This is a genomic window from Oerskovia sp. USHLN155, from assembly GCF_037145535.1.
Taxonomy (GTDB): Bacteria; Actinomycetota; Actinomycetes; order Actinomycetales; family Cellulomonadaceae; genus Oerskovia; species Oerskovia rustica.
In genome coordinates this window covers 168,691-225,355 of sequence record NZ_JBBCXG010000009.1, presented here as the reverse complement: position 1 = coordinate 225,355, position 56,665 = coordinate 168,691, and the positions used below count along the sequence as shown (strand labels likewise).

Sequence of the window (56,665 nt, the reverse complement as noted above, 5' to 3'; positions counted from 1 at the left end):
GAGCGTCCGTGCGCCGGCGGCCAGCTTGTTCGCGCCGGTCGAGGCGTCGGCCGCCCCCGGTGCGAGCCTGGCCGCTCCGGCGTTGAGCTCGTCGGCCCCGGCCGCGAGCTGGGCGGCACCGTCGAGCGCGGTCACGCTGCCGTCCGCGAGCTGGGTCGCCCCGCTGGAGGCCTGCGTCGCGCCCGTCGAGAGCTTCTTGGCCCCGTCTTCGAGGTCCTTCGAGCCGTCGGCGAGCTTGCCCGCGCCCTCCTCGGCGCGTTCGGCACCGTCGGCGAGCTCGGCCGCGCCCGCTTCGAGGCGGGTGGCTCCGTCGTCGAGGCGCGTGGCGCCGTCGGCGACCTTGCCGTTGAAGACGAGGAGGTAGGCGACGAGCGCGACGACGGCGAGCGCCAGCACGACAAGGGCGCCGATGGTCAGGGCTGAGTGCGCGCGCGAAGGGCGCGGGAAGGCGTGGTTCGTCATGTGCGAGGGTCCTCTCGTGGCCGGCGTCGTTGCCGGTCTGACCCCGGGGTGCCCATCACCTTGGTGCAACTCCGAGTATCAGATAAATCACCGTCGACGCTAGCAACGGCCGCGAGGGGGAGGAAAGCAAGTATCTGATACTTCGAAAATCACAAGTTGGTAAAGGCCCGCCGCGGCGGTCGCGACGGGCCTTCTCGCAGTGGCACCAGCAGTGCCGGCAGCGCCTCGGAGCAGGCAGCGCCCCCGCTCTCAGATCTCCAGGTTCGCGAACAGGACGCTCGCGAGCGCGAGCCCCACGACGAGATTGAAGACCGCGGCCGACCCGAACACCACGACCGGCTTCCACCCGGCCTCCCGGACCGCCGTCACGTTGAACTCCAGCCCGATCGACACGAACGCGACGATGAAGAACACCGTGCTCAGAGACTTGAGGATCGCGATGTCGGGCGCGGCCGCGTCCGCCCCGACGGAGCTCACGTAGATCGTCGCCACGACCGAGGCGAGCAGGAACCCGAGCACGAACTTCGGGAACCGTGTCCACAGCTCGCTCCACCGGGGAGCAGCGGCCCCCGCGACCCGGTCGACCCGGAACGCGAACCACGCCGTGAGGGCGATCGCGACGACCCCGATCAGGGCGTTCTGGGTGGTCTTGACGATCGCGGCGACCTGCAGCGCCTCGTCCCCGGCCAGCGCCCCCGCGGCCGTCACGGCAGCCGTGGTGTCGATGTTCCCGCCGATCCACGCCCCGGCGACGGCGGGCGACAGACCCAGCGCCTCGGCCAGCGCGGGCAGGACGAAGATCGACGGCAGGGCGAAGAGGATGACGAGGCTGGCCGCGTACGCGAGCTGCTCCTTCTTCGCCTGGACCGCGCCCGCAGCGCTGATCGCGGCGCTGACCCCGCAGATCGACACCGCGCTCGCGAGCAGAGCCCGGAGCCTGTCGTCGATGCCGAGCCGCCCGCCGAGCCACCACGTGAACCCGAAGACGAGCGTGATGAGCAGGACGGCCTGCGCGATGGCGGGCCCGGCGGCCGAGACGACGAGCGACAGGTTCACCGTGGCACCGAGCAGCACGAGCCCGGTCTTGATGAAGAACTCGGTGCGGAAGGCCGCCGCCAGCCGGGACCGCAGGCCGGTCACCGACAGCACGGCGTTGCCGAGGAGTCCGAGCGCGATCGCGTACACCGGGTACTCCACGGACTTCGCGACGCTGCCGAGCGGCGTGTCGGCCAGCCACTCCGGGACGCTCTGCTCGAGGAAGCGGGCCGACCAGGCGAGGCCCAGGAGGACGACGAAGCCCGCCACCAGGTAGAGGGCGCCCGGTGAGCGCCCGTCCTGGACGACCGAGTCCTCGAGGGTCGCGCGGGGCGCCTCACCTGCGGGCGCCTCGGGGGAGCGAGTGTCGCCGACGGACGCCTCGGGGCGGACGGCGGTGCCCGCGTCAGGGGTCGTGCCGCTCATCAGGGCACCAGCCCTTCGGGGATCAGGCCCAGCAGGCCGACGGCGACGACCGCGAGGCCGACGACGGTCGCCAGCCAGTCCTCGGAGACGTGGACGCGTCGGACGGCGTCGACGGTCACGGGCCGGGTGGCGGTGGCCACGGTGGGCTCGCCGGGATCGACGGGCGGCGTGGCGGTCGGGGAGTCCTCCGCCCTGGTGGGTGGGACGGGGTTCTCGCGTGCAGGCATGGCAGGTCCTCCGGGTTTCCGGCGTCGGGGTGGGTGCGGCGAGGGCGACGGCCGGCGCAGGGCAGCGCGGCGCCGTCGCCCTACGGACACACCTGCGACGTGCGGACGTTCTGCATGGCCGACAGGGTGGCGGTGGCCGTCGACCGGGGCAAGGGGGTGTCCACGCTCCGGGAGGACGTGACGCCGTGTTACACGGTCGGGCGCGCGTCGCCCGGGGCGAGGGCCTCCTCGAAGGCGCGGAGCAGCCGCTCGCCGAACAGCACGAAGCGCACGTCCACCACACCCCGGTCGCCGTCCACGCCCCACGCGCGGACCGCAGCCACCGCGACCCGCGCGACCTCGTCCCCGTCCCAGCCGTAGACCCCCGCACTCACCGCGGGGAACGCGACCGACGCCGCGCCGAGGTCCGCGGCGACGTCGAGCGAGCGCGTGAAGCACGAGGCGAGCAGCGCGGGGTCGGTCTGGCCGCGGTGCCGGTCCGGTCCGACCGTGTGGACGACCCACCGCGCCGGCAGGTCGAAGCCCGGCGTCGCGACGGCCTCGCCGACCGCCAGCCCGTCCGGCAGCGTCGTCCGTCGTAGCTCGCGGCACGCGTCGAGCAGCCGGGGCCCGGCCGCGGCGTGGATCGCGCCGTCCACGCCACCACCCCCGAGCAGCGACGAGTTCGCGGCGTTGACGATCGCGTCGGCGTCGACGGTCGTGAGGTCTCCGAGCTCCGCGGTCAGGTGCATCCGTCCATCCTCGCGCGAGGCGAGCCTCGTCGCCGAGCGTGACGTTCGGGCCGGCTACCGGCTCCTGGGACGACCCGAACGTCACGTTCGACGCGTGCGGGCGTGCCGCGACACGCAGAAGGCGGCCCGACGACGTCACGCGCGTGACGCCGTCGGGCCGCCTTCTCGAGGTGAGCCGGTCAGGTCACCAGACCTTGTCGCCCCGGATGACCACGTCCGAACCGCCGTCGACGAAGACGACCTGTCCGCACATGTGGCTGTTCTCCGGGGAGACGAGGAAACGCAGGAGGTTCGCGGGAACCTCGGGACCCATGATCCCGCCGAGCGGCATGGGGACGTGGGACTCGACGGCCTTGGTCGACTCCTCGGTGGCGAGCATCTCGGCCGTCATGCCGGTCTGGACGATGCCCGGTCCGATCGCGTTGAGAGGGATCCCGGCCCCGGCCCAGTCGGCGCTCGGCGCGACGCGGCGCAGCCAGTGCGCGACCGCAGCCTTGCTGCTGCCGTAGACGATGTCGCCCGTCCCGGCTGCGGCGAGCTCGGCCGCGCGTGCCAGTGCGGCGGCCTCGTCACCCGCGAGCGTGAGGTCGACGAGCTGGTCGTCGACCGGCAGGAGGCTCGCCATGGAGCACGTCACGGCCGCGCGCGGGGCGTCGGACCCGGCCAGGAGCGGGCGCAGGCCCTCGAGCGTCGCGAGGGCGCCGAAGTAGTTGACCGCGAGCGTCGCCGGGCTGCCGTTCGACAGGCCCGCGTTGGCGACGACAGCGTCGATCGTGCCGCCGCTGAGCGCGGTGACCTGCTCGACGAGCCCGGTGCGACCCGCAGCGGTGGTGAGGTCGACCGTGACGTCGGCGTCGCGCAGGTCGACGCCGATGACGCGCTGGCCGTCGGCCTCCAGCAACCCCTTGAGGGCCTTGCCGATGCCCGAGGCGGTTCCGGTGACGACGACGGTGCGCATGATGCCCTCCAGAGCAGCAGGTGCGGCCAGCTCTTCCTGGCCGTCCCCCTCAGGCTAGGCCGCAGAACCGTGGAAAACGGGCGTCCGGGACCTCCGACGCGGTGATCGTGACGAAGGTCCCGCGCTCGGCCCTGTTCGGTCCACCTGCCGGGCGAGCGCCTACCAGCCGCCCGGCGCGAGCACCTTCCGGATGCGCTTCTCGCTCACGGGCCCGTCGGTCCCGAGCTGCTGCGCGAACAGCGAGACCCGGAACTCCTCGATGAGCCAGCGTGCCTCGTCGAGCTCGGCGAGGCGGGCAGCGTCGGCGGGGCCGGCGGCGTAGGAGGCGCGTGCCTTGGCGTACGCCTCCTCGACGTCGTGCACGCGCCACGCGAGCTCGGCGTCGCGGTGCGGGTTGGTCGCGGCCTTCTCGATCCGGTACGACGCCGCCCGCAGGTAGCGGGTCAGGTGCGGCAGGCGGTGGGCCGGGGTGCGGGACACGAAGCCCACGCCCACGAGTTCCGCGACCTGGTCACGGACGTCCTGGAGCGTGTTGAGCAGGGCGAGGCTGTTGGCCGAGCGGATCTCGCCGTCCAGGTTCCGTGCGGCCGTGAGCGCGGCGACGACGTGCCCGACGATCTGGTGCACCTCGTTCTCGAGGTGCCGCTTCACGAGGTCCCGCGCGGCGACGTACGCATCAGCACTACGGATCTGTACGGCATCCGGCAGCGGTCCGTACTGCGAGGTCTTGGCACCGGACGTGAGTGCGACGACGGCCGCGAGCTGGAGGTCGGCGACGAGCGCCTCGGTGTTCCGGTACGGGCTCGCGGCCATCGTCAGGGACTGCGTCCCGGACCAGCGGCTCGTGACCCGCGCGCTCTGCAGGGCCGTCTCGCCGAGCAGCAGCCGCCGGACGCCGCGCGCGTGCTCGCGGTCCTGCGTCGAGCGGTCGGCGAGCACCCGGAGCGCGACCGACGGCTTGCCCTTCGCATCGACCTCCTCGACGAGCGCGGGGTACCCGCGCACCACCATGCCGGCCCCGGCGGGCGTCGACACGACCTCGGGCAGCACCCCGTCGGAGAGCCCCGTGGGCCACGTGGTGAGCCCGGTCGCCTCGGCGACGACCACCGACGGCGCGCCGCCGTCGGGCGGACCAGATGCACCAGCACCCCCTGAGCCCCCACCAGGTCGCCCTGCGGAAGGTGCGCCGGACGCGGTCGCGGGGAGGGGGGCTGCGGCGCCGGAGGGCGTGGCGGGGCTGGCGGGAGCGTCGCGAGGAACGAGCGACGCGGATGGTAGCCCTCGAGCCGCCGCCCCCCTCCCCGCGGCCTCCGCCCCAGCCGCCTCGCGCAACGCCGCTCCGACCGCCCCCTTGACCGCGGCCCGCACCGCCGCCTGCGCCTGGGGCGCGAGGCGCCGTTGGAGCGAGACGAGGTCCTTGGACTCGTCGAGCACGACCTCGCCGCCGCGGCGTTCCTCGATGACGCGGAACGTCATGCGCAGGTGGGCGGGGAGGCGTTCGGTGCGGGCGTCGTCCCAGGCGTCGTCGGGGATGAGCACGTCGCGCAGGGCGCGGACGGCACGGGTGAAGGCGACGTGGAAGGGCTCGGCCATGTCGCCCGCGCGGGTGACGTCCTCCCAGGCGGGCGTGTTCTCGCGGAGCCAGGCGACGACGTCGCGCGCGACGTCGGGGGCCGGGACGAGCTGGACGCGCACGGGCTTGGGCAGCGAGCGGATGGTCGCGGTCGCGAGCTCGTCGAGGAGGCCGGGGACCATCCAGTCGAAGCCGTCGGGGACGACACGGTTCAGCACGCTGATGGGGATGTGTACGGTCACGCCATCGGCGTCTGTACCTGGCTGGAACTGGTAGGTCAGGGGGAGCGTGAGGTCGCCCTGGACCCAGGTCTCGGGGAACAGCGAGGTGTCGACGGACTCGGCGTCTGGCACGAGCTGTTCGAGCGTGAACGTGAGCAGGTCGGGGTTGCGGCGCCTGGCGGACTTCCACCAGGTGTCGAAGTGGCGGGCCGAGACGACGTCGTCGGGGATGCGCTCGTCGTAGAAGGCGAAGAGGACGTCGTCGTCGACCACGAGGCCGCGCTGGCGCGAGCGGGCCTCGAGCTCCTCGGCCTCCTCGAGCAGCCGGCGGTTCTCGTGGAAGAACTGGTGGTGCGTGGTCCACTCGCCCTGGACGAGGGCGTGGCGGATGAACATCTCGCGCGCGGCCTCGGGATCGACCTTGCCGTAGAGCACGGTGCGGTCGGCCACGATGGGCACGCCGTAGAGCAGGACCTTCTCCTTGGCCTGCGCGGCGCCCTGCTTGGTGGACCAGTGCGGCTCGGAGTAGGTGCGCTTGACCAGGTGCGTCGCGAGCTCCTCTGCCCACTCGGGCTGGATCTTCGCGACGTCACGGCCCCACAGGCGGCTGGTCTCGACGAGCTCGCCCGCCATGACCCACACGGGGGGCTTCTTCGACAGGGGAGAGCCGGGGAAGATCGCGAAGCGCGCGCCGCGCGCCCCGAGGTACTCGTTGCGGGCCTGCTTCTTGGCCCGCTTCATGGCGAGCTCCTTCTGCGGGCCGCGCAGGTGCGCGACGGACGACGCCTTGACCTCGGTCGCCTCCTGCATGCCGATCTGCGAGAGCAGCCCGGCGAGCAGCGACTGGTGGATGGTGTCGTCGTCCCAGGTGAGACGGCGCTCGACGGGCTGGTCGGTCGCCTCGGCGATCGTGGTGCCCGACGGCGTCGCGACCTTCGCGCTCGCGTCGCCCCGGGTGCGGGGCGTGTAGGACATGTCGATGCCGAGGGGCTTGCTCATCTCGCGGAGCTGCGCGACGACGTCCTGCCACTCGCGCACGCGCAGGAAGTTGATGTACTCGGCCTTGCACAGGCGCCGGAACGCCGACGACGACAGCTCGTGCTGCTGCTCGCGCACGTACTCCCACAGGTTGAGGTACGTGAGGAAGTCGGAGCGGGGGTCGGCGAAGCGGGCGTGGAGCTGGTCGGCCTGGGCGCGGTACTCGGCGGGGCGCTCGCGCGGGTCCTGGATGGACATGACGGCCGCGATGATCGCGACCTCGCGCGCGACGCCGCGGCGCGATCCCTCCCAGATCATGCGGGCCAGGCGCGGGTCCATGGGGAGCTGGGCGAGGACGCGGCCGATCTCGGTGAGGCGCGTGACGGCGCGGCCGGGCTGGGCGTCGCGGTCGGCGGGCTCCGCCACGGTCTCGAGCGCGCCGAGCTCGGTCAGGAGCTGCACGCCGTCGCGGATCGAGCGCGTGTCCGGGGGCTCGACGAACGGGAAGCGCGCGACGTCGTCGGGCGAGGAGACCACGCCCACCGAGATCATCTGCAGCAGGACCGACGCGAGCGACGTGCGCAGGATCTCCGGCTCGGTGAACTCGGGGCGCGACGCGAAGTCCTCCTCGGAGTACAGGCGGATCGCGATGCCGTCCGCGACTCGTCCCGAGCGCCCCGAGCGCTGGTTGGCGCTGGCCTGCGCGATGGGCTCGATCGGCAGGCGCTGCACCTTGGTCGCCTTGGAGTAGCGCGAGATGCGGGCCGTGCCGGGGTCGACGACGTAGTGGATGCCCGGGACGGTCAGCGACGTCTCGGCGACGTTGGTCGCGAGCACGACGCGGCGCGAGGAGTGCGCCTGGAACACGCGGTGCTGCTCTGCCGAGGACAGGCGTGCGTAGAGCGGCAGGATCTCGACGAAGTCGGGGCGCTTGGGGTCGCGCGTGCGCTCGCCCAGACGGGACTCGAGAGCGTCGGCCGTGTCGTGGATCTCGCGCTCGCCCGACAGGAACACCAGGACGTCGCCGGGGCCCTCGGCCATGAGCTCCTCGACGGCGTCGACGATGCCCGTGACGAGGTCCTTCTCCTGCGCGCCCTTCGTGGGGGCGCGCTTGGCCTTGCCCGACTCCGGGTCGACATCGGGCGACAGCGGTCGGTACCGGATCTCCACGGGGAACGTGCGACCCGTGACCTCGATGACGGGAGCCGTCTCGGGAACGTGGGCGTCGCCGTCGGGCCCCTCGTCCGTCAGCTCGGCCGCGGCCAGCTCGTCCGCGGTGAGCGGCGGGAGCGGGCCGCCCGGCGCGAAGTGCCGCGCGAACCGCTGCGAGTCGATCGTCGCCGACGTGATGATGACCTTGAGGTCGGGGCGCTGCGGCAGGAGCCGCGTGAGGTACCCGAGCAGGAAGTCGATGTTGAGCGAGCGCTCGTGCGCCTCGTCGATGATGAGCGTGTCGTACGCGAGGAGCTGCGGGTCGCGCTGGATCTGCGCGAGCAGGATCCCGTCGGTCATGACCTTGACGAGGGTCTGGTCGCTCGACTGGTCGGTGAACCGGACCTGGTAGCCGACGATCTCGCCGAGCGGCGTGCCGATCTCCTCGGCGATCCTCTCCGCGACCGTGCGCGCCGCGATGCGTCGCGGCTGCGTGTGCCCGATCTGGCCCTTCCGGCCTCGGCCGAGCTCGAGCGCGATCTTGGGGAGCTGCGTCGTCTTGCCCGAGCCCGTCTCGCCCGCGACGATCACGACCTGGTTCTCCGCGATGGCCTGCGCGATGTCCTCGCGCCGCGCCGAGACGGGCAGCTGCTCGGGATACGTGATGGGCGGCACGACGACCTGCGCGCGCCGCTCGGCGGCCCGCGCGAGCTGGGCGGGGCTCACCTGCTGGCGGCGTGCGCCGCGCTGGCTGCGCTTCGATCCGTCACGTTCGCTGCCCGACGGCGGACGCTCGCCCCGGGCGTTCTTGTCGCCCTCGGAGGCCCTCCCGCCGCGCGGCCGGTCGGGGTTCTTGTGGGGAGCGGAGCCCTTGCTGCCGGCGGACTCGTCGGGCTGCTCGGAGGCGAGACTCTGCTCGCTGGCCTGGGGCTTCGCCCGGCCGCGACCCCCGCGCCGACGACGCTGGCCCGTGCCCTCGCGCTGCTGCCCACCGGTCTCCGGACCGGACGCGCCGGCGCCGGTGCTCGCAGGGCCGTCCGGGGTCCTGACCGGAGTCCTGTCCAGGGGACTGTCCAGGTCGGGCCGGGCGGGGCCGTGCGGTTCGGTGCTCACGACCAACCATTCTCGCAAGTAGTCGCAACTTCAATTGCCTCGTGGACGTCGCGGGCCCGCCCGCGGTGAGCGGACGCCACACCCGGGCCTTGCGGCCGCCTCGCCCCGGGCGCACCCTGAGGACATGGCCACGTCCTGGGTCGAACGCTGGCGGCTGGATCTCGATCAGCTGCGGTGGTTCCCCGCGGCCCAGGAGATCCGGGCCGTGCGGCGCGAGGACCCGCACGACGTCGTGCTGCGCTCGACGTCGGCTCGTCTCCTCTGGGAGCCGTGGCGACTGCTGCCCGTGTACGCGGTCCCCGCGGCGGACGTGCGGGTGCCCCTCGTCGAGGGCGAGCATCGCGACGGGCAGGTGCGGCACGGCCTGATCCCGCACCCGCTGCACTTCGAACGGCACACCTGCCCGGGGACCGAGATGTGGTTCGAGGGCACGGAAGGTGCGAAGGACGGCGCGACCGCCCCGTTCTTCCGTCCCGACGACGAGGACCTCGCAGGCTATCTCGTCGTCGACTTCCAGGCGTTCGACTGGTTCGCCGAGGACCAGCGCCTGGCCGCTCACCCGCGCGACCCCTTCAAGCGGGTCGACGTCGTGCCCAGCGCGCGCCACGTCGTCGTCTCCCTGGGCGGCGTGGTGCTCGCCGACAGCGACCGGGCCATGGCGCTCACCGAGACCTACCTGCCGCTGCGCTGGTACGTCCCCCGCGAGGACGTGCGGTGGGAGGCCCTGACGCCGAGCCCGACGACGAGCGACTGCGCCTACAAGGGTCACGCCCGCTACTGGTCGCTCGCGTCGGGCGACCCCGACGGCGCCGACATCGGCTGGAGCTACGAGGACCCGCTGTCGGACGGCGAGAGGGTGCGCGGGTACGTCGCGTTCTGGTGCGAGCGGACCGACCTCACGCTCGACGGCGCCCGGATGCCCCGCCCCGAGAGCCTGTTCTTCCCCCGCGGACGCCGCTGACCGGACCCGCCCGACGGGTCCTCTGCCCGGGCCTCAGCCCACCCGGACGCTCAGGACGAGCTGCTCGCCGACGTCGAGCCGGACGTCCGAGAGCGTCACGCCGGGCGGCAGCGAGGACGCGAGGTCGATGCGCTTGCCGTCGACCTCCTCGAGCTTTCCGCGAACGGCCAGCAGGAGGGCGGCGACGACCGGGTTGCGGCTCGACGCCCCCACGTCGCTCAGCGTGAGGACCATGGCCTGGTCGATCGACGCGGTCGCCGTGATCTGGGCGCTCGCGGACAGGAAGCCCTTGCGGATCTTCGCCGAGGCCACGATCGACGCGGCGCGCGGGCCACGCGACGTGAGGTCCACGTCGAGCGACGTGAGCGTGAAGCCCTGGTCGGCGAGGGCCTTGGTCGCGAGCTCGCGGACCGTGCTGACGAGGGCTTCGCGGCTCGCCGCGGCGCGCAGGTGACCGCTCACGGGGTGCTCGGTGCTCTGGCCGGACTCCTCGATCGAGAGCGACCCGTCCGCCCCCTCGACCCAGGTGAAGCGCAGGTCCCGGATCTCGGCATCGAGGTCGACGGCGACACCGGCGAGCGTGACCGGGTGGCCCTGGGCGCGGATCGTCCGGGCGACGGCCCGCTCGCGCGCGGTCACGTGCTCGACGTTCTCGGCCGGGTCGGGGGCGTCGGCGGCACCCATGGCGCGGACGACGAGCCCGGTCACGTCGACGTCGAGGCTCTGGACGTCGGGGCTGCCCTGGACGGTCGCGGCGTCGATGCGGACACGGTCCAGGCCCGTGGCATGGTCGCCCAGGTTCTTGGTCATGACCTCGCGGAGCCGGTCGGCGAGAGCGGGGCCGGTGTCCGGGCGGGGGGCGCGGCCGAAGGGGAGGACGTCGTGGGCTGGGCTCAGGTCGTCGGGCATGCGCCGAGCCTATGACGAGCGGGCCGCCGGCGGACGACGGGGCGCCCGGAGCCCAGGCTCCTTATTTTCGTCGGTACCGCAGCCCAGGCGGCCCGACGACGATGGAGCCATGATCACCTTCGCCCACGCGACGAAGCGCTACGGCCCCACGACGGCGCTCGACGACCTCACCGTCACGGTCCGGCCGGGCCGCGTCACGGGCCTCCTCGGCCCGAACGGCGCGGGCAAGTCGACGGCCCTCCGCCTGGCCCTGGGCCTCGACCGCGCGACTGCCGGGGACGTCACCGTCCACGGCATCCCCTACCGCGCCCTGCGGCACCCTCTGCGCACCGTCGGCGCGCACGTCGACGCCCGGGCCTTCCATCCAGGCCGCTCGGCCCGGGCCCACCTGACGGCCCTGGCTCGCTACAACCGGATCCCGGCACGCAGGGTCGACGATGTCCTCGGCCTCGTCGGGCTGAGCGACGTCGCGGGCAAGCGCGCGGGCGGTTTCTCTCTCGGCATGGCCCAGCGGCTCGGCCTCGCGGGTGCGCTGCTGGGCGACCCGGAGGTCGTGCTGCTCGACGAACCCGTCAACGGCCTCGACACGGACGGCGTCCTGTGGCTGCGCGGCCTCCTCCGGGACCTCGCCGACCAGGGCCGCACCGTGCTGCTGTCGAGCCACCTCTTGTCCGAGCTGGAGGTCACGGCCGACCACGTCGTCGTCCTCGGCCGCGGTCGTCTCCTGGCGGACCTCCCGATCGCCGACCTCGTGGGACGGGACGCCCCCGTCGTCGTCCGGACCCCGGACGACCCGGCGCCTCTCGCGGACGCGCTCGTGGAGCTCGGTCACCACCCGCAGGTCGACGGGCACGGACTGACCGTGGACGGCGTCGACGTCACGCTGGTCGGCGACCTCGCCCACGCGCTCGGTCTACGCGTTCACCACCTCGCCCCCGCCCCCGTCACGCTCGAGGCCCGCTACCTGGACCTCGTCGCCGACGACGTCCAGTACCGTGCCCGTCCCGAGGAGCGCATCGCATGATGGCCGCAGTCCGTGCCGAGTGGGGCCGCACGTGGTCCGTGCGTGCCCCGTGGGTCACCCTGGCCGCCGTCCTGGTCACCGTGCCGCTCATGGCGACCGTCCTCGCGAACGACGTCGTCCACGCGGTCTCCACCGGTGAGCTCCCGCCTGGCACCTCGACCGCTCCTGCCGTGGCCCTCGGGCCCGCCGTCCAGCTCGGTCTCGTCGTCCTCGCCGCCCTGGCCATGCACCCCGTGACAACCGAGTACGCCACCGGCACCGCCCGCCTCACGTTCCAGGCCGAGCCACGCCGCTGGCTGGTCCTCGCCGCCAAGACGACGGTCGTCACGGTGACCGCCCTGCTCGCAGGCGTGGCCACGGGCACGGCTGCCACCTTCGCCGTGCGCGCCTTCCTGGGCGTGCACGCCGCCCCGGCCCCGGACGGCGCCCTGGCCGAAGCCCTCCGAGCCGGCCTGCGGACCGGCGTCGTCCTCGCGCTCGCTGCCATCCTCACGGCGGGGATCGCGGCGGTCGTCCGGCACGCGGTCGGTACGCTGGCCCTGGCCGCCGCGCTGCTCGCGGGTGCGCTCCTCCTGCCCGACCCGGTCTCACGGTGGACCCCCGCCGGGGCCGTCGCGTCGTTCGTCGAGGGAGGGGGCGCGCCCTGGGCCCTGGTCGCGTGGGCGGTCGTGGGGTTCGCCGCCGCCGCGGGGGTGCTCGAACGCCGCGACGCCTGACGGAAGGATCCCCATGCCCTCGCCCCTCGCGCTGCTCGCCACGGCGGTGCTCGCACTGACCGTCGCGGGCGCCGTCGCGGCGGTACGCCGCTACCGTTCGCTGGCCCGCGAGCTGCACGCCCGCGCCGTCGCGGACGCGGCGGCCGTCGAGAGGGCACGCCTCGCGGAGGACCTGCACGACGCCCTCGGTCACCGGCTCGCCCGCCTCGCGCTGCGCGCCTCGGCGCTCGCGGTGACGGGCGTCCCGGACGCGGCGGACCTGCGGCGGGAGGCCGACGACGCGGTGCAGGACCTTCACCGCGTCGTCGACGTGCTGCGCGACGACACCCTGGAGCCCGTCGAGGACCTGGTCCGTGCGGCGCGCGACGCGGGTCTCGACGTCACTCTCACCGGCTCCGAGGGTGACGGCCTGGGCGCACCGCTCCTGCGGACCGTCGTGCGAGAGGGCCTCACCAACGCTGTCCGCCACGCTCCCGCCGAGCCGGTCCAGATCGACATCTCCCCCCGCGGCGTCACGGTCCTCAACCGTCTCGCAGCCGCCGGTTCGCGGCCGGACGACGGCCGGGAGCCGTTCGGGCTGGACTCTCTCGAGCGACGCGTGCGTGCTGCGGGCGGGACGTTCTCCCACGGTGAGCGCGACGGATCGTTCGTGCTCGTGGCGAGCCTCCCGGCCCGTCCCCTCGTGCCCGACGGTCACGGCCCGCTGCCGCCCTCGGTGCTGCGCGTGTTTGCGCGGCAGGCTCTGCTGCCCGCAGCGGTGGTGGTGGCGGGCCTCGCGCTCGTGTACTCGTGGGCGGCGCACGACGCCGTCCTCGAGGAGGACGTGTTCGCCGGGATCGTCGTCGGCCAGGAGCGCGCCGCCGTCCAGGCCGAGCTGCCCGAGCGCGAGGCACCGCTGCGCCCGGTCCGTGCTCCTGTCGCGGAACCTGGGTGGGACTGCGCGATCTACACGGACGGCAACTTCCCGCTCGCCATGGCCACCCTCCAGGTCTGTTTCGACGGCGACGAGGTGGTCCGCACCGTCGACCTGCGGGAGCGCTCGTGGCTCTGAGGGGGATCTCGGTCGTGCTGGCCGACGACGACCCGATCGTGCGGGCGAGCGTCAACACCGTGCTGGCGGCCGACGGGCGGTTCGACGTCGTCGCGCAGGCGGCCGACGGTCAGGGCGCCGCAGCGGCGGCACGTCGGCACCGGCCGGACGTCGCCCTCCTCGACATCCGCATGGCAGCCCGTGAGGACGGCCTCGACGCCGCCGAGGCCCTGCGGGCCCAGCTGCCGAACACTGCCGTCGTGCTGCTGACCACGTTCGGCGAGGACGCGTACATCGACCGGGCGCTGCGCATCGGCGTCGCCGGGTTCCTGCTGAAGTCGGGCGACCCTGCGACGTTGACCGACGGGCTGGCCGCCGCGGCGGCCGGGGGAGCGTGCCTCTCACCGATCGTCGCGGCGCGGCTCATCCGTCATCTCGCGGGCGGTCTCGGTGCGCGACCTGTCGACCGTCCTGCCGTCCTCGACAGCCTCACGCCCCGCGAGCGGGACGTGCTCGTCGCGATCGCTCGCGGGCTGTCCAACGCGGAGGTGGCCGCCACGCTGCACCTCACCGAGGGCACGGTCAAGGGCTACGTCAGCGCCCTGTTCGACCGGCTGGGTGTGCGCAACCGGGTCGAGGCGGCGGTCCTGGCGCACACCGCGGGGCTCACGCCCCGGGGCTAGCTGTCCTGGCCTGTCAGGTTGTCGACGTGGCGAGGGACCTCCGCGAACGCCCGCACCGGGAACGTCCCGAACCCCTCGACCTTGGGCGGCACGGCCGTGAACCGCGCACCGCGCGGCGGCACGTCGCCCAGGTTCGTCAGGTGCTCGACGACGTGGATCCCCGCCGCGAGGAGCAGCGAGTGGGCTGGGCGCGCCCCGCCGGACGACTCGGGGTCGGTGTCGTCGATGTTCAACGAGTCGATCCCGACGAGCGTCACGCCGGCGTCGACGAGGTGCTGCGCACCGGCCTCCGTGAGGAACGGCGCGGGCTCGCCGTAGGCCGGGGTGCCGAAGTGCCGGTCCCACCCGGTCTGGAGCAGGACCGCGCTCCCGGCGAGATCGCGGTCGAGGAAGACCTCGGCGCCGATCCCGCGAGCACCGCCCCGCGACGTGTCGACGACCTCGCTCAGCCGGAACAGCTCGGCGGGCAGCCCGACGAGGGTCTCGAGCTCGAGACCGGACAGGTCGGTCCCGTGGTCGTAGCGGTGGAAGGGGCTGTCGAGGTAGGTCCCGGTGTTGCCGATCATCGTCAGCACGTCCATCGCGAACTGCGTGCCGGGCGCGTAGTTCGCGACGGAGTCGGCGCGCGTCAGGAAAGGGGTGATGGTCGGCGCGGGCAGGCCCGGGTAGGTCACGAGCCCCTCGCGCACGGTGTGGCTCAGGTCGACGAGCCGCGTCGCGCGGGGAGAACGGGCACCCGGGCCGTCACCCTCGGCGTCCGCACCGTCACCCTCGCCCGCCCCACGGCTCCCCACGTGCGGTTCCTCGACGATCGTCAGCCCCGTGATCTCGACCGACCCGACCAGCGCGAGGCCCAGGTGTCGGACGAGGAGGCGAGCGACGTCGTCGGGCCCGAGATCACCCGACGGGACGTCGAGGCGGAACCCTTCCGCGCGAAGGCTGCCGCCGTTGGCGAAGGTCACGTGGGCGTCGAAGTGTGCGCGCTGCTCGGTCATCACCGGAGTGTCGCACCGCGGGCGGGCCCCCGGGAAGGGTCAGGACGCGGCGCGGCTCGTCTCGCCCCGGAGGTGGTCGATCGTGTTCTGCACGTCGCGCAGCGTGGAGCCGACGTCGGCTCCCTGGGCCACGGTCTTGTCGGCGACGTAGCGGAGCTGGGCCGAGGCGGCGTCGAGCGCGACCTGCGCGTCGGTGAGGGCGATGACCGCACGGCCGTCGCCGAACTGGTCGGTGGCCGCCTGGGCGAGCGCGGCGTTGGCCTCGTCGGTCGCGGCCTGGGCGTTCCCGACGGCGTCCTCGACCTCGCTGCGCAGGCCGGCGGGGAGGGTGGAGAGCTGGGTCGCCGCCTTCTCGAGGTCCTCGCCGATCGAGTCGACCTGACACTGGGTGTCCTCGAGGAACTGGGTGACCTCGGCGGCCGATGCGGTCGCGCTCAGCGGCAGCATCATCGCAAGGGCGAGGAAGCTGGCGGCGGCGAGCCGGGCGGCTGGTCCTGATGTCTTCGGCGACGTCATGTCGAGAAGTCTGCACGGCGAACCTGGGAAAAGACAGGGAGGACATGGACAGTTGGTGGAGATTTCGCCCACAGTCGCGGGGGGAGCCACGCGCGGCCGCCTCGGCCACGACGGCCCGGTCGCGCGGGTAGCGTTGCCGTCGTGCCCCACCCCGTAGCCCCCGCCCCCGAGGCGACCCGATGATCCGCCGCGCCCTGGCGCGCGCCTACTGGGCCGTGAGCAGGTGGACGTTGCGCACCGAGCAGCCCCCGACCGACCGGCCCGGCATCCTCATCGGCGCCCCGCACACGTCCAACTGGGACTTCGTGCTCATGCTCGCGATCTCGACGAGCGTGGGCGTGAGGGTCCGCTGGCTCGGCAAGCACACCCTGTTCAAGGGCGTGATGGGGCCGTTCGCGCGGGCGCTCGGCGGGATCCCCGTGGACCGGACGGACCCGAGCCGCGTCGTCGACGACATCGTGGCGCGGGTCCGCAGGGGTGAGGTGTTCTCGCTCGTCATCACGCCCGAGGGCACGCGCAGCAAGGGCGAGTACTGGAAGTCGGGCTTCTACCGGATCGCGCGCGAGACGGGCATGCCCGTGACGCTCGGCTACGTGGACCGCACGACCATGACCGCGGGCCTCGGCCCCACGCTCGAGCTCACGGGTGACGTGCGCGCCGACATGGACCTGGTGCGCGCGTTCTACGCGGACAAGGCCGGGTTCGACCCGTCGCGTCGCACCGAGCCGCGTCTGCGCGAGGAGGACCGGCCGGCGCCGGACGGAGCCACCGGAGAGGCTGCTCCGACCGTCTGAGGGACGACGGAGCCGCCGCCGCGTGGCGACCCTGCGGGGAGTGCTGTCCTGATACCGGCCGTGCGCCCTCAGCCCGCAGCCGGGTCCGTCGGCGCGTAGACCCGCAGGCCGCCGGGCACCATGGTGAGCGTCGCGTCGGTGACCCGGTCGCCGTCCAGCTCGAGCGTCTCGCCGTCGTGCGCGAGGATCACCGGGTCGTGCGGGGCGCCGTCGCCGAACCGGAGCGACAGGTCGGGCGTGGTCCAGGCGTCGAGCGCGAGGTGGCGTTCGAGTCGCCGGACCCGTCCGGCGAGCGAGGACGCGGCACCGCCCGCGACCGTCTCGAGGAACAGGCGCGCCCGGCTGTAGCGCTGCTCGGCGCGCCCCGTGCGGACGTCGAGCACGCCGTCGTCGAGCCGGATGCGCTCGACGGGCGCGAGGTTCTGCGGGACGTACTTGTTGACCCCCGCGAAGAACGACCAGTAGCTCCCGACGACCCCGTCGACCGACACCCGCAGCGGGGTCGCGGAACGCAGCACGCGCGACGTCGCCCAGACCGTCGCGGGCCACTTCCCGAGGCGCTTCTCGGCGCGTTCGCGCTGCGACACGAGCTCGGGGTAGATGCCGAGCGAGAACGTGTTGAGGACCGTCATCGGGTCCTGCCCGTCGACGCGGAGCTCGGCCACGTCGACGCTCACCCCCGACCCGGCCTGGACGGCGCGGACCGTCGCGGTCATCGACGTGAGGTCGGCGGCCTTGGCGAAGTGGTTGAGCGTGCCGCCGGGGAGGACGACGAGCGGGAGGTCGTGCTCGCGCGCTGCGGCGGCAGCGGTCGCGACGGTCCCGTCGCCGCCGCTGATCCCGAGCGCTCGGGCGGGGCGGGCCCCGCTGCCGCCGTCGTACCCGCCGCCGCGCGCCGCACGGTCGTAGATCTCGCGCAGGTCGTCGCCCTCGGCGAGCACGTGCACCCGGGCCTTCGGGAGGTCGCGGCGCAGGACCTCGAGCGGGTCCTCCTTGAGGATCCGCCCGGACCCGGCGGCCGTGTTGACGACGACGAACAGGCCCTCGCCGTCGGGGAGCGCGGGCACGTCCGTGGGAGGTCCGGCGGGCACGTCCGGCTCCGGGCCCGGTGGGGAGGGCACGAGCCACCGGCCGAGCACCGCGAGCCCGACCCCGAGCGCCGCGCCCCCGACGACGTCCGAGAACCAGTGCGCGCCCACGTGCAGCCGCGAGTACATGACGGCCCCCGCGACCGGAGCGACGACCAGCCCGGCGGCGGGCCACTCCAGGGCCACGCCCGCGGCGAACGCCCCCGCGGTGGCCGAGTGGCCCGACGGGAACGACGGCGTCGTCGGGTAGCGGCGCAGGCGCCGCACGAGGGGCAGCGGGTCGGCAGAGGGGCGGTCGCCGCCGAACAGTCCCTTGCCGAGCAGGTTCGCGGTCGCGCTCGCGGCGGCGACGCTCACGAGCCCCCGTACCGCGGCGCGGCGCCCGCGCGCGCCGGTCGTGGCCAGCCCTGCGCCGAGCCCCATCCACAGGACGCTGTGGTTCGCGGCGGTCGTCAGACGCACGAGGGCTGCGTCGGCCCGGGGCCCGAGCTGTCGCCGGTACGTCCGGTCGTTCATGCGGCGGTCGAGGCGGGCGACGGCCGGGAACGCCTCGTGGGGCTTGACGAGGCCCGTGAAGCGCGGCTTCCGTCGCGGGGTCTGAGGTGGCGGGACGGGAGCGGACGACATCCAGCCACGGTAGGACGGTCGCGCCCCGCCCGCCCACCCACACCTCGCCGAGGGCGCCCGCGCACCCGGGGGGAGCGGCGCCGTCGGGCCTCCTCGCGCGGCCCGGCACCCTCGTTCTGACACAACTCCGATAAGTTCTCCCTATGGGCACCACCCCCGACCCGATCCGGGTCTTCCTGCTCGACGACCACGAGGTCGTCCGCCGCGGCGTCGCCGCCCTCCTCGAGGCCGAGGACGACATCACGGTCGTCGGCGAGGCCGGCACCGCCGCTTCAGCGCTGACGCGCATCCGCGCCGTCCGGCCGGACGTGGCCGTGCTCGACGTGCGCCTGCCCGACGGCTCGGGCGTCGAGGTCTGCCGCGACGTGCGCTCCGAGATGCCGGAGATCGGCTGCCTCATGCTCACGTCCTTCGCGGACGACGAGGCGCTGTTCCAGGCGGTCCTCGCGGGCGCCTCGGGCTACGTCCTCAAGCAGATCCACGGCTCGGACCTCGTGGGTGCCGTGCGGACCATCGCGGGCGGCGGCTCGCTGCTCGACCCGGTCAGCACCGCGCGCATCCTCGACCGGCTGCGCACGCCGCAGGCCCAGGAGGTCGACCGCCTCGAAGGGCTGTCGCCGCAGGAGCGTCAGATCGTCGACCTCATCGGCGAGGGCATGACGAACCGGCAGATCGGCGAGCGCCTCTTCCTCGCGGAGAAGACCGTCAAGAACTACGTGTCGCACATCCTCGCGACGCTCGGGCTGCAGCGTCGCACGCAGGTCGCGGTCCTCGCGACCGAGCTGCGCACGGAGGACCGCCCGCGCGGCTGAGCGGTGTGCCGCGGCGGTCCTGTCCGGACCGTGGACACCGGCTACCTCGTGGGAGACCCCGTCGACCACCTCAACCACGACGGGCTCACCACGGTGGAGCAGGACGCCTGCTATCCACTACCTCGGGCTGGTGCGATCGAGTTCCGCAGCCGGGCGGTGCTCCTGGCTGACCGTCAGGCGTTCGGGATCCGCCACACGAGCGCGGTACCGCGCCCAGCGGGCACTGCGTCGTCAGCGTCGGCGAGTGCGTCGTCGGCAGATGGGTCGTCGCCCGTGCCGGATGCCTTCGCGGTCTCGCGAGCCGCGACCTCCGCCGGACCCACCGCGAGCGTCCCGTGCAGCGCCTCGGCGCGCGTCGCGAGGTTGTGCAGGCCGCCACGGTGGTCGCCTGCGTCGACGCCCGCGCAGCCGATCCCGTCGTCGACCACGGACAGCGTGATGGCGTCGTCGGTCACGCGCAGCCGCACGTCGACGCGCGACGCGCGCGCGTGGCGGGCCACGTTGGTCAGGGCCTCTCCGACGACGACCACGAGCTGGTCCGCGACCTCGGCGGGCACGAGCGAGGAGTCGTCGCTCTCGATGATGATCGAGGGCGAGAACCCGAGCGCGGACGTCACGGCGCCGGCCGCCGCGGTCAGCCGCTCCTGGAGGCTCGCCTCGGGGGGAGTGGTGGCCTGGAGCGCGAAGATCGTCGAGCGGATCTCGCGGATCGTGTCGTCGAGGTCGTTGACGGCCTCCTCGACGCGCGAGCGCACGAGCTCGTTCTCGATGTGCTTGGTCGTGCTCATGAGGGTCATCGCGGACGCGAAGATGCGCTGGATGACGACGTCGTGCAGGTCGCGCGCGATGCGCTCGCGGTCCTCGAGCACCGCGACCCGTCGTCCGTCCTCGTAGAGGCGGGCGTTGTCGACGGCCACTCCTGCGGCGGCGGCCAGGGCCCGGACCGCGGCCTCGTCGTCGCGCGTGAAGGGCGAGCCGTCGCGCTTGTCGGTCAGGTACAGGTTGCCGTAGACGGAGTCGCGGACCTGGATGGGGACCCCGAGGAAGGTGTGCATGGGCGGGTGCCCGGCGGGGTAGCCGGACGCGGCCGGGTAGCCCTCGATCTTGTCGACGCGCAGCGGGTGCGGGTTGCGGATGACCTCGCCCAGCAGGCCGTGCCCGTGGGGCCAGTGGTCGATCGCCTCGACCTCGGAGTCCTTCATGCCGACCGGCACGAACCGGCCGAGCCGGTCCCCGTCGCGCACGCCGAGCGCCCCGTACCTGGCTCCCGTGAGGTCCATCGCGGCCTCGACGATGCGGCGCAGCACGGTGTCGAGGTCGAGGTTGCTCGTGATGGCGACGACGGCGTCGAGCACGCGGTGCGCGACGGCAGAAGGAAGGGACTCGGTCACCCACGTGAGTCTGTCAGACGTTCGGACCGGAACCGGCCTCGGCAGGACCGGGACGTCGCTCTCTCGTGCGTGGTAGGTCTTCAGGTACTCCACGACTACCCCCTCGATCTCCGTGAGCTCCGGGTGTGTCCCCGGCCGGTCGGCGGGTGGCCGACCGGCCGGGGAAAGAGCGACGGCCCTCCGGGAGGTGACCGGGAGGGCCGTCGGGCGGGGCAGGGTCTCGCGTTCCCTGGTGTTCCCCGCGTCTTCCTGGGTGTATCGCCGTGGCGAGCGGATCGCGTCGCCGAACCGGGATCAGACCAACCAGGAGTTCTTGCGGACGAGCGGCAGGCTCTTCCACTGTCGGCCGAGGCCGAGGGTGTCACCGGCGCCGATCATGGCCAGCGAGATGATCGCGAGGGCCTCGACGACGTGGCTGTCGATGATCGGGTTGGTGGTCAGGGGCAGCGAGGCCAGGTACATGAAGCCGAGGAGGACGGTCCCGGCGGTCGCCGCGACCCGCATCCCGATCCCGAGCACCAGGGCGAGCCCGATGCCGAGGAGGCCTGCCATGAAGAGCCAGTCGGCCCAGGCGGCACCGGCCATCCCGTTGAAGAGACCGGCGAACGGTCCCTGGACGCCGCCGAGGAAGCCGGCCGTGGGGCTGCCTCCGTTGATCCAGGCACGCTCCGAGGGGGTCGAGAACCCGAGCCCGAAGGTCTTGTCGAGGAAGGCCCACACGAAGTAGAAGCCCATGACGATCCGGAAGATCCCCAGGACGATCTGCGTCGGGAGGGTTCCGCGGACCGCGAGGCTCGCGGTCGTCGTGGCCCCCGAGACCTCGTGAGGGACGGCACGTACTGCTCGGGCCGAGCGGGCCGAGCCGGCCGGACGTTCGATCGTTGCACTCATGTCGTCTGTCTTCCTCTCCAGGACCGGATCCCCATCCGGTGCGTTGACTCCATTCCACCGGAGCGGGAGGGCTCGGACCTGGGGCGAAGGTCGAGGAACGCGGGGGACCTAGGTCCTCCCGTGCCGGGACCAGCGGTGCGTCAGTCGAACGCGGGATACCCGCCCGACGGCGTGGGTCCCCACTCGCGCTCGGCCCACGCGACGGCGTCGGACAGGACGGTCGCGATGCTCGGGGTGACGTCGCGCAGGTGCTCGGCACCCCAGCGCCAGCGGGACGTCATGAGCTGCCGGTACGACGGCGACCTCCCCTCGGGTCCGACGCGCGGGCGGTCCGCGACCGCTCCGTCGAGGAGCCAGCCCGTCATGGCGAGGATCCAGCCGGCGCACGCGAGCAGGACGTCGCGGGTCCAGGCGGGCTCGACGACGGCGTCGGGCCGGTGCCTGCGCAGGCCCGTGGTGAACGCGGCGAGGAGGCCGTCGGTCAGGCCGGTCGGCGGGTCGAACACGCACCAGCACGTCGAGAACGGCATGAGCGTGTACGCGGCGTCGAGCGCGGGGTGGTGGACGTTCGTGTCCTCCAGGTCGAGGAACACCCACCCGGCCGGTGTGCGGACGGCGTTGTCGGGGCACGTGTCGCCGGGCGAGACGACGGCGGGGCTCCCCGCCGCGCGCAGGCTCGCGACAGCCTCGAGGTCGTCGTGCACGAACGCGAGCATCGCGTCGAGCGGTTCTCGCGCCAGACCCGTGGGGGTGGGCAGGGCGTCGACGAGCCGGCGCACCCCGGCACGGGCGTCCGCGTCGAGGTCCCACCCCTTGACGACGCCGCGCGCCGCGAGCTCGGCCGAGAACCGTTCGACGTGCCGCCCGGACGCACCCGCGAGCTCGCCGAGCGCGGTCGCCCAGTCGTGCGCGCCCTGCCAGGCGGCGTCGCGGTCGCCGCCGAGCAGGAGGTCGGCGAGCGTGGGGCCGTCGCCGACGTCGCTCATGACGATCAGGCGGTGCGCCTCGTCGACGGCCAGCAGGACGGGGGTGTGGTCGAGGGTCAGGAGCCCCGCGACCTCGTGCTCGAACGGGAGGCCGTGCACGCCCGGGCCGTCCAGGAAGCGCTTGACCACGACCGTGCTGCCCGGTACGTGCGCCGCGGCACGGGTCGTGTCGAGGCGGTCGTCCGTGAGCCCGGCGACGACGCGGGCACGGACGACCAGCGACCGCGTCGACCCGCCGAGGGGCTCGGGCTCGGCGAGCGCCGCGCCGAGGGCGATGCCGGCGAGCGCGAGGGTCTCGTCGAGGTCGGGTACGAGGGCTCGCGTGGTCTGCGCGGGCGGCGATGCAGGCGCAGGCGTCGGGGCGGCGGAAGGCATGCCTCAGTCTGCCCGCCGGGCGCCGCGCCGGTCCACGGTTCGAGCGGGGCGAGGTCGTCAGGGCCGCGCGGCTCGTCGCGTGACGAGCACGGACGTCCCTGCCGCGACGAAGAGCAGGGCCACCCACACCGTGGCCAGGGAGTCGGAGCCGGTGGTCGCGAGGTCGGACGCACGTGCGCCCGTGCTCGTCCCGCCGTCACCGGGTGCCGGCGACGCGGCGACGGTGACCTGTGCACTGGCCGTGTCGTCGCCGGGGTCGTCGTCGGGGGTGCTGGCGGAGACGGTCGCGACGAGGGGGAGCGTGGTGCCAGGCGGGGTCGCCGCGTCGACACGGAGCGAGACGGGGACGAGGAGCTGGTCACCGGGGGCGACGGTCCCTGCCTCGCACGTGATGACCGTGCCCGACGCCGGGCACGCGGCAGCGAGCTCGATCACGGCCGTTCCCGGGGTGCCCGTCCCGCCGGCGTTGAGGAACGTCGTGCCGGGGGGTGCGTGGGTCACGACGGTGACGCCTGTCATCGGTGCGTCGCCGGTGTTGGTCACGGCGATGACGGGATCGAGCCGGGCTCCCGCGACGACGGTGGCCGGCGCCTCGAGGGAGACCGCGAGGTTGCCGCGGGCGGGACCGACGACAGGGAGCGAGGTCGCGGTCGCGGAGTTGTCGGACGGGTCGGGGTCGTGGGCCGAGGTCCCGACCGAGGCGGTGTTCGTGATCGCCGTCCCGGCCAGGGCAGGGTCCTCGACGCGCAGGACGACCGCCCCGGTCCAGGCCTGGTCGGTGGTGAGCGTCCCCAGGGTGCACGTGGTCCGGGCGGTGTCGGCGGTGCACTCGTCGGGACCGGAGACGTAGCTCGTCCCCGGGGGCAGCGCGTCGGTGACCTCGACGTCGGTCGCGTCGCCCGGCCCGGTGTTGGTCACCGTCAGGGGCCAGGTCGTCTCGCCACCGACCTGCGGGGGCGCTGTCGGTGCCGTCTTGGCGATCTGCACGTCCGCGACATCCGCGGCGTCCGTGGTGGGACCGGCGAAGGCGCTCGCGGAGTTGTTGTCGTGGTCCGGGTCCCGCTGAGGGCTGTAGGCGGTCGCGTCGTTGGTGAGGGCCGTGCCCACGGGGGTGTCGGGCAGGACCTGGGTCCATGCCCGGACGGTGATGGAGTCGCCCGAGGCCAGAGCGCCGAGGGAGCACTGTCCCCAGGACGTGCACGTCACGCCGTCCACGCGGTCGAGCGTGAGGTGAGGACCGGGGTACTCGTAGAGAGTGACGGCGTCAGCAGCGTCGGGGCCGACGTTGGACACGGTGACGTCCCACGCGATCAGGTCGCCCGCGACGATCGGGGCCGTGCCGACGAGCGACTTCGTGACGGAGACGTCGGTGGTCCGGGGTGGGAACGGGGTCACGCCGGCCAGGCTCACGACGGTCGAGTCGTGGGTGTACGCCTTGGGTCCGTCCGGCCCGGTGGCGGAGAAGTGAACCCAGGTGCGCGCGCTCGTCCTGGGGGTCGAGGCGTTGTCGGTGTACTTGTAGCTGAGGGTGCAGGTCCCGCTCACGGGGATCGGGGAGGCGCACGTGCCGAGGTCGAGCGTGAAGTCGGGGCCCTCGCCGCCGGTGTCGAGCGCGGACAGGGGGACCCTCGCGAGGTTGGTGAACGTCACGGTCTGCGGTGCACCGGTCGTGCCAGGAACGGCGACGAAGCCCAGGGAGCCCGGCTCCCAGGACAGCGCGTGGACGACAGCCTGGTAGGAGACGGGCTGGTCCGTCGTCGCGGGTCCTGCCGCCCCTGTCGCGTTCCACGTGCGCCCGCCGGAGACGGAGCTGGACGGGCTGAGGATCGTGCTCGGGTCGAACGTCACCGTGATGACGCACTCCTGGCCGGCGGCCAGGGTGACGGTGCCGTCGACCGACAGACCTGGGCAGGCATCACCGCTGACCTCACCCCACGGCTCGTCGGGCCCGGGCGTGTACCACCCGTCCGTCGAGAGCGTGGTGTCCTGCACCGCGGTCAGGCTGTAGGACAGCGTGACGTCCGGGTCGCCGAACCGCAGGTCCTGCCCGAAGTCCAGCGTCGTCTCGGACACCGTCACGTAGTCGTTGAACTCGGCCGCGGAGGCCGGGGGTGCGAGCGCCACGGCCCCGCCGAGGCTCAGCAGGACGACCAGGCCCGCCGCAGCCGGTCTGCGCGTCGGACGGGTGCTCATCCTGCCCCCCGGGATCGTCTCTGCGTCGATGGAGAAGCTTCAACCATGGTGGCACCCGGTCACCCGGCGCGCTCTCCGGGTGCTCGAGGTCGTCCCGACGAACCCGCCCGGTGGCGCAGAGAGCTGGTCGTCCCTGCGCCGCTGGCGGCCGTCAGGACGTCGCGCCCTCGACGTCCTGCGAGAACTTCTCGACCTCGCCGCGGAGGTCGTCGAGCGAGCTGCTCACGGCCTCGTCGGCCGACTTCACGGCCTCGGACGCCGACTGGAGCTGCGCCGACGCCTCGTCGAGCCGCGCCCGGGCGTCCGCGACGCGCTGCTCGGCCTGCGCCTTGGTCTCCTCGGTCGCGGTGGCCGCCTCGTCGAGGGCGGTCTGGAGGTCCTCCGACGCGGTCTTGGCTGCGGTCACGGCCTCCTCGACCTGGGCTCGCTGGTCCGCGGGCAGCGAGCCGAGCGAGTCGACGAGCGACTGGACGTCGCCGCCGATGGCCTCGGCCTGTGCCTTGGCGTCGTCGAGGAGCTGGTCGAGCTGGTCGCTCGAGATGGAGATCTCGGGGATCGTGATGCTGCCGTCCTCGCCGCACGCGCCGAGCACGGACGTGGACAGGACGAGCGCGAGACCGACGGCGGCGCTCCGGCGGGTGCGTCGGGCGCGTGCGGTGTGCTGCGTTGCGTGGGTGTCCATCTCTCCATTGTGCAGACCTCTGATGAGAAGTCACCCATGAAGTTCCCAGACAACGGGTGGCGCGCACGCCCAAACTCCCTCAGGCTGGAGTCTGGTCGTGTTCGCCGATACCCTCGCACGGTCGAACGTCGCAGAACGGACATGGGAGTCTCGTGGTGACCTTGCCGACGCACCGGGTGCGTTCCAGCGGCCCAGGGGGCCGGCATGGCGCGTCTCGCGCCGAGCCCGCCGCCAGCGGTATGCCCGCTGCCGACGCCGCCCCCGTCGCGCTCGACGAGGCGATCGAGCCCGTCCGTCCCCCGACCGGGCCGGGTCATCACGTCGACGCCCGTCACGTGCGGCGCCCGGCGCGGGCGGTCCCCATGATCCTCTCGTCGACGCTGGTCCTCGGGTCGGTCATGACGGTCGGCTTCGTCGGGTCCTCGATCACGCACCGCGAGTCGTGGTCGGTGCAGTACGCGGCGGAGGAGCCCGTGGCCGGTGCTGCGTTCGGCGTGCAGCCACCGGCCTACGAGCCGCCCAGCGAGGACGTCCAGCTCGACCGCGTGGTCAAGATGCTCGACCGGTCGGACGAGGTGATCGGCGCCGACGCCGCGGTCTCGGAGACCGTGCTGCAGGCGCGCTCTGAGCTCGGCATGCTGCTCGCGACCTATCAGGCCCAGCAGGCTGCGGCCGGTGGAGGCCCGCGGGGCTCGGTCGACGCCCCCGGGCCCGTCGCGCCCGGCGCGCTGCCCGGCGAGGGTCTCGCGACGCCACCCGCGGCCCCGGACCCCCTGACCCCGACGACGCCGGACGCCCCAGCCGCTCCGGGCGCCCCAGGAGTCGTCGACGGGCAGGCGCCGACCGCGCCACCGGCGACCGGTACGCCATCGACCGTCGTGCCGGTGGGCCCCGGGGTCGCGGCCGCCGCCAACCCGGTGGTCCCGCCGCCGACGACCCCCGACGACGGGCCCGGGGCCGCGGACGCCCAGGCGACCGATCTCGACCCGGGCACCGCCACGGACGGGACGGCGACCGCAGGCGCTCCGACGGCTCCTGCGGCTCCTGCGGGTGGTGCGGGGGACGGGTTCGACCCCGAGACGGGTCTTCCGTCGGACCCGGCCCCCGACCCCACCGACGACGAGGCTCCCTCGCACGAGGGTCTGGTGACGATCGACGACGTCGTCGCCGCCGCGACCCGGCTCGCCGAGCTCATGGGGCCCGCGTACGCGCTCGCGGCGGTCGGCGTCGTCCCGGCGGACGGGGCGGTCCCCATCGGCGACACCCTGGCCGACCAGCTCGCCGCCGCCGTCGCGAAGTACGCCGACAGCACGTCCCAGTACGCCAACGGACAGCTTCCGGACTCGGTGCTGTGCCCGCTCGCGTTCGCGCCCGGCCAGAGCCTGCGCTGCGACGCCGCAGAGCAGCTCGAGGCGCTCGCGGCCGAGTACCAGAAGGCGTTCGGCAAGCCGCTGCGCATCACCGACTCCTACCGCAGCTACGACGACCAGGTCGCGGTCAAGGCGGCCAAGCCGTTCCTCGCCGCTGTCCCCGGCACCTCCCAGCACGGGTGGGGTCTCGCGATCGACGTCGGCTCCCCGGTCTCGACCGGGAAGAGCGCCGAGTACCTGTGGATGCGCCTGCACGCACCGGACTACGGCTGGGACAACCCCACGTGGGCGCGCCCCGACGGGCGCAAGCCCGAGCCGTGGCACTTCGAGTTCTACGCGGCCGGGGCCATGCCGGACCGGTACACACCAGGAGCCGAGGGGACGCCGACGGCACCTCCCTCGCCGACGGCCCCGACCTCGCCGACCTCGCCCCCGGCGCCCGCGCCGTCACCGACGACCCCCGTGCCGACGCCGACCCCGACGACTCCGGCCCCGACGGACCCGCCGACGACGCCCACCCCGACCCCGACCACGCCGGAACCGACCCCGACCCCGACCCCCACGACCCCGACCCCGACCCCGACGACGCCGGAACCGACCCCGACCCCCACGACGCCGGAACCGACCCCGACGGACCCGCCGACGACCCCGGTCCCGTCACCGACCACGCCGTCGCCGACCGAGTCCGTCGCGCCGTCGTCCGCGCCGTCAACCGCGCCGTCGACCTCGCCGACGAACATCCCGGCGCCGACCGCGACGTCCTAGACCAGTGACCGCCCCGACCGTCGACCGTCCCGACGTGCGCGACCACGCGTTCCTCCGGGTGTGCGTCGACCTCGCTCGGGGCGCGCTCGACGCGGGCGACGAGCCGTTCGGCTCCGTGCTCGTCGACGTCGAGGGGACGATCCTGCGGTCGGACCGCAACCGGGTCCGCGGCGGCGACGCGACCCAGCACCCCGAGCTCGCCCTCGCGCGCTGGGCTGCCGAGCACCTCGACGCCGAGCAGCGTCGGACGAGCACGGTCTACACCTCGGGAGAGCACTGCCCGATGTGCAGCGCGGCTCATGCGTGGGTCGGGCTGGGACGGATCGTGTACGCCGCGAGCGGTGCGCAGCTCGCCGGGTGGCGTGAGCGGTGGGGAATACCCCCCGGGCCAGTCGCGCCGTTGCCGATCCACGTCGTCGCACCGGGGATCCCGGTGTCCGGTCCGGACCCCGAGCTCGTCGACGAGGTCAGGGCGCTCCACGCGCGCCTTCTGGGTGTGGCCGACCGGTAGACCGGCGAGCAGGACCGTGGCGTCCGGGTAATCGGCTCGCGGCCCGCCCGCGCGACGCCGTAGGGTGGCACTCATGTGGATCTGAGCCTGCTCGCGAGACCCCCTTCCTCTCGCGCCCCGACGTCGCCCCGCGACACGACCTTCCCGTCGTGCCTCGGCTGCGCTCGACGTCGGCAGGCAGCCTCCGTGCCGCCGCGGCGCCCTCTTCGTCAGGTGATTCCATGCCCCAGCCTTCCTCCGCTCTTCTCACTGCCGTCGACCTCACCAGGTCCTACGGCGACCGCACCGTCCTCGCCGGGGTGAGCCTCGCCGTCGACCCGGGTCACCGGACCGGCCTGGTGGGCGAGAACGGCGTCGGCAAGTCGACGCTCCTGCGCCTGCTCGCGGGGGTCGAGGACCCCGACTCGGGGACGGTCACTCGGCCGCCGGACCTCGGCTACCTGCACCAGGAGCTCCCGTACGGCCCGACGACGTCGGTCGGCGAGGTCGTCGAGGACGCCCTCGCGGGGGTCCGGGAGATCGAGCGCGAGCTCGAGTCGGCGGCAGCGGCGCTCGCCGAGCTGTCCGACGCCGGGGTGTCAGAACGAGCGAGCGGTATGGGCAACGCTCGTTCTGACAGCTCCGGTGCGGACGTCGACGCCCTCACCGCGGCCTACGACCTGGCGCTCGCGCGCGCCGAGCAGTCGGACGTGTGGGGGGCCGACGCCCGTGCGTCCCGCGCCCTCGCGGGCCTGGGCCTCGACGTGATCCACCGCGACCGCCTGGTCTCGCGGCTCTCGGGCGGGCAGCGCACGCGGCTGGGCCTCGCGGCTCTCCTCATCCGCCAGCCGGGCGCGCTCCTGCTCGATGAGCCGACCAACCACCTGGACGACGAGGCCGCCGAGTTCCTCGCCTCGGCCCTGCGCGCCCTGCCCGGGGCCGTGCTGCTCGCGAGCCACGACCGCGTGTTCCTCGACGAGGTCTGCACCGAGATCCTCGATCTCGACCCGTCGCAGGAGGCCAGCTCTGCGGGTCGCACGGGCGGCACCCTGTACGCGGGCAGCTACCGCGACTACCTGCGGGCCAAGCGTGTCGAGCGGGCCCGCTGGGAGCAGCAGTTCGCGGCCGAGCAGGACGAGCTCAAGGCGCTGCGCCGGTCGGTCGCGACGACGGCCCGCAACGTCTCGCACAACCGTGAGCGCGGCAACCAGTCGAAGCTGCTCTACGACGCCAAGGGCGAGCGCGTGCAGTCTCAGGTCTCTCGGCGCGTGCGCAACGCGCAGCAGCGCCTCGACACGCTCCAGGCGGAGCAGGTGCGCAGGCCGCCCGAGCCCTTGCGGTTCGCGCCGCCGCACCTCGTGCGTGAGCGTGCGACGAGCTCGTCCCCGGGACGCTCGGGCGGGCGGCGTGGCCCCCGGGGTGCGTCGGACGGGACCGACGGCCTGGCGCTGTGGGCGCGTGACGTCGTCGTGCAGGGAGGGGCGACCGAGCCCGACCCCGCAGCCCCCGGGCGCCCCCGCCTCGACCTGCGGGCGTCCGGGGTGCCGTCGATCGACCTCGCTCCGGGCGCCAAGCTGCTCGTGACCGGGGCCAACGGGTCCGGGAAGTCGACGCTGCTGCACGTGCTCGCGGGCGACCTGCAGCCGTCGTCGGGCACGGTGGGGCGCGCGCGAGGCGTCGACGTCGCCCTGCTGGAGCAGGACGTCCGCCTGCACGACGACGCGCGCACCCCGCGCGATCTGCTCGCCCTCGTCACGGGGCAGGACCCCGCGGACCGCCCGCACGTCGACGCGCACGGGCTCGTGGCGCCCCGCGACCTGGACAGGCCCCTGGGCATGCTGAGCGTCGGCCAGCGGCGGCGGGTCGTCCTCGCGATGCTCGTGACGCAGGCCCCCGACGTGCTGCTGCTCGACGAACCGACCAACCACGTGTCCCTCACGCTCGCGGAGGAGCTCATGGCCGCGGTCGAGACGTGGCCCGGCGCCGTGGTCGTCGCCTCGCACGACCGGTGGCTGCGGCGGACCTGGAAGGGCGACGTGGTGCACCTCGGCTGAGGCGACGAGGGGTTGTCGGCGAAGCCGTCGGCGCCCCTCAGAGGGGCACGGTGAGCTGCGCGCGGATCTCCCGCACGACCTCCTTCTGGACCTCGACGGGCGGTGCCCCGTCGGGATACAGGCCCAGCAGCGTCGCGAGCCGGAGCTGCGCCTCCTGGAGGTCGGCCAGCCGGCGGCTCTCGGCCCGCCCGCCCGCGCGGCGGGCCGCCTTGCGCGCCGCGCGGCGTCCGTGGACGGACCGCAGGGCCTCCCTCTCGCCGGGGGGCACGACGTCGTCGGGCTGGTCGGCGAGCGCCGCCTCGAACCAGCGGTGGTCGATGTGCCGCGCGTACCGGAACACGAGCACGAACGCGAGGATCAGGACGACGTACTTGAGGACGACCGACGCGAACGCGCCCGCCTCCGACGCCGGGAAGAAGATCTCGGGGGCGTTCCACGCGAAGTGCAGCACCCAGGCGAGCGCGTAGGTCGCGACCGCCACGGCGACGCGCCGCACCGTGGAGACGTGGAACGCCACGAGGGCGTAGGCGATGCCGAAGCCCGCGATCGCGGTGAACATCGCGTGCCCGCCCAGGCCCACGAGCACGCGGCTCAGGCCGACCTGGAGAGCGCCCACGGCGTCGGCGTTCGGGTCCATGATGGCGCCCTGCACGATGTAGCTGACGTTCTCGCTGACCTCGAAGCCCAGGCCGACCATCGCCCCGTAGACCAGGCCGTTGAGGGGGCGGGTCACGTGTGCGCGGCCCGCGTACAGGACCAGGACCACGCCGAGGAGCTTGATGAGCTCCTCGTCGGTCGGCCCGACGACGGCAGCGGCCCAGGAGGCGAGGCCCACCCCCTCGAACACGGTGATGAGGTGGTCGTTCGCGACCACGACGAGCGTCGGCGCGACGACGAAGCCCCACGCGTAGGCCGCGACGAGCATGCCGCCCGGCTCGTCCTCGAACAGGTCGAGCCGCCGGATGATCGCCGTGAGGAGCAGCGTGACGACGGCCGCGAGCAGGATCCCGATCCCCAGACCCTCGGGGGTGAGGAACACGTCCTGGCGGGCGACCCGCAGCATCCCGAAGCCGGCGACGACCAGGCACACCCAGTACAGCCAGGTCGCCCACTGGTAGTGGGGGAAGAGGCCGCGGCGCCGCCGCCCGGGTGAGCTCGTGGGGAGGACCACGGGGACGTTGCGCAGGCTCTGCTCGGTCATGAGATCGTCACCGCCTCCACCAGGTCGGCCACGGCCCCGGCCTGTGCCTGGAGGTCCGACGCCGTCCCGTACGCGAGGATCGACACCCCGCCCTGGGCGTGCTGCGTCGTGACCTTGACCGAGAGCGAGGCGGCCTCGGGGCCGCCCGACCGGAAGACGCCCGAGACCTCGGCGGGGTCGCCCTCGGACACGATCTGCGCGTCGTACAGGGTCGTGCCCGTCGCCAGCTCGGCGAGCCGGGCCCGCCGCGTGAAGAACACGTTCGGACTCTCGACGCCCGAGACGACCTCGATCTGGACCTCGACGCCCCGGCGGTCGACCGTGAGGCTGCCGCCCTCGAACGTCGACTCGCTCGCGTCCCCGGACGCGCTGATGTCGGCCGTGGTGGACCATCCCGCAGGGAACCGGACCGTCGCGGTCGAGGCGCCGTCGGACACCGTGACGACCCTCCCCGCGGGGATCTCGGTCTCGGTGGGCGGGGTGCCTTCGTCGACCGCCGTCGGGACGAGCCACAGGGCGACCATCGCGAGCAGCACGACGGCCGTCGCGACGGACCCCACGCGGTCCATGCCGAAGCGCCCGCGGCGTTCGGGCCGCAGCAACGGGGGAGGTTCGGGGCGCATCGCTCTCCTTCGGCTCGTCCGGGTCGGACGTCACTCGATGCAAGCATCGGGACGTCAGGTCCGCGACCGGGACGACCGCGGACGCCGCGGGGAGGTGACGTGGACGACACGTGCTGATCCGCCCTTCGCATGGTGAGTGTGGGCGGCGATGCCTAGGGTCGAGACATGAGCGAAGAGCGGGCACGCGCCGCACTGGAAGCGTCCGGGATCGACTTCACGATCACCCGTCACGGCCCGGTGAGCTCCCTCGAGGAGGCGGCGGCGGCGCGGGGGATCGACCCGGCGAACATCGTCAAGACGCTCGTGGTGCGCCGCGGTGACGACGACTACCTGTTCGTCCTCGTCCCGGGCGACCGGACCATCTCGTGGCCCAAGCTGCGGACCCTCCTGGGCGTCTCGCGCCTGTCCATGCCGGACAAGGAGGTCGCCCGCGAGGTCACGGGGTACGAGCGAGGGACGATCACCCCGTTCGGCGCGACGACGGCCTGGCCCGTCGTCGCCGACTCCCGTGTCGTCGACCGTGACGGGACGTCCCCGCTCGTGTCGATCGGCGGGGGTGCTTTCGGCGTCGCGGCGAGCGTCGACGGCGCGAGCCTCGCGACGGCGTTGGGCGCGCAGGTCGCGGACGTGACCGAGCCGGTCTAACCTCTCAGAGTTTGACCTTCACGGATCCCGACCGCGGGAACACCGTTCATTGCCCGATCGTTGACCAGGAGGACGGTCCGCGAGGCCACCCTCACCGACTGACGGAGCACGAGAAGAGCATGACCATCCCCAGTACGTACGACTCAGGCATCAGCTACGAGGCGACCCCCGAGGGATCGCTCATCTCCCTGTGGGGAGAGATCGACGCAGCGCTGAGGGACCGCGCGAGCGACGCCATGGCGCAGGTGCTCACGCACCCAGGACCGGTGACGATCGACGTCGGACGCGTGACGTTCATCGACTCGTCGGGCATCGCCTTCATCCTCCAGGTCTACATGCTGGGCTCCGAGGACGGGCGTCCCGTGGTCCTGCAGGACCCGACGACCTCGCTCGAGGACCTGCTCGACATGATCGGCATGGGCGGGACCATCCCCGTCGTGCGGACCGCGACCGCAGGGTCGTAGTCCGCGGGGCCCGTTCGGCCTGCACGGGGTGACGACGAGGTCATCCCTGAGGCTTCGGGCTGTGGCGCAGGGCTGTGGGTGGCGCCCGCTACCGTTCGGGTCATGCGCATCCTGCACACCTCGGACTGGCACCTCGGTCGCACGCTGCACGGCGTCGACCTGCTGGACCACCAGGCTGCGTACCTCGACCATCTCGTGGAGGTCGTCCGCTCGGAGGGGGTCGGAGCCGTCCTCGTCGCGGGCGACGTGTACGACCGTGCCATCCCGCCCGTGGACGCCGTGAACCTCCTCTCGGACACGGTCGCACGGCTCGCCGAGCACGCGGACGTCGTGCTCACGCCGGGCAACCACGACTCGGCGATCCGGCTGGGTTTCGGGGCGTCGCTCATGCGTGCGGGCGTCCACTTCCGGACGCGTGTGCCCGACGTCGGCACGCCCGTCGTCCTGGACCCCGCCGCGCGCGGTGGCTCGGGCGGGCGCGTCGCGGTGTACGCGATGCCCTACCTCGACCCGGACGCCGTGCGGTGGGAGCTCGCGGACGGGTGCTGTGCTGCCGTCGACGACGGCGAGGCCCCTGAGGCGAACCAGGTTCCGACACGTGAGAAGGGACCGTTGCCGCGCTCGCACGAGGCCGTGACCGCGGCGGCCGTGCGACGGGTCAGGGCGGACATCGCGCGCCGCCGCGAGGGTGGCGGTGACCGGTTGCGGAACGTGGTCGTGGCGCACGCGTTCGTCGTCGGCGGGCAGGCCTCGGAGTCCGAGCGGGACATCCGGGTGGGCGGCGTGGACTCGGTGCCCGCCGGGGTGTTCGGAGGAGCGGGCGTGGACTACGTGGCCCTGGGCCACCTGCACGGCCCGCAGACCGTCACGGTGCCCGGTGTTTCACGTGAAACCACAGGTCAGGATCGCGACGCGGCCACGACGGCCCGCTACTCGGGGTCGCCCCTCGCGTACTCGTTCTCGGAGATGCACCAGAAGAAGTCGACCGTCCTGCTGGACCTCGACGCGACCGGAGACGCCCGGACGGAGCTGCTCCCGGCGCCGGTCCCGCGACGCCTCGCCGAGGTCACCGGGACGCTCGACGACCTCCTCGGGGCGTCCGGTGAGCCGCACACCGACGACTGGCTCCGCGTGTTCGTCACCGACCCGGCCCGGCCCACCGAGATGTACGCGCGCGTCCGCGCACGGTTCCCGCACGCGCTCCAGGTCCAGCACCGCCCACCGGTGACGGCCGAGCGCACGGTGATCTCCGTCGTCGGGCAGGGGCGTGACCCGCTCGAGGTGACCCACGAGTTCGTCCAGCACGTCACGGGGACGGGCCCCGACGAGGCCGAGGGAGCCGCGCTGCGTACCGCGCTCGAACGCGCCCTCGCGAGCGAGCGGAGCGCCTGATGCACCTGCACACCCTGACCCTCCAGGCGATCGGGCCGTTCGCCGGGCGCCACGTGATCGACTTCGGCGAGCTCGCGACCTCGGGCATCTTCCTGCTCGAAGGCCCCACGGGGGCCGGGAAGTCGACCATCATCGACGCCGTCGTCTTCGCGCTGTACGGCAAGGTCGCGTCCGAGGCCGCGAGCGAGGACCGGCTCCGCTCGGCGTACGCCGCCCCCGACGTCGAGTCGTTCGTGGACCTCGTCTTCGAGACGGGTTCCGGGGTCTACCGCGTGCGACGGACCCCCGAGTTCCAGCGCGCCAAGAAGCGCGGCACCGGGACCACGACCCAGCAGGCCGGAGTGAAGCTCTGGCGGCTCGCGGGCGCGGACCAGGCCGTCGCGGCGCCGGGGGCCGACGCCGACGACGTGCCCGGCGAGCTGCTCTCGACGCGGCTCGACGAGGCCGGGCTGGAGATCCAGCGGGCCGTCGGGCTCGACCGCCGACAGTTCGTCCAGACCATCGTCCTGCCGCAGGGGGAGTTCGCGAACTTCCTCCGGGCGGACCCCGAGCACCGTCGCAGCCTGCTCCAGAAGGTCTTCGGGACCGAGATCTACGACCGCGTGCAGACCGAGCTCGCGGCACTGAACCGCGAGGCGCAGGGCGCGGTGTCCGTCGCCAAGGGAGCCGCGACCGGAGCCGTCGAGAACTTCGTCGGTGCCGCCGGGCTCACGAGCGACGCGGCGGCGACCCTGCGCGAGGCCGCGCGCGACGACGTCCGGCTCGCGGGGCCGCTCGACACGGCCGACGAGCCCACGGGCAAGACCGGCGTCGACGGCGGCGGGGATGGGGACGGCGACAGCGACGGGGCCGGCGGGGTCGGTGACGACGCCGCCCAGGTCGCGGCTGTTGCCGCCCAGCCGTCGGTCCGGACCCTCGTCCACCGTCACGTCACGGCCATGCAGCGGACGGCCGACGAGCTCGGCGCACGGGAGGTCTCGGCCAACAGCGCGCTCGTCGCGGCCCGTGACGCCTTCGAGGCGGCGCGCACGCTCAGCGCAGCAGTCGTGCGCCGCGACGCCCTGCTCGCCGAGCAGGCGGCGCTCGACGCCGCCGCGGACCAGGTGGCCACCGACCGGGAGGTCCTCGCCGCCGCGCAGCGGGCCGCCGTCGTGGAGCCCGTGCTCGCGGGCGCCCGCCGCGCCGCCACGGAGCACGCCGCCGCGCACGAGCGGCTCCTGCTCGCCCGCACGGGGGTGCCGGAGTCGCTGGCCTCGGCCGACGTCACGGCCCTCGACGTCCTGCGGTCGAGCCTCGCCGCTGCGAGCGCGCGCCTCGCCCGGCTCCTGCCCGTCGGGGAGTCGTTGCCGATCCGGGAGCGCGACCTCGTCGACGGCCGCAAGGAGGTCGAGCGCGACCGCGAGGAACGCGCACGCGTCGTCGCGGACCTCGCGGCTCGTCCCGCCGACCGTGCCGTGCGGGAGTCGCGCCGCGACGAGCTCGCCGACGTCGCCGGACGGCTCGGCGAACGGCAGGAGAAGGTGCTCGCGGCCGAGTCCGTGCTGCGTGCGGCCCGTCAGGCAATCGAGACCGGCACGGCTCTCGACACCGCCCGGGCTGGTCAGGAGCGGGCGGTCGCCGACGCCCGCACCGCGTCCGACGCCGAGCACGCGCTACGCACGGCCTGGCTGGGCGGGATCGCGGGTGAGCTCGCGGCGGGCCTGGAGCCCGGGGACGCGTGCCCCGTGTGCGGCGCGCACGAGCACCCCGCGCCCGCCCGGACGAGCGACGAACACGTGGGCCGGGACGACGTCGAGACTGCGGAAGCCGCGCGCCGGGCCGCGGAGGAGGTCGTCGCGGCGGCGTCCGCCGAGGTCGCGACCCTCGCCGAACGCCTCGACGGGTTCCTGCGGGCGGCGGGAGGTGTCGAGGTCGACCAGGCGCAGGTGGCGCTCGCCGCGGCCAAGGAGCTCGTGTCGGCATCCTCCGCAGCCGCCACCGAACGGGCCGCGGCGTCCGCGGCTCTCTCGGCCTTCGACGCCGAGACCGGCGACCTGACCACCCTGGCCTCGACCCTCGCCGAGCGGGTCGCGGGCGAGAGCGCGCGCCTCGACGCCCTCGCCGCGGGGATCGAGCAGGACCGCCGGGACATCGTCGCCGAGCTCGACGCGACCGGACCGCTCCTCGCCGACGCCGACCTTCCGGACCCCTGGGCCGACGAGGGCGCGCCCGCCAACCCCGTCGCGGTGCTCGCGGCAGCGCTGCGGGACCGCGACCTCGCCGTGAGCACCCTGCTCGACGCCGAGGCTGCCGTCGCCCGCGCGTCGGCCGCGCTCGAGGCTCGGGCTGCCGAGGTCGCGGCAGTCGTCGCCGAGGCCGGGTTCGAGGACGAGCACGAGGCGGTCGACGCGCTCCTGGCGACGGAGAGCCGCGAGGCGCTCGAACGCAGGCTCCGCACGATCGACGCGAACACCGAGCGCATCCGGCGGGGTCTCGCCGAGGAGGCGATCGTCTCCCTGCCCGCGGACGTGGACGTCGACCTCGACGGGGCGCGCGACGCCGTCGGGCAGGCAGAGGCTGCCGAGAGGATGGCCGCCCTCCAGGCGAACGGCGCGTCCCGGCGGGCGACCGCGGCGGCCACCGCCGCGACGGAGATCGAGTCGACCGTGGCCGCCTGGGGCCGCGCCCGCGAGGACGCCGCACCTGTCGCCCGCATGGCCGCGCTCGCCGCGGGGTCCGGCAGCGACAACGCCAAGGCACTGTCCCTCGCGACGTTCGTGCTGGTCAGGCGCTTCGAGGACGTCGTCGCGGCAGCCAACGAACGCCTCCGCGAGATGTCGGACGGCCGCTACGAGCTCGAACGGTCCGACGAGAAGGAGGACGTCCGCACGCGCCGGACCGGCCTCGCGATGAAGGTCCTCGACCACCGCACCGAGCAGGCGCGCGACCCCCGCACGCTCTCGGGCGGCGAGACCTTCTACGTGTCGCTGTGCCTCGCGCTCGGCATGGCCGACGTCGTGAGCGCCGAGGCGGGAGGCGTCGACCTCGGGACGCTGTTCGTCGACGAGGGCTTCGGGACGCTCGATCCCGAGACGCTCGAAGCGGTGCTCGGTGAGCTCGGCAAGCTCCGCGCGGGGGGCCGAGTCGTCGGCGTCGTGTCCCACGTCGACGCGCTCAAGCAGTCCATCGCGGAACGCGTCGAGGTGCGGCGGCTCGCGAACGGGTCGAGCACGCTCACGGTGCGGGCGTAGCGCCGGCCTCCGGGGTGGCCTCGGGTTCGGCGCAGGGCGTCAGCGGGAGAGGTCTCGCGCCCGCAGCAGCACCGCGTCGAGCATCTCGGGCGTCAGCCGGCCCGTGAACGTGTTCTGCTGGCTGACGTGGAAGCAGCCCAACAAGGTCAGGTTGCGCCCGTCGGGGTGCGCGACCCGTACCTCGGCCCCGTGACCGAACACCGGTCGAGGCCGCGGCACCGCCCACCCCTGGTCGGCCAGCGTCGCGAGCAGCGCCTGCCAGCCGAACGCCCCGAGCACCACCGCGACCCGTGGGCCGACGAGCTCGAGCTCGCGCCCCAGGTACGGCGCGCACGTGCGACGCTCGGTCGGGGTCGGCTTGTTCGCGGGCGGGGCGCAGCGCACGGGAGCCGTGACGCGGATACCGGTCAGCTCGAGCCCGTCGTCCGCGCTCACCGACGTCGGCTGGTTCGCGAACCCCGTGCGGAACATCGACGCGAACAGGAAGTCGCCCGACCGGTCGCCCGTGAACATGCGTCCCGTGCGGTTCGCGCCGTGCGCGGCGGGCGCCAGCCCGACCACGAGGACCGCGGCCCGCTCGTCGCCGAACCCCGGCACGGGCCGCGCCCAGTAGGTCTCGTCGCGGAACGAGGCGCGCTTCTCCGCCGCGACCCGTTCGCGCCAGGTGACCAGGCGCGGGCAGGCCCGGCACCCGACGAGCACCTCGTCGAGCGCCGCGACGCTCCCGGCGGAACGGACCTGGAGGGGGTACGTGACGTCGTCGGGCCCGACGACGGCGCCCACCTCGCGCGGCACGTCGCGTCCCGAGGGGCTCACCGGCAGGACCGGGCTGCTGTCACGCCTGCGGGACGAGCTGCTGCAACGCCCAGGTGTTGCCGTCGGGGTCCGCGAAGTACGTGAACCGGCCCCATGGCAGGTCCTCGACGGGAGGGGCGTCGACGCCGTGGTCGAGGAGGTGCTGACGGGCCACGTCGGCGTCGGGCACGACGATCTGCAGGCCGCGCTGCGCGCCCGACGGCATGTCGGTCATGTTGACGTCGAGCACGATCGAGCAGGCGGAACCCGGAGGGGTGAGCTGCACGAACCGCAGGTCGTCGTTGACGGGGATGTCGTGGTCGGCGTTGAACCCGACCTGGTCGACGTAGAACGCCTTGGCCCGGTCGATGTCCGACACGGGCACGGGGATGAGCTCGAGCTTCCAGTCCATGGTCGTCGCTCCTGCTGATCGGCTGGTGACCTGCGCGGCCCGCCGGGGGGCGGGCACGTCTCCACCGTACGAAGAGAAGCGGCCACCCGCTGACCGGGACTCCCCGCAGCCCCGCGGCGGGTGCGGTGGGCTCAGGCGTGGCGGCCGCGGCGGGGCTCAGGCGCGGCGGGTCACCGGGGCCACGGGGGCCGCCGCCTCGGCCGCCTCGACCACTGCCTCCGCCGCAGCGACGACCCCGAGCTCGGAGGCGTCGGAGACCAGCACCGGCTCGTCGGCCGTGTCGGTCGCGGCCGGTGCGCCCGTTGCGGCGCCGTCGGCCGTCCCGTCGACAGGAGCCGCACGCAGCGACCGTGTGAGGCTCAGCAGCAGCAGTCCCGCGACCGAGATGACGCCGAACATCACTGCGGCCATGGTGATCGTGACGTCGCCGCCGATGAGGCCCGTCAGGGGCGCGATGCCCGCCCCGACGCCGAACTGCATCGCCCCGAGCAGGGCAGCGGCGCTGCCCGCGCGGTGCGCGTTGCGCTCGAGGGCGACCGCGGGGACCGACGGCATGACGAACCCGGCCGTGCCGAGCGTCAGGACGATGAGAGCGACGATGACGGGCAGGCCTGCGCCGCTCAGGGTCGCGGCGAACAGCGCGGCCGACAGCAGGATCCCGACCGGCACGATCACGCGCAGGATCTGCTCGGGCGTCACGCGCCCGACGAGCGCGCCGTTGACCTGGCTGCCGATCGTCACCGACACCGCGCCCGCGCCGAAGATGATCGCGTACTGCTGGGCGCTCAGGCCGAACTGCTCCTGGAAGACGAACGTCGACGCCGAGATGTAGGTGAACATCGCGGCCATGTAGAAGCCGCCGAGCAGCGCGAGGCCGAAGAACGACCAGTCGCGCACGAGCGACCCGTATGAGCGCAGCGCCGCGACGGTCCCTCCCGTCCGTCGCCTCGCGGGGGGCAGCGACTCCTTGAGCCGCAGCGCGGCGAGCACGAGCAGCAGCACGCCGAAGACGGCGAGGGCCACGAACATCAGGCGCCACGAGCCCATGCGCAGGAACTGGGCGCCGATCGTCGGGGCGAGGATCGGCGCGACGCCCACGACCAGCATGAGGCGCGCGATGACCTTGCCGACCAGGAAGCCCTCGAAGTTGTCGCGCACGATCGCCATCGACAGGACCATGCCTGCCGCGGCCGTGAGGCCTTGGACGAACCGCAGCACGGTCAGCATCTCGATCGACTGGACGAACACGATCCCGACCGAGGCCAGCACGTAGATCGAGAGCGCGGACAGCAGCGGGAGGCGCCGACCGATCGCGTCGGAGAGCGAGCCGATGAGGAGCTGGCCCAGCGCCAGGCCTGCGAGGGTCGCGGTGAGCGTGAGCTGGATGCGGGACTCGGTCGTGCCGAGGTCCGTGACGATCTGCGGGAAGGCCGAGAGGTACAGGTCGATCGTGAGCGGGCCGATCGCCGTGAGCGCCGACAGCAGCAGCACGAAGCCGACGGTGATCCGGGTGGCGCGTGTGGGCGCGGACGCCGAAGACGCTGACGGGGCTGCCGGGCGGGAGACTGCGTCAGAGGTGGACGACGCTGGTGGTGGGGTGGCCATGACTGCGCCAACCCCGACCACCAGGTCGTTGTTCCCGGACGGCGTACGGCATCCGAGGGGTGAGACGGGTCAGGCCTGCGCGCGCGTCGCGCCACGCGACCCACTGCTTCACGAGGGACAGGTCGTAGTCGGGTCCGCTGACCCCGACGGTGAGGAGCGTCGCGCCGAGGCCCACGAGCTCCTCGCCCACCTCGGCGGGCGGGCGGTTGACCGCGACCGACCGCTCGACGAGCGAGGCCGTGTCCCGACCGACGGCGGCGCCGTGCTCGTCGAGGATCGCGCTCTTGCGGGCGAGCGTCGCGGCGTCGCCGAACGAGTGCCAGGCCGTCGCGTGCTCGGCGACGATGCGCAGCGTCTTCCGCTCACCGCCGCCGCCGACGAGGATCGGGATCTCGCGCGTGGGCGCCGGGTTGGACGCGGCCCAGCGGGACTTGATGCGGGGGAGCGCGTCCGCGAGGTCGGCGATGCGCGAGCCCGCGGTGCCGAACTCGTAGCCGAACTGGTCGTAGTCCTTCTCGAACCAGCCGGCGCCGATCCCGAGGATCAGGCGGCCGCCCGAGATGTGGTCGACCGTCCGGGCCATGTCGGCGAGCAGCTCGGGGTTGCGGTAGCTGTTGCACGTGACGAGCGCCCCGATCTCGACGCGGCTCGTCTGCTCGGCCCACGCGCCGAGCATGGTCCAGCACTCGAAGTGCTTGCCGTCGGGGTCGCCCGTGAGCGGGAAGAAGTGGTCCCAGTTGAAGATCACGTCGACCCCGGCGTCCTCGGCGCGGGCGACCGCGTCACGGATCTGGGGGTAGTCGGCATGCTGGGGCTGGAGCTGGACACCGATGCGTACGGGACGAGTCATGGGGATCACCCTAGACAGACGGCGTGCCGCGGTGGCGAGGCCTTTCCCGAGGACGCACCCAAGTCCGCAGGTCACAGATGTGCAACGGCCAGGCGATGTCCAGATTCGGCACCTACTGTGGGCGGATGAAGCGATGGTGGTGGGTGGTCGGCGGGCTCGTCGTCCTGGTGCTCGTGCTCGTGGTGGTGGACCGTGTCACGGTGCGCATCGCCGAGGCGACCGCGGTGCGGTCCATGGAGCAGGGGGACGTCGAGCTGATCGACGCGAACCTCGACATCCTGGGCTTCCCGTTCCTGACCCAGGTCGCGGGTGGCGAGCTGGACCATGTCACGGGGTCCGCCGCGACGGCGACGTTCGGCGGGTACACCGTGACCGACCTGCATCTCGACGCCCACGGCGTCTCCACGAGCGACCCCTACGTCGTGCGGTCGGGGACCGCGACGGGGTTCCTCGCGCCGTCGTCGCTCGACGCGGTCGTGAGCAAGGCGGCCGGCGACCAGGTCACGTTCAGCACCGAAGGGGACCTGCTCGTCGCGAGCATGGACGTCCTGGGGGTGCCGCTGTCCGCGAGGCTCACGCCGCGCGTCGACGGCAACACGATCGCGGTCGACGTCTCCGCGCTCACCCTCGGCCCTGCGACCATCACGATCTCGGACCTCCCGGCCCCGATCGCGAGGCTCGTGACGAACCTGACGGTCCCGCTCGACCTCCCGCCCGGCGTGAGCCTCACCTCGGTCGGGGTGAGCGACGGGGCGATCCGGGTCGAGCTGTCCGGGAAGGACGTCGCGCTCGCGGACCTCGCGGTGTCGTGAGCCGCGCGTGAGAGACCGGGTGGGGTGAGAGACATGGCGGGTGCCGGGTCGTCCGACGCGGCGACGGTCGTCGCGACCCGCCTCGCCGCGCACCACCTGCGGGGCGCCGGTCTCGCGAGCGTGCGCGACGTCGTCGGGCACCTGGGGGCCGTCCAGTCGCAAGAGTTCCACCCGTCCCTGTGGGGGATCGCGCAGCGCACCGAGGGGACGCCGTCCGCCGCGTCGGTCCGCGACGACTTCTCCGCGGGAGCGTTCCTGCGGACGCACGTGCTGCGCCCCACGTGGCACCACGTCCTGCCCGACGACGCCCGCTGGCTCCTGCGCCTCACCGCGCCTCGGGTGCATCGCCTCAACCGGCCGTACTACCCGGACCTGGGTGGTCCGGCGCAGGACGCGGCCGCGACCGACCTGCTCGCCGAGGCTGTCGCGGGAGGAGACCATCGCACGCGCGCCGAGCTCGCGGCGCTGCTCGCGGACCGTGGCCTGCCGTCGAGCGGGCTCGCGTTCACGTACATCGTGATGCGCGCCGAGCTCGACGGGGTCCTCGTCAGCGGCGTACTTCGCGGTAGGCAGCAGACGTACGCGGCGTTCGACGAGCGCGTGCCGGCCGGGTTCGGGCCCCTCGGCGCGACGTACGACGACGACGCCGCGCTCGTCGAACTGCTGCGGCGCTACCTCCGTGGCCGAGCGCTCGCGTCGGTCAAGGACTTCGCGGGCTGGTCGGGTCTCACGCTCACGCGGACGCGCGAGGGGCTGGCGCTGCTCGGCGCGGACGTCGAGCAGGTCGCGGGTGCGGGCGATACCGAGGGCCTGTCGTTCTGGCGGCTCGTCGACGGCCCGCCGCCCGCCGCGCAGGGCGCCACCGAGCGCGTTGTACAGGTGGACCTGCTTCAGGGGTACGACGAGTACTTCGTGTCGTACAAGGACAGCCGTGACCTGGCCCGCGACCCGCTCTCGCCCGAGGCGCCCGCCGTGCTCCCGCTGCGGCTTCCCGGCAAGGAGGTGCCGCCGTTCCTGCACGTGATCGCCGTGGACGGCCGCGTCGTTGGGCGGTGGCGGCACGCCCTGACCGCGAAGACCCTGCGCCTCGACACGCAGCTCTTCCGGCCGCTGACCCGGGGCGAGCAGCGGGGCTTCGAGGCCCAGGCGGAACGGCTCGCGGCCCACTGGGGCGTGGCGTACGAGGCGTCCTGACGCGGTGCCGGACCCGGTGCCGGACCCGAGGTGGGTCAGGCAGCTCGACCGAGCCACCCGACCCACCCGACCCACCCCACCCACCTCGGGTGCGACCCCTACGCGTACGCGCCCGCCTGGAGGCCGAACAGCTCCGCGTACAGGTCGCCGCGCGCCATGAGGGCCGCGTGGTCGCCGTGCTCCCGGACCTTCCCGGCGTCGAGCACCACGATCTGGTCCGCGTCCCGCACGGTCGAGAACCGGTGCGAGACGAAGCACGTGATGGCACCCCCGGACCGCCCGGCCTCGTCGGCCGTCGCGACGAACCGCTCGAACAGGGCGTGCTCGGCCGCGGCGTCGAGCGCCGCGGCGGGCTCGTCGAGGACGAGCAGCAGCGGCTCGCGGCGCAGGAGCGTGCGCCCGAGCCCGAGCGTCTGCCACTGGCCGCCCGACAGCCCGACGCCGTTCCCGTACCCGTGCCCCAGGAGCTGGTCGAGCCCGCCCGCCTGCTTCTCGACGATGCCGCGACCGCGCGCCCGGTCGAGCGCGGCCCACAGGTCCTCGTCGACGTCGAGCGACGCGAGCCGCCCGACGCCCACGTTCTCGCGGATCGTGAGCTCGAACCGCGCGAAGTCCTGGAACAGGGTCGCGGTCCGCGCCTGCCACTCGGCGTCGTCGAGGTCGCGCAGGTCGACGCCGTCCACGAGGATCCGCCCCGACGTCGGCCGGTACAGCCCGCACAGGAGCTTGACGAACGTGCTCTTGCCCGCGCCGTTGTCGCCCACGACCGCGAGGGTCGACCCCGCGGGCACGTCGAGGCTCACGCCGTCGAGGATCACGCGGTCCGTGTCGGGGTAGGCGAAGGTCACGTCCTCGAAACGCACGCCGCGCGTGAGCCGCGCGGGCACACCGCCCGAGCCCACGGGCTCACCCACGGGCGCGGTCACGGTGCCCGACGACGCGGTCGCCGGGTCCTCGCCTACCAGGGCGCCGGACGCACCCGGGTGCGCGGCGCCGTCGGGCACGGGCTGTCCCGGCCCTGCCGCGGAGGCAGGTCGCGCGACGGCCGCGCGCAGCTCCTCGACGTGCGACACCGTGCGCCCGACCCCCTGCAGGGTGCCGAGCAGCGCGAGCGCACCCGAGACCTGGACGCTCACCTGGACCGCGAGCGTGATGACCAGGACGACCTGACCCACGTTCGCCGACCCCGTGACGGCCTGGCGCACGACCAGGAACACCGCGACGCCGTACGCGCACGCGAACCACGCCTGCCCGGCCGCGCGCAGCAGGGCGCTGCGGCGGTGCGCCGACCACACGCGGGCCGTCGTCGCCGACCACGCGGCACGCTGGCGCGCGACGATCGGGGCCTGCGCGCCGAACAGGCGGACCTCCTTGGCCGAGCTGCCCGTGGTCGCGAGCGAGACGAGGTGCGTCGAGAGCTGGACCTCGTGCGCGGACGCGTCGCGCGCGGAGTCGAGCACCTTCTGCGCCGTGTTGTTGAGGAGCACGGGCGGCAGCGCGGCGAGCGGCAGCAGCAGCAGCCACGGCTCGACCATCGCCAGGATGACGGTCGTGATCGTGACCTGGAGCAGGAGCCCGCTGAGCTGGAGCGTCGCCTCGAGCGCGGACCGCACCCGCTGCAGCCCCTCGGTGACCAGGGTCAGGAGCTCGGCGAACCGCGGCCGGTCGAACTGGTCGATCTGCGGGTTGCCGTGCGCGAGCCTGGCGACCTCGTCGGTCAGCTCGAGCTGCTGCAGGTCGGCGAGCTCGAAGTAGTACAGGTGCGCGAAGTGGCCCATCATGAGCTCGAAGATCAGCAGGGTCGCGACGCACACGCCCAGGCTGACCGCGAGGCTCGTCTGCTGGGCGAGGGCGGCGTTCGTCAGGGCACCGAGCGCGACGCCGACGAGCGGCCCGGCGAGGTAGCCGATCGTCATGAGGATCGCCGCCGTGAGCAGGCGCCGCCTGTCCGTGCGGTAGCCCAGGACGAGGAAGAAGCGTGCGGCTCCGAGCATGGTCCTCACGATGCGGTCTCCTTCTCTGCGGTGGAGCGGCTGGGGTCGTCGGTCTCTGTGGACGGCGTCGCGCCCACGGACGCGGTGTCGCGGAACCGTTGCGCCTGGAGCTCGAACAGGTCGGCGTACCGGCCTCCGAGCGCGACGAGCTCGACGTGGTCGCCGCACTCGACGACGCGGCCGTGCTCGATCACCGCGATCCGGTCCGCGTGGCGGACGGTCGAGAAGCGGTGCGAGATGACGACGCTCGTGATGTCCTCCGTGGTCGCGAGGAAGCGGTCGAAGAACTCTGCCTCGGCACGCACGTCGAGCTGCGCCGTCGGCTCGTCGAGGACCAGGACGGACGAGCCGCCCTGGATCGCGAGGAGCGCCCGGGCGAGCGCGACCCGCTGCCACTGTCCGCCCGACAGGTCGCGCCCGCCGGGGTAGCGGCGCGACAGCGTGGTGTCGAGCCCTTCCGGAAGGCCGCTCAGGGCGTCGAGCGCCCCGGCCCGGCGGGCCGCGGCCGTGACGGCCTCGCGGTCGTCGAGCAGCGCGGGCGCGCCCAGGCCGATGTTCTCCGCTGCCGTGAGCTCGTAGCGCACGTAGTCCTGGAAGATCAGCGCGAGCTGCCGCTGCCAGTCCTGCGTGTCGAGGTCGCGCAGGTCGACGCCGTCGACCAGGATCCGGCCCTCGACCGGCTCGTAGAGCCCGGCGAGGAGCTTGACGAGCGTGGTCTTGCCCGCGCCGTTGAGCCCCACGATCGCGGTGGACCGCCCGGCGCCGAGCTCGAGGTCGAGGCCGTCGAGCACCCACGGGGTGTCGTCGGTGTAGCGGAAGCGCACGCCCTCGAAGCGGATGCCCTGCTCGGGGCGTCGCGCGGCGACGGGTGCCGCCGGGCGAGCCGGGCGTGCCGAGGCGATCTGCTGCTCGAAGGTCCGCAGCGCGTGGAACGAGTGCAGGCCGAACTGGGTCTGCACGTCGGCCTCGGGGAAGTAGACGCCGAACCGCATGGGGATCAGCACGGCCTGGAGCGCGACGCCGAGCTGGAACAGGTTCAGCCTGCCGGACGCGGCGGCGTCGGCCAGGAGCGCGAGGACGACCGCGCCACCCACGAGGCCCACGCACGAGAGACCGATGATCGGCCAGAACTGGAGCTTGCGGCTCCCCGCCCAGGCGGGCTCGTAGGCGGCCATGGTGTCCGCACGCAGGCGGGCCCGCACCCACGGGAGCAGGCCCAGCAGACGGATCTCCTTGGCCGCCCGCGCCCCCGTGGCGAGGTCCCGCAGGTAGAAGACCTTGCGACGCGAGCCCGACAGTGCGTCCCACATGTCGGCGAACTTCCCGAGGGTCCCGCGCACCCCGAACCGCATCGAGAGCCCGGTCGCCAGGATCACGACCCCCGCGAGGGGGGAGACGACGACGCCCACCAGCACGATCGCGCCGAGCAGCTGGACGTAGCGCGACAGGAGCGACAGCAGCGCCGCGGCCGCGTCGCCCGGCGGGCGGGCCTCGCGGGCGAAGGCCGCGCGGGCGTCGGCCAGCAGGTCGAGGGCCTCGGGGCTCTCGAGCGCGTTCAGCGGTGCGTCGTGCAGCGCGGCGCTCATGAGCCGGTCGATGCAGTGCTCGTCGACGCGGCGCGCGACGACCTCGGTGGCGCCCGCCTGGAAGGGCGCGAGGACCTGCTGGACCACGAACACGCCGACCGCGAGGGCGAGGGTCGTCCAGAGCTCGGACCAGCCGGGGGTACCGGGCGGGCCGCCCGTCCCGCGCGTGCTCTCGGCGACCAGCGGGACGAGGTACAGGACGTAGCCGATGAGCACGATGAAAGCGAGCGGCAGCAGCCCCAGGAGGACGTTGAGCAGCGCGGCCGCGGCGACGAGCGGCTTGCCGGCCTGCGGCAGGAGCTGCGCGAGGTCGATCCAGCGCGACGCGCGGGCGGCGAGCACGGCCTTCAGCGCGCGCGTACGGGGGAGGCGCGCCGCGCCGTCGGGAGCGGGCGCGGGTGGGTCGTCGGTCATCGATACCTCCGGTGGGTGGGACGGGTCGGTCTGCGGGCGCGCCCGCCGGCGAGGGCGCGCGGCCCGACGGCGTCGCTCACGTCCGGGGACGGGCACGCCGACGGATGGGTCGGGTGGGGTGCGGGTGTGTCGCAGCGGCCCGCCGGGTCGCGTCGGTGCGCGGGCCGCGGGGACTGCGTGCGGCGGGCGTACGGAGGCTGCGGGACGGACTGCGGGATACGGACGGGGCGGGCCCGGAACGGTGCTGGTCGGCTCCGAGGAGCCTGCCGAGCGAACGTCCCGTGCCGCGTCATCCGGCGGTGACCTGGCGGGGTGTGCAGGGGGAGGGGCGCCAGCGGTGGCACGTCGGTGTGCGTGTCATGGGCGGCTCCCCTCCGGAGGCGTGCGGCTGCCGTCGGTGGCGGCCGGCTGTCGGTGCGCGCCGACAGTAGCGCAGGTGGTTGGTGAGGGTCGCTTCCTTTTCGCAGGGTGGTCTGCCGAGGGGTACCCGGGCTGGCCAGGTGCCGAACCGAAACCCGTCCGTGACGCGAGCGAGACGTATCACCTCTAGAGTGACGCGCCTCGACGTACCCACCCGATCGGAGCTCTCATGCGCAAGATGCCACTCCTCGTCGCGGTCGCGGCCGCTGCGACCCTGGCGCTCACGGCCTGTACGGACGCCTCGCAGCCCGCCGACTCCTCGTCTGCCGGCGCCTCGGACGAGACGGCGACGGTGACCCCCTTCGACCTCACGTCGGTGCAGAAGGACGACGCCGCGGCGGCGCTGCTGCCGGCCGAGATCGCGAGCGCGGGCAAGCTCGTCGTCGCGTCGAACACCGAGTACGCGCCGGCCGAGTTCATCGCGGCGGACGGTTCGACGCCGGTCGGGTACGACATCGACATCATCTCGGCCGTGGGCGCGGTCCTGGGGCTCGAGGTCGTCGTCGAGTCGGCGGACTTCCCCGGCATCATCCCGGCGCTGGGGACCAAGTACGACGTCGGGATCTCGTCGTTCACGATCACGGCCGAGCGCATGGCCGAGGCCAACATGATCAGCTACTTCAACGCGGGCGAGGCGTTCTCGGTGCAGAAGGGCAACCCGAAGGACGTCGACCCGACGAACATCTGCGGGCTGACCGTCGCGGTCCAGACGGGCACGGTCGAGGACGACGGCGCAGCCGAGATCAGCACGACGTGCGAGGAGGACGGCGAGCAGCCGCTCCAGATCCTGCGCTACGACAACCAGGCGGACGCGACGACCAACCTCGTCGGCGGCAAGGCCGACATCATGTACGCGGACTCGCCCATCGTGTCGTACGCGATCGAGCAGACGAAGGGCCAGATCGAGCAGATCGGGGAGGTCTTCGACTCGGCGCCCCAGGGCATCGTGACCGCGAAGGCCGACACCGAGCTCGCGGCCGCGATCCAGGCGGCCCTCACGGTCCTCATGGAGGACGGCACGTTCACCGACATCCTGGCCTCCTGGGGCAACGAGGAGGGCGCTCTCGACGAGGCCGTGGTCAACCCGCCGGCATCCTGACGCTGCGTGTGGTGCCGGTCCCGCCGTCGGTCGGGCAGCCGCGTCCGACGGGCTGACCGCCCTCGGGACCGGCACCGTCGCGCGCCCCCGTTTTGCCAGTCCGGCCGCCCGCGCGGGAAACTGGAAGGGCAACGGTGCGGCGCCGCTCCGTGCTGCCCGCGTTGCGCGGTGCACGACCCACCCCCCTGAGGCCGGCGCCGGAGATCACCACCACGAAACGAGAGACCCCCATGCGCAGGCTGCCCGTCCTCACCGCCCTCACCGCCATCGCCGCGACCCTCGCGCTCACGGCGTGCACCGACGCCTCCTCGGGCTCTGGTTCCTCGCCCACCGAGGGCGGCTCGTCCGCCGAGGCGTTCGACCCGTCGACCATCGCCAAGGACGAGACGATCGCGGCGATGCTCCCGGCCGACGTCGTCGAGGCCGGCACCCTGACGGTCGGCACCAACGCGACCTACGCCCCGGCCGAGTTCATCGGCGACGACGGCAAGACCATCGTCGGGTACGACGTCGACCTCGCCAAGGCGATCGGTGCCGTCCTGGGTCTCGACGTCGAGGTCACCAACGCCGACTTCGCGTCGATCATCCCCGCGATCGGCAGCAAGTACGACATCGGCATCTCGGGCTTCACGATCACGCCGGAGCGCACGGCCGCGGTCGACATGGTCAGCTACTTCCGTGCGGGCGAGGCGTTCGCCGTGGCCAAGGGCAACCCCAAGGACGTCGACCCGTCCGACGTGTGCGGCCTGAGCATCGCCGTCCAGACCGGCACGGTCGAGGACGACGCGCTCGACGGGCTGATGGCGGACTGCGAGGCTGCGGGCAAGGCGGACATCACGCCGCTGCGCTACGCGAGCCAGGCCGACGTCACGACGAACCTCGTCGGTGGCAAGGCCGACGTCATGTACGCGGACTCGCAGGTCGTGGCGTACGCCGTGACGCAGACCGGTGGCCAGATCGAGCAGCTCGGCGACATCTTCGCCGACTCGCTGCACGGCATCGCGATCGCCAAGGACGACACCGCGCTCACGCAGGCCGTCCAGGCCGCGGTGCAGAAGCTCATGGACGACAGCGACTACACGACCATCCTCGACACCTGGGGCAACACCTCCGGTGCGGTGACCACGGCCGAGCTCAACCCCGTGGTCTCCTGAGCCGATCCCCTGACAGAACAGAGGTAGCCATGGCCCAGCCGCCCAGCACCCCGACTCCCGACGGTCGCCCGAGCGGTGGCCCAGCGAGCCACGGCACGGCGACCAAGCCCGCAGACCGGATACCGGACCGCATCCACGCGGTCCCGGTGCCGCGGCCGGGGCGCTGGGCGGCGGCCGTGGTCCTCCTGGTCCTCGCGGCCATGGCCGTGCACGGCCTGGTCACCAACGAGAAGTTCCGGTGGGACGTCGTCTGGCTCTACCTGCGGGACGTGCAGATCATGCGCGGCGTGGGCTGGACCCTGATCCTGACGTTCTCCTCGATGGCCATCGCGGTCGTGCTCGCGGTGATCCTGGCGATCATGCGGCGCTCGGACAACCCGGTCATGCGCGCGACGAGCTGGTTCTACATCTGGTTCTTCCGCGGCACCCCGATCTACACGCAGCTCGTGTTCTGGGGCCTCATCTCTGTCCTGTACCCCAAGCTCAGCCTGGGGATCCCGTTCGGGCCCGAGTGGTTCGTGTTCGACACCGCCGACCTCTTCACGGCTGCGCGCGCCGCGATCCTGGGCCTGGCGCTCAACGAGGCCGCGTACCTCGCGGAGATCGTGCGCGCCGGTCTCGGGTCGGTCGACCCGGGGCAGGCCGAGGCCGCCAAGGCGCTGGGCATGAAGGACGGCAAGATCCTGCGCCGCATCATCCTGCCGCAGGCCATGCGCGTGATCGTCCCGCCGACGGGCAACGAGACGATCTCGATGCTCAAGACCACGTCGCTGGTCCTCGCGGTGCCGTTCAGCCTGGACCTGACGTTCGCGTCCAACGCGATCGCGAACCGCATCTTCCTCCCGATCCCGCTGCTCATGGTCGCGGCGATCTGGTACCTGCTGATCACGAGCATCCTCATGGTCGGCCAGCACTTCATCGAGCAGCACTACGGGCGCGGGTTCGGCACGTCGACGGGCTCGTCTCGTCGTCGCAAGCCGGGCAAGGGCCCGAAGAAGCCGAGCAAGCAGGAGGCGATAGCGGCGTCGGGCACGACCGCGAACGCCGACCCCTTCCTGGAGGTGACCCCGTGACCGCGGACGCACTCGACAGCACGTCCGGCGCAGCGGCCGCGGCGACGGGCCCGACGGCGTCGCTCGCCGACGCGTCCGTCGCGCCCATGGTGGAGATCGCCGGGGTACACAAGGCCTTCGGTGACGTGCACGTCCTCAAGGGCGTGGACCTCGAGGTGCCGCGGGGCTCGGTGTGCGTCGTGCTGGGCCCGTCGGGCTCGGGCAAGTCCACGCTGCTGCGCTGCATCAACGAGCTCGAGGACCTCACGGCGGGACGCATCTACGTCGACGGCGACCTGATCGGCTACCGCGAGGTCGACAAGAACGGCAAGAAGCGGCTGCACCGCCTGCACCCCAAGGTGATCGCGGAGCAGCGGTCGCGCATCGGCATGGTGTTCCAGCGCTTCAACCTGTTCCCGCACATGACGGCGCTCCAGAACGTCATGGAGGCGCCGGTGCAGGTCCGCGGGCTGTCGCGGGCGCAGGCCAGGACGCGAGCCGTGGAGCTGCTCGAACGGGTCGGCCTCGCGGACCGCATGGACCACTACCCGGCCCAGCTCTCGGGCGGTCAGCAGCAGCGCGTCGCGATCGCGCGGGCGCTCGCGATGGACCCCGAGCTCATGCTGTTCGACGAGCCGACGTCGGCGCTCGACCCCGAGCTCGTGGGCGAGGTCCTCGCGGTCATGCGCGACCTCGCCGAGAGCGGCATGACGATGATCGTCGTGACCCACGAGATCGGCTTCGCGCGCGAGGTCGGCGACCACGTGGTGTTCATGGACGACGGCGTCATCGTCGAGCAGGGCGACCCCCGCGAGGTGCTCACGAACCCGCGCGAGGAGCGGACCCGGGAGTTCCTGGCGCACGTGCTGTAGCACCTGCGCCCGCCCCAGCGCCCGGCGCGGACGGCGGCCCCTGGACCGAGAGGCTCAGGGGCCGTCGGCGTCTCACGGTCGTCGGCAGCCCCTTGACGGGCATTGTGCGAACTCGATAGAGTGCTCCAATCCTCGCCATTGGCAGGAGTCTTTACAGATAACTCCCTGGTCGATCCGCTGCCGCTCTGGTCGCCGTGGGCGTCTGCGAGGGGGTCGAGAGCGGACGTGGTGTGAATATTCACGCCTCTCCATTTCTCGTTTCGTCCTTGGGGTGCCATGGCCAGGCTCGCAATGGCGCCTGGCGCTCTTGTGGCGGCTCGCCGTGCGATCTTCTGCTATCCGATCAGATTCCTTGATTGCAAGGCGTTTCGCCATGCCTTGAGTTTGACCGGGGGCGGCTCATCGGCATCACCGCATGCTTTCGGTCAGGGTTGACAGCATTGCCCGGCCTGGCTACGGTCGAAACCGCGGCCTCATGGATGAGGTTGACGGGCTGGGACGATCCGATGTCGCCGACGCGATATGTGACCTGGCAAGCTATCCATGCGTCGCTGCTGCAACTTGTCTTGCCGCGGTGGCCTGGAGGAATCAGGGGAGAATGTTGAAGAAGAATCGGCTTCGAGTGGCCGTGGCGTTTGGCGTCGCGCTCGCTCTGGCCGGAGGAGTGTCCTCCGCCAGTGCTATCGGGCGCGCAACTGCGATGTGCCCGAAGAGCAATTCTAGTTCGTTCGCAGGGTACACCAACGCGTCGTACGGCGAGTCGTTCCAATCTTTCGACGGAGCGTGCGGCAGTGTGGGCTTGCGAGTCAAGTACTCGAGGGATGGTGTGCCGGGATATGTGACGAGCCAGAAGTGGGGCAGCCAGATCGTCACCTACCAGCTCAGCGGCACGGTGGGCGGGATCCACACCGTCGGCTACGACAAGAAGGTGGAAAAGACGATCTACACCTGACCTCCAACCGCTGGCGATTGAAATGAGCTTTCGATGAAGATTCTCACGAGAAGTCTGATCGCTGCGGCGATCGCGGTCACGCTGTCCGGAGGGGTCGTCGCGCTCCCGGCGCAGGCGATCGGCAGCACGTCGATGGGTTGCACGCACGGGGTCCTCGCGACCAAGGGCTCGGCAGCCGGACGGACCACGGCAACCTACGGTGAGACGTGGGGCACGAAGGGCTGCGGGGAGTTCGGTATTCGCCTGAAGTACTCGCGCAACGGTCAGCCGGGATACGTGTCGAGCTGGAAGTACAGCGCCACGCTCGCGACATTGCAGCTGTCGGAGACGGTGGGCGGCGAGCACACCTTCTACACGGGAAACCTCATTCGGGTGAAGGGGACTCTCTACACGTAGTCCCGGGCTTCTCTCCTGTTCGAGCGGCACGATGCCTCAATCGTGCCGCTCGAACATTGATCTGTCGAGATGGGTGAATCGTGAAATCAAGAACCGCACTGAGTGGCGCAGTGGCATCGCTGCTCCTCGTCGTGGCGTCGGGCTGCGTTTCTGGCGGTACGGAGAGTGATTCGACTCTTGTGACGTCACCACAGGTGGAGATGTCGGCCGAGCAGGCCTCCGCGCTGGAGGACGACGAGGTCGACCGTGAAGAGTATGAGGCCGGTTTCAGGCGGTACGTCGCCTGCATGAACGGGGCCGGGTTCGAGGTGCTGGGTGGTGACGTGTCGAGCGCGGTGATCAGCTACTCGATCGCTCAGGCCGCCATTGACGAGGGTGTCGAGGCCGAATGTTACGGGAGCGAGTTCGAGCACCTCGACAGGAAGTGGCAAGTGGCGAACGAGGACACGTCGGACACGGCGATGTTCTTCCGTGATTGCTTGGAGAGGAACGGTATAGAGCCGCCGGATACGCTCGAGGAGATCCTTGTCGCCCTCGAGGAGGCAGGGATCGAGCGGCCAAGCTGCGCGACCGGCGGATGATGTTTCGGTACCGTCGAGAGAACCTGGTCGGGAGAATCCCGTCATGAAAATCGTTCGGAGTGCGTCTCGCGCAGTTGTGTCTGTTCGCGGTCGGGAGGATGACGGGGTGTTCGGCAGGAAGGCTCTGCGACGAGGGGTTGACCGACCCCCAGGTACGGCGAGGGGTTCGAGCGTGCGATTCTTCGCGCCGGTCATCGCACTCTGGGCGCTGCCGCTCCTGGCACTCTTCGTAGTGCTTCCGCAGGCGGCGGACATCGAGGAGCAGGCCGTCCGTGACCCGTTGCCCGCGACGGTCGTCGTGGGGGAGCGCGAACGAAACTACATCCAGGAGGCTGTCCTGGTGTTCGACCTCGCCCCCTCGGCCCCCGTCGCTGTTCAGGTCGACGGCCTGGTCACGTCTCTGCACGTCGCCTCCGGGGACGAGATCACCCAGGGTCGGGACCTGGTGAGCCTCGACGGGGTGAAGCTACGCGCCCACCTGGGTGCACAGCCCTTCTACCGTGAGCTCGGCGAGGGCGCCAAGGGCAGTGACGTGGCCGAGCTCTCCGCCTACCTTGCCGCGACCGGTCATGCCAACACCCTCGGTCGGGACAACGCGTTCTCGGCGAGCATGACCAAGGCTGTCAAGGCCTACCAGAAGTCCGTCGGCGCGGCCGAGACCGGCATCTTCACCCCCGGGCTCACCATCTACGTCCCGCCAGGGGTCGCGCAGGTGCGGCAGGTCGGCGCGACGGTCGGCGCCCGCCTCGCCGCAGGCGACGCACTGCTCACCGGGCCGGACCGGCCGACGTCCCTCGCGGTGGAGAAGTCGGGAGAGGCGCCCCTGCGCGTGCTCGGCCTCCCAGGTCCGTTCATCGCGCACCTGCGCGCCACCCAGCTCCCGCTCACGTCGCTCACGCCCGAGGCTCCCGAGGTGGACGCTCTGTACACCGCGCTCGTCAAGGGTGGGGCCACGGTCACGGCATCCGAGGAGGGCGCTCCGCGCGCGACCGTCTCAGGCGTCCGTATCTCAGTTGCCGAGCCTCGAACGGTCGGGACCGTGCCCGCGGGCGCCGTCTTTGCGTCGCCCTCGGGAACCCTGTGCGTGTTCGTGCTCGACACCGAGAGCGCCGGCGCGGGCGGGAAGGCAGAGGGGAGCGACGCCGTCGTTCTCGCTGAGGCCGGACCGCTCGAGGGCGAGCTCGCCGTGACGGCGGTCGACGCTGACCTGGTCGGGGCCGCGATCGTGCGTGATCCGTCGAGGTTGAGTGCAGACGAGCACGCGGCCTGCGCCTGACATGGAGATCCATGTCGAGAACGTCTCCTACCGGTTCGGCGAGCGCGAGGTGCTCACCGACTTCTCGGCCGACATCGAGGCGGGTCGGGTCACAGCGCTCGTCGGTCCCTCCGGCAGCGGCAAGTCGACGCTGCTCGGTGGGATCGCCGGGTACGTCAAGTCCGCCTCCGGTCGGGTCACGGTGTCGTCCGGCCCGCGGTCGCCACGCGAGGCGCCACGCCCCGAGCACATCGGCTGGGTCCCGCAAGGAGCCAACGCGCTGAGCGGACGAACGGTCCTCGACAACGTCGCGATCGGCGTCCTGAGCCGAGGGATCACGTTGCGCGAGGCGACGGAGATCGCGAGGGCCGCGCTCGACAAGGTGTCCCTGGGCGACCGTGCTGCGAGCCTCGCGCGCGAGCTGTCGGGCGGCGAGCTGCAACGCATCGCGTTCGCCCGGGCCCTCGCCTCAGGGCGACCCATCATCCTCGCGGACGAGCCGACGTCGAGCCTCGACGCCGCCAACACCGAGAACATCGTCGAGCTCCTGTACGCGCTGCGCTCGACCGCGACCGTCGTCGTCGCGACGCACGACCCCGCCCTGATCGCCGCGGCCGAGCGCTGCATCAACCTCCGAGAGGCCTGACGTGCACGAGACCGACCGATGGTCGCTCGCGCTCCTCGCGCGTGAAGCGACCAGGAACGTGTTCTCGACCGCGGCACGCCTGTTCCCCGTGGTGCTCCTCGCGGTCCTGCTCGGCTCCGCGCAGGCGTCCCTCGCCGTCCAGCAGGGGCAGGGCCTCGAACGGCAGATCGCCGAGCTGCGCGCCCAAGGTCGAAACGTCCTCGCGGCCACGCAGGCCGTCCAGGACAGCCCCGTCCTCATCGACCGGGACTCGTGCGAGGGGCTCACCGCTCTCTCCGTGGTGGAACGCGCAGGGATCCAGGTGCTCGACGCCCCGTCCATGGACCTGCCCCAGCTCGGCGCGAAGGTTCCGGTGCGTCCCGTGAGCACCACGCTCCTTCCCGAGCTCGCGACACACGACGCCGTGGTCGGCCGGAGCATCGCCGAATCCGCGGGACGCGGCCCGAGCCAACGATTCGACCTCGTCACAGGAGCCAGCGGCTCCGGGACCGTGAGCGCACTGGTCGGCTCGGGCGACGGCGCCGGGCTCGGTGGGACCGGGGCCGTGTTCGTCGCCGCCGACCGATCGATCGCGACCAGCGCCACCTGCTCGGTCGTCCTGACCCCCTTCGCGGACGCGTCAGCAGCCGCACCGGTCATCGCCGCGGCGCTCGACGTCCAGGACAACCCCGTCCTCGTCTCGACCGAGCTCCGGGAGACGACCGACGTCGTCGCACTTTTCCTCACCCGCATCGAGCGGTTTCTCCCGCTCCTCCTCGGGGCGATCGGCGGGCTGACGGTGGCCGTCGTCGGC

48 protein-coding genes and 1 pseudogene (2 of these 49 running past the window's edge) are annotated in these 56,665 nt (G+C 73.0%); 26 read left to right on the top strand and 23 right to left on the bottom strand.

Annotated features, from left to right (window positions below):
• From WFH32_RS14770 to hrpA, 6 genes and pseudogenes are all read right to left on the bottom strand, one after another.
• Window positions 1-462: pseudogene (locus WFH32_RS14770) on the bottom strand (hypothetical protein); its annotated part reaches 222 nt to the left of the window's first position; the annotation flags it as partial.
• A gap of 249 nt (window positions 463-711) precedes the next feature.
• On the bottom strand, window positions 712-1,923 hold the full coding sequence (locus WFH32_RS14765) for a YeiH family protein (protein ID WP_191794582.1): 1,212 nt from the start codon (window positions 1,921-1,923) through the stop codon (window positions 712-714).
• Window positions 1,923-2,150 carry a hypothetical protein gene (locus WFH32_RS14760; protein ID WP_191794581.1) on the bottom strand — a complete coding sequence of 76 codons (228 nt, stop codon included), beginning with the start codon at window positions 2,148-2,150 and terminating at the stop codon, window positions 1,923-1,925. Before WFH32_RS14760 ends, WFH32_RS14765 begins: the two co-directional genes overlap by 1 nt.
• Before the next feature lie 188 nt (window positions 2,151-2,338).
• The gene (locus tag WFH32_RS14755; RefSeq protein ID WP_336708082.1) at window positions 2,339-2,881 is read right to left on the bottom strand and encodes an O-acetyl-ADP-ribose deacetylase; all 543 of its coding nucleotides are present in this window, start codon (window positions 2,879-2,881) and stop codon (window positions 2,339-2,341) included.
• A gap of 184 nt (window positions 2,882-3,065) precedes the next feature.
• Entirely contained in the window at window positions 3,066-3,839 is a 774-nt protein-coding gene (locus tag WFH32_RS14750; RefSeq protein ID WP_336708080.1) for an SDR family oxidoreductase, read from the bottom strand.
• A 159-nt stretch (window positions 3,840-3,998) separates the two neighbouring features.
• A complete protein-coding gene (gene hrpA, locus WFH32_RS14745) occupies window positions 3,999-8,876 on the bottom strand; it encodes an ATP-dependent RNA helicase HrpA (RefSeq protein ID WP_442946343.1) in 4,878 nt (1,625 codons plus the stop codon).
• Between the two features lie 124 nt (window positions 8,877-9,000).
• On the opposite strand from hrpA, the gene WFH32_RS14740 reads away from it, so the two are divergent.
• Window positions 9,001-9,837: a DUF427 domain-containing protein gene (locus WFH32_RS14740; protein ID WP_336708078.1), complete on the top strand. Its 837-nt coding sequence runs from the start codon at window positions 9,001-9,003 to the stop codon at window positions 9,835-9,837.
• Window positions 9,838-9,870: 33 nt separating this feature from the next.
• Here the strand turns inward: WFH32_RS14740 and WFH32_RS14735 are convergent, their stop codons facing one another.
• The gene (locus WFH32_RS14735; protein ID WP_191794577.1) at window positions 9,871-10,746 is read right to left on the bottom strand and encodes a hypothetical protein; all 876 of its coding nucleotides are present in this window, start codon (window positions 10,744-10,746) and stop codon (window positions 9,871-9,873) included.
• Between the two features lie 109 nt (window positions 10,747-10,855).
• Between WFH32_RS14735 and WFH32_RS14730 the strand changes: the two genes are divergently transcribed.
• Genes WFH32_RS14730 through WFH32_RS14715 form a run of 4 tightly spaced genes read left to right on the top strand, consistent with a single transcriptional unit; the run spans window position 10,856 to window position 14,199 of the window.
• The gene (locus tag WFH32_RS14730) at window positions 10,856-11,770 is read left to right on the top strand and encodes an ATP-binding cassette domain-containing protein (RefSeq protein ID WP_336708076.1); all 915 of its coding nucleotides are present in this window, start codon (window positions 10,856-10,858) and stop codon (window positions 11,768-11,770) included.
• Window positions 11,767-12,486, top strand: coding sequence for a hypothetical protein (locus WFH32_RS14725; RefSeq protein ID WP_191794575.1), 720 nt, complete (start codon window positions 11,767-11,769; stop codon window positions 12,484-12,486). Before WFH32_RS14730 ends, WFH32_RS14725 begins: the two co-directional genes overlap by 4 nt.
• 13 nt (window positions 12,487-12,499) lie before the next feature.
• A complete protein-coding gene (locus tag WFH32_RS14720) occupies window positions 12,500-13,537 on the top strand; it encodes a sensor histidine kinase (protein ID WP_191794574.1) in 1,038 nt (345 codons plus the stop codon).
• A complete protein-coding gene (locus WFH32_RS14715) occupies window positions 13,528-14,199 on the top strand; it encodes a response regulator transcription factor (RefSeq protein WP_336708073.1) in 672 nt (223 codons plus the stop codon). Before WFH32_RS14720 ends, WFH32_RS14715 begins: the two co-directional genes overlap by 10 nt.
• Here WFH32_RS14715 and WFH32_RS14710 read toward each other — a convergent pair.
• A complete protein-coding gene (locus tag WFH32_RS14710) occupies window positions 14,196-15,194 on the bottom strand; it encodes a cyclase family protein (protein ID WP_336708072.1) in 999 nt (332 codons plus the stop codon). The genes WFH32_RS14715 and WFH32_RS14710 overlap by 4 nt on opposite strands.
• A gap of 39 nt (window positions 15,195-15,233) precedes the next feature.
• The gene (locus tag WFH32_RS14705) at window positions 15,234-15,710 is read right to left on the bottom strand and encodes a hypothetical protein (protein ID WP_138826904.1); all 477 of its coding nucleotides are present in this window, start codon (window positions 15,708-15,710) and stop codon (window positions 15,234-15,236) included.
• Between the two features lie 179 nt (window positions 15,711-15,889).
• Between WFH32_RS14705 and WFH32_RS14700 the strand changes: the two genes are divergently transcribed.
• Window positions 15,890-16,504: a 1-acyl-sn-glycerol-3-phosphate acyltransferase gene (locus tag WFH32_RS14700; protein WP_336708071.1), complete on the top strand. Its 615-nt coding sequence runs from the start codon at window positions 15,890-15,892 to the stop codon at window positions 16,502-16,504.
• Window positions 16,505-16,572: 68 nt separating this feature from the next.
• Here the strand turns inward: WFH32_RS14700 and WFH32_RS14695 are convergent, their stop codons facing one another.
• Window positions 16,573-18,219: a bifunctional phosphatase PAP2/diacylglycerol kinase family protein gene (locus WFH32_RS14695; protein ID WP_336708069.1), complete on the bottom strand. Its 1,647-nt coding sequence runs from the start codon at window positions 18,217-18,219 to the stop codon at window positions 16,573-16,575.
• 143 nt (window positions 18,220-18,362) lie between these two features.
• On the opposite strand from WFH32_RS14695, the gene WFH32_RS14690 reads away from it, so the two are divergent.
• Window positions 18,363-19,031 carry a response regulator gene (locus WFH32_RS14690; protein ID WP_030152360.1) on the top strand — a complete coding sequence of 223 codons (669 nt, stop codon included), beginning with the start codon at window positions 18,363-18,365 and terminating at the stop codon, window positions 19,029-19,031.
• A 173-nt stretch (window positions 19,032-19,204) separates the two neighbouring features.
• Here the strand turns inward: WFH32_RS14690 and WFH32_RS14685 are convergent, their stop codons facing one another.
• The 5 genes from WFH32_RS14685 to WFH32_RS14665 all read right to left on the bottom strand — a co-directional run bounded on the left by WFH32_RS14685 (window position 19,205) and on the right by WFH32_RS14665 (window position 25,549).
• On the bottom strand, window positions 19,205-20,422 hold the full coding sequence (locus WFH32_RS14685) for a GAF domain-containing sensor histidine kinase (RefSeq protein ID WP_318243955.1): 1,218 nt from the start codon (window positions 20,420-20,422) through the stop codon (window positions 19,205-19,207).
• Window positions 20,423-20,716: 294 nt separating this feature from the next.
• Window positions 20,717-21,313: a hypothetical protein gene (locus WFH32_RS14680; protein WP_336708067.1), complete on the bottom strand. Its 597-nt coding sequence runs from the start codon at window positions 21,311-21,313 to the stop codon at window positions 20,717-20,719.
• 140 nt (window positions 21,314-21,453) lie between these two features.
• Complete coding sequence (locus WFH32_RS14675) at window positions 21,454-22,674, bottom strand: hypothetical protein (RefSeq protein WP_336708066.1); 1,221 nt, start codon at window positions 22,672-22,674, stop codon at window positions 21,454-21,456.
• A gap of 57 nt (window positions 22,675-22,731) precedes the next feature.
• A complete protein-coding gene (locus WFH32_RS14670; RefSeq protein WP_336708065.1) occupies window positions 22,732-24,867 on the bottom strand; it encodes a DUF11 domain-containing protein in 2,136 nt (711 codons plus the stop codon).
• 151 nt (window positions 24,868-25,018) lie between these two features.
• A complete protein-coding gene (locus WFH32_RS14665) occupies window positions 25,019-25,549 on the bottom strand; it encodes a hypothetical protein (protein ID WP_191794568.1) in 531 nt (176 codons plus the stop codon).
• A 239-nt stretch (window positions 25,550-25,788) separates the two neighbouring features.
• Here WFH32_RS14665 and WFH32_RS14660 point away from each other — a divergent pair, with 239 nt between their 5' ends.
• The 3 genes from WFH32_RS14660 to WFH32_RS14650 all read left to right on the top strand — a co-directional run bounded on the left by WFH32_RS14660 (window position 25,789) and on the right by WFH32_RS14650 (window position 30,228).
• Entirely contained in the window at window positions 25,789-27,684 is a 1,896-nt protein-coding gene (locus WFH32_RS14660) for a M15 family metallopeptidase (RefSeq protein WP_336708064.1), read from the top strand.
• A 4-nt stretch (window positions 27,685-27,688) separates the two neighbouring features.
• Window positions 27,689-28,195, top strand: coding sequence for a nucleoside deaminase (locus WFH32_RS14655; protein ID WP_336708063.1), 507 nt, complete (start codon window positions 27,689-27,691; stop codon window positions 28,193-28,195).
• Between the two features lie 221 nt (window positions 28,196-28,416).
• Complete coding sequence (locus WFH32_RS14650; protein WP_336708062.1) at window positions 28,417-30,228, top strand: ABC-F family ATP-binding cassette domain-containing protein; 1,812 nt, start codon at window positions 28,417-28,419, stop codon at window positions 30,226-30,228.
• A 37-nt stretch (window positions 30,229-30,265) separates the two neighbouring features.
• Here the strand turns inward: WFH32_RS14650 and WFH32_RS14645 are convergent, their stop codons facing one another.
• Both WFH32_RS14645 and WFH32_RS14640 read right to left on the bottom strand, forming a co-directional pair.
• Window positions 30,266-31,429, bottom strand: coding sequence for a PrsW family intramembrane metalloprotease (locus WFH32_RS14645; RefSeq protein ID WP_336708061.1), 1,164 nt, complete (start codon window positions 31,427-31,429; stop codon window positions 30,266-30,268).
• Window positions 31,426-32,052: a hypothetical protein gene (locus WFH32_RS14640; RefSeq protein ID WP_336708060.1), complete on the bottom strand. Its 627-nt coding sequence runs from the start codon at window positions 32,050-32,052 to the stop codon at window positions 31,426-31,428. Before WFH32_RS14640 ends, WFH32_RS14645 begins: the two co-directional genes overlap by 4 nt.
• A 165-nt stretch (window positions 32,053-32,217) precedes the next feature.
• On the opposite strand from WFH32_RS14640, the gene WFH32_RS14635 reads away from it, so the two are divergent.
• From WFH32_RS14635 to WFH32_RS14620, 4 genes are all read left to right on the top strand, one after another.
• Window positions 32,218-32,697, top strand: coding sequence for an aminoacyl-tRNA deacylase (locus WFH32_RS14635; RefSeq protein ID WP_336708059.1), 480 nt, complete (start codon window positions 32,218-32,220; stop codon window positions 32,695-32,697).
• 119 nt (window positions 32,698-32,816) lie between these two features.
• A complete protein-coding gene (locus WFH32_RS14630; RefSeq protein ID WP_030152374.1) occupies window positions 32,817-33,161 on the top strand; it encodes an STAS domain-containing protein in 345 nt (114 codons plus the stop codon).
• Window positions 33,162-33,263: 102 nt separating this feature from the next.
• Entirely contained in the window at window positions 33,264-34,553 is a 1,290-nt protein-coding gene (locus WFH32_RS14625) for an exonuclease SbcCD subunit D (protein ID WP_336708058.1), read from the top strand.
• Window positions 34,553-37,783 carry an SMC family ATPase gene (locus WFH32_RS14620; protein ID WP_336708057.1) on the top strand — a complete coding sequence of 1,077 codons (3,231 nt, stop codon included), beginning with the start codon at window positions 34,553-34,555 and terminating at the stop codon, window positions 37,781-37,783. Before WFH32_RS14625 ends, WFH32_RS14620 begins: the two co-directional genes overlap by 1 nt.
• Window positions 37,784-37,822: 39 nt before the next feature.
• Here WFH32_RS14620 and WFH32_RS14615 read toward each other — a convergent pair whose 3' ends face one another.
• From WFH32_RS14615 to WFH32_RS14600, 4 genes are all read right to left on the bottom strand, one after another.
• The gene (locus tag WFH32_RS14615; protein WP_404821987.1) at window positions 37,823-38,599 is read right to left on the bottom strand and encodes a uracil-DNA glycosylase; all 777 of its coding nucleotides are present in this window, start codon (window positions 38,597-38,599) and stop codon (window positions 37,823-37,825) included.
• A gap of 19 nt (window positions 38,600-38,618) precedes the next feature.
• Window positions 38,619-38,990 carry a VOC family protein gene (locus WFH32_RS14610; RefSeq protein ID WP_191794608.1) on the bottom strand — a complete coding sequence of 124 codons (372 nt, stop codon included), beginning with the start codon at window positions 38,988-38,990 and terminating at the stop codon, window positions 38,619-38,621.
• 156 nt (window positions 38,991-39,146) lie between these two features.
• Entirely contained in the window at window positions 39,147-40,481 is a 1,335-nt protein-coding gene (locus tag WFH32_RS14605) for a multidrug effflux MFS transporter (RefSeq protein WP_336708056.1), read from the bottom strand.
• 79 nt (window positions 40,482-40,560) lie between these two features.
• Complete coding sequence (locus tag WFH32_RS14600) at window positions 40,561-41,445, bottom strand: LLM class F420-dependent oxidoreductase (RefSeq protein ID WP_336708055.1); 885 nt, start codon at window positions 41,443-41,445, stop codon at window positions 40,561-40,563.
• Between the two features lie 125 nt (window positions 41,446-41,570).
• Here WFH32_RS14600 and WFH32_RS14595 point away from each other — a divergent pair, with 125 nt between their 5' ends.
• The gene (locus tag WFH32_RS14595; protein ID WP_191794557.1) at window positions 41,571-42,257 is read left to right on the top strand and encodes an LmeA family phospholipid-binding protein; all 687 of its coding nucleotides are present in this window, start codon (window positions 41,571-41,573) and stop codon (window positions 42,255-42,257) included.
• A gap of 33 nt (window positions 42,258-42,290) precedes the next feature.
• On the top strand, window positions 42,291-43,451 hold the full coding sequence (locus tag WFH32_RS14590; protein WP_336708054.1) for a winged helix DNA-binding domain-containing protein: 1,161 nt from the start codon (window positions 42,291-42,293) through the stop codon (window positions 43,449-43,451).
• Between the two features lie 98 nt (window positions 43,452-43,549).
• On the opposite strand, the gene WFH32_RS14585 is transcribed toward WFH32_RS14590, so the two are convergent.
• Both WFH32_RS14585 and WFH32_RS14580 read right to left on the bottom strand, forming a co-directional pair.
• On the bottom strand, window positions 43,550-45,445 hold the full coding sequence (locus WFH32_RS14585; RefSeq protein WP_336708090.1) for an ABC transporter ATP-binding protein: 1,896 nt from the start codon (window positions 45,443-45,445) through the stop codon (window positions 43,550-43,552).
• A 5-nt stretch (window positions 45,446-45,450) separates the two neighbouring features.
• Complete coding sequence (locus WFH32_RS14580) at window positions 45,451-47,445, bottom strand: ABC transporter ATP-binding protein (protein ID WP_336708053.1); 1,995 nt, start codon at window positions 47,443-47,445, stop codon at window positions 45,451-45,453.
• 589 nt (window positions 47,446-48,034) lie between these two features.
• On the opposite strand from WFH32_RS14580, the gene WFH32_RS14575 reads away from it, so the two are divergent.
• From WFH32_RS14575 to WFH32_RS14530, 10 genes are all read left to right on the top strand, one after another.
• Window positions 48,035-48,964, top strand: coding sequence for an ABC transporter substrate-binding protein (locus WFH32_RS14575; RefSeq protein WP_191794553.1), 930 nt, complete (start codon window positions 48,035-48,037; stop codon window positions 48,962-48,964).
• 230 nt (window positions 48,965-49,194) lie between these two features.
• Window positions 49,195-50,118 (top strand): ABC transporter substrate-binding protein, encoded by a 924-nt coding sequence (locus WFH32_RS14570; protein WP_191794552.1) that lies wholly within the window; start codon window positions 49,195-49,197, stop codon window positions 50,116-50,118.
• A 29-nt stretch (window positions 50,119-50,147) separates the two neighbouring features.
• On the top strand, window positions 50,148-51,191 hold the full coding sequence (locus WFH32_RS14565; protein ID WP_191794551.1) for an amino acid ABC transporter permease: 1,044 nt from the start codon (window positions 50,148-50,150) through the stop codon (window positions 51,189-51,191).
• An 86-nt stretch (window positions 51,192-51,277) separates the two neighbouring features.
• Entirely contained in the window at window positions 51,278-52,042 is a 765-nt protein-coding gene (locus WFH32_RS14560; RefSeq protein ID WP_336708088.1) for an amino acid ABC transporter ATP-binding protein, read from the top strand.
• Between the two features lie 475 nt (window positions 52,043-52,517).
• Window positions 52,518-52,994 (top strand): hypothetical protein, encoded by a 477-nt coding sequence (locus tag WFH32_RS14555; RefSeq protein WP_336708052.1) that lies wholly within the window; start codon window positions 52,518-52,520, stop codon window positions 52,992-52,994.
• A 33-nt stretch (window positions 52,995-53,027) separates the two neighbouring features.
• Window positions 53,028-53,390 carry a hypothetical protein gene (locus tag WFH32_RS14550; protein WP_191794549.1) on the top strand — a complete coding sequence of 121 codons (363 nt, stop codon included), beginning with the start codon at window positions 53,028-53,030 and terminating at the stop codon, window positions 53,388-53,390.
• A 110-nt stretch (window positions 53,391-53,500) separates the two neighbouring features.
• Window positions 53,501-53,971 (top strand): hypothetical protein, encoded by a 471-nt coding sequence (locus WFH32_RS14545; RefSeq protein ID WP_191794548.1) that lies wholly within the window; start codon window positions 53,501-53,503, stop codon window positions 53,969-53,971.
• Window positions 53,972-54,143: 172 nt separating this feature from the next.
• Window positions 54,144-55,247 carry a peptidoglycan-binding protein gene (locus WFH32_RS14540; protein ID WP_191794547.1) on the top strand — a complete coding sequence of 368 codons (1,104 nt, stop codon included), beginning with the start codon at window positions 54,144-54,146 and terminating at the stop codon, window positions 55,245-55,247.
• Window position 55,248: 1 nt separating this feature from the next.
• Window positions 55,249-55,872: an ABC transporter ATP-binding protein gene (locus WFH32_RS14535; protein ID WP_191794546.1), complete on the top strand. Its 624-nt coding sequence runs from the start codon at window positions 55,249-55,251 to the stop codon at window positions 55,870-55,872.
• Between the two features lies 1 nt (window position 55,873).
• A protein-coding gene (locus WFH32_RS14530; protein ID WP_191794545.1) for a hypothetical protein crosses the window boundary here: on the top strand, window positions 55,874-56,665 show its 5' portion. The gene runs 273 nt beyond the window's last position; only the first 792 of its 1,065 coding nucleotides appear in the window; it begins with the start codon at window positions 55,874-55,876; the stop codon falls past the right edge of the window.

What these genes read in the sequence shown, in the direction of transcription:
- WFH32_RS14550 (WP_191794549.1), top strand. Translation starts at nt 53,028, where the DNA reads ATGAAGATTCTCACGAGAAGTCTGATCGCTGCGGCGATCGCGGTCACG.
- WFH32_RS14750 (WP_336708080.1), bottom strand. Translation starts at nt 3,839, where the DNA reads ATGCGCACCGTCGTCGTCACCGGAACCGCCTCGGGCATCGGCAAGGCC.
- WFH32_RS14595 (WP_191794557.1), top strand. Translation starts at nt 41,571, where the DNA reads ATGAAGCGATGGTGGTGGGTGGTCGGCGGGCTCGTCGTCCTGGTGCTC.
- WFH32_RS14650 (WP_336708062.1), top strand. Translation starts at nt 28,417, where the DNA reads ATGCCCCAGCCTTCCTCCGCTCTTCTCACTGCCGTCGACCTCACCAGG.
- WFH32_RS14635 (WP_336708059.1), top strand. Translation starts at nt 32,218, where the DNA reads ATGAGCGAAGAGCGGGCACGCGCCGCACTGGAAGCGTCCGGGATCGAC.
- WFH32_RS14555 (WP_336708052.1), top strand. Translation starts at nt 52,518, where the DNA reads ATGGATGAGGTTGACGGGCTGGGACGATCCGATGTCGCCGACGCGATA.
- WFH32_RS14640 (WP_336708060.1), bottom strand. Translation starts at nt 32,052, where the DNA reads ATGCGCCCCGAACCTCCCCCGTTGCTGCGGCCCGAACGCCGCGGGCGC.
- WFH32_RS14705 (WP_138826904.1), bottom strand. Translation starts at nt 15,710, where the DNA reads ATGACGTCGCCGAAGACATCAGGACCAGCCGCCCGGCTCGCCGCCGCC.
- WFH32_RS14570 (WP_191794552.1), top strand. Translation starts at nt 49,195, where the DNA reads ATGCGCAGGCTGCCCGTCCTCACCGCCCTCACCGCCATCGCCGCGACC.
- WFH32_RS14645 (WP_336708061.1), bottom strand. Translation starts at nt 31,429, where the DNA reads ATGACCGAGCAGAGCCTGCGCAACGTCCCCGTGGTCCTCCCCACGAGC.
- WFH32_RS14765 (WP_191794582.1), bottom strand. Translation starts at nt 1,923, where the DNA reads ATGAGCGGCACGACCCCTGACGCGGGCACCGCCGTCCGCCCCGAGGCG.
- WFH32_RS14610 (WP_191794608.1), bottom strand. Translation starts at nt 38,990, where the DNA reads ATGGACTGGAAGCTCGAGCTCATCCCCGTGCCCGTGTCGGACATCGAC.
- WFH32_RS14560 (WP_336708088.1), top strand. Translation starts at nt 51,278, where the DNA reads ATGGTGGAGATCGCCGGGGTACACAAGGCCTTCGGTGACGTGCACGTC.
- WFH32_RS14720 (WP_191794574.1), top strand. Translation starts at nt 12,500, where the DNA reads ATGCCCTCGCCCCTCGCGCTGCTCGCCACGGCGGTGCTCGCACTGACC.
- WFH32_RS14680 (WP_336708067.1), bottom strand. Translation starts at nt 21,313, where the DNA reads ATGAGTGCAACGATCGAACGTCCGGCCGGCTCGGCCCGCTCGGCCCGA.
- WFH32_RS14740 (WP_336708078.1), top strand. Translation starts at nt 9,001, where the DNA reads ATGGCCACGTCCTGGGTCGAACGCTGGCGGCTGGATCTCGATCAGCTG.
- WFH32_RS14675 (WP_336708066.1), bottom strand. Translation starts at nt 22,674, where the DNA reads ATGCCTTCCGCCGCCCCGACGCCTGCGCCTGCATCGCCGCCCGCGCAG.
- WFH32_RS14660 (WP_336708064.1), top strand. Translation starts at nt 25,789, where the DNA reads ATGCCCGCTGCCGACGCCGCCCCCGTCGCGCTCGACGAGGCGATCGAG.
- WFH32_RS14710 (WP_336708072.1), bottom strand. Translation starts at nt 15,194, where the DNA reads ATGACCGAGCAGCGCGCACACTTCGACGCCCACGTGACCTTCGCCAAC.
- WFH32_RS14585 (WP_336708090.1), bottom strand. Translation starts at nt 45,445, where the DNA reads ATGCTCGGAGCCGCACGCTTCTTCCTCGTCCTGGGCTACCGCACGGAC.
- WFH32_RS14760 (WP_191794581.1), bottom strand. Translation starts at nt 2,150, where the DNA reads ATGCCTGCACGCGAGAACCCCGTCCCACCCACCAGGGCGGAGGACTCC.
- WFH32_RS14565 (WP_191794551.1), top strand. Translation starts at nt 50,148, where the DNA reads ATGGCCCAGCCGCCCAGCACCCCGACTCCCGACGGTCGCCCGAGCGGT.
- WFH32_RS14725 (WP_191794575.1), top strand. Translation starts at nt 11,767, where the DNA reads ATGATGGCCGCAGTCCGTGCCGAGTGGGGCCGCACGTGGTCCGTGCGT.
- WFH32_RS14735 (WP_191794577.1), bottom strand. Translation starts at nt 10,746, where the DNA reads ATGCCCGACGACCTGAGCCCAGCCCACGACGTCCTCCCCTTCGGCCGC.
- WFH32_RS14620 (WP_336708057.1), top strand. Translation starts at nt 34,553, where the DNA reads ATGCACCTGCACACCCTGACCCTCCAGGCGATCGGGCCGTTCGCCGGG.
- WFH32_RS14590 (WP_336708054.1), top strand. Translation starts at nt 42,291, where the DNA reads ATGGCGGGTGCCGGGTCGTCCGACGCGGCGACGGTCGTCGCGACCCGC.
- WFH32_RS14730 (WP_336708076.1), top strand. Translation starts at nt 10,856, where the DNA reads ATGATCACCTTCGCCCACGCGACGAAGCGCTACGGCCCCACGACGGCG.
- WFH32_RS14665 (WP_191794568.1), bottom strand. Translation starts at nt 25,549, where the DNA reads ATGGACACCCACGCAACGCAGCACACCGCACGCGCCCGACGCACCCGC.
- WFH32_RS14580 (WP_336708053.1), bottom strand. Translation starts at nt 47,445, where the DNA reads ATGACCGACGACCCACCCGCGCCCGCTCCCGACGGCGCGGCGCGCCTC.
- WFH32_RS14535 (WP_191794546.1), top strand. Translation starts at nt 55,249, where the DNA reads ATGGAGATCCATGTCGAGAACGTCTCCTACCGGTTCGGCGAGCGCGAG.
- WFH32_RS14670 (WP_336708065.1), bottom strand. Translation starts at nt 24,867, where the DNA reads ATGAGCACCCGTCCGACGCGCAGACCGGCTGCGGCGGGCCTGGTCGTC.
- WFH32_RS14625 (WP_336708058.1), top strand. Translation starts at nt 33,264, where the DNA reads ATGCGCATCCTGCACACCTCGGACTGGCACCTCGGTCGCACGCTGCAC.
- WFH32_RS14690 (WP_030152360.1), top strand. Translation starts at nt 18,363, where the DNA reads ATGGGCACCACCCCCGACCCGATCCGGGTCTTCCTGCTCGACGACCAC.
- WFH32_RS14600 (WP_336708055.1), bottom strand. Translation starts at nt 41,445, where the DNA reads ATGACTCGTCCCGTACGCATCGGTGTCCAGCTCCAGCCCCAGCATGCC.
- WFH32_RS14695 (WP_336708069.1), bottom strand. Translation starts at nt 18,219, where the DNA reads ATGTCGTCCGCTCCCGTCCCGCCACCTCAGACCCCGCGACGGAAGCCG.
- WFH32_RS14630 (WP_030152374.1), top strand. Translation starts at nt 32,817, where the DNA reads ATGACCATCCCCAGTACGTACGACTCAGGCATCAGCTACGAGGCGACC.
- WFH32_RS14575 (WP_191794553.1), top strand. Translation starts at nt 48,035, where the DNA reads ATGCGCAAGATGCCACTCCTCGTCGCGGTCGCGGCCGCTGCGACCCTG.
- WFH32_RS14755 (WP_336708082.1), bottom strand. Translation starts at nt 2,881, where the DNA reads ATGCACCTGACCGCGGAGCTCGGAGACCTCACGACCGTCGACGCCGAC.
- WFH32_RS14700 (WP_336708071.1), top strand. Translation starts at nt 15,890, where the DNA reads ATGATCCGCCGCGCCCTGGCGCGCGCCTACTGGGCCGTGAGCAGGTGG.